Source organism: Paraburkholderia sp. JHI2823 (assembly GCF_038900695.1).
Taxonomy (GTDB): domain Bacteria; phylum Pseudomonadota; class Gammaproteobacteria; order Burkholderiales; family Burkholderiaceae; genus Paraburkholderia; species Paraburkholderia mimosarum.
The window spans coordinates 285,839-342,380 of record NZ_JAYMRY010000003.1; the positions used below are offsets into that span (position 1 = coordinate 285,839).

At 62.6% G+C, this 56,542-nt stretch carries 55 protein-coding genes and 1 pseudogene (1 of these 56 only partly in view); 25 read left to right on the plus strand and 31 right to left on the minus strand.

Annotation, left to right across the window (positions count from 1 at the left end):
• Positions 1–642: the 5' portion of a fructose bisphosphate aldolase gene (locus VSR34_RS05675; protein ID WP_342962063.1), read on the minus strand. It extends 255 nt beyond the left edge of the window; the window shows 642 of its 897 coding nt (coding positions 1–642); its start codon is at positions 640–642; its stop codon lies off the left edge, out of view.
• 309 nt (positions 643–951) lie between these two features.
• On the minus strand, positions 952–2,289 hold the full coding sequence (locus VSR34_RS05680; RefSeq protein ID WP_342962118.1) for a PLP-dependent aminotransferase family protein: 1,338 nt from the start codon (positions 2,287–2,289) through the stop codon (positions 952–954).
• Between the two features lie 239 nt (positions 2,290–2,528).
• Between VSR34_RS05680 and cyoA the strand changes: the two genes are divergently transcribed.
• From cyoA to VSR34_RS05715, 7 genes and pseudogenes are all read left to right on the plus strand, one after another.
• Positions 2,529–3,542 carry a ubiquinol oxidase subunit II gene (gene cyoA / locus VSR34_RS05685; RefSeq protein WP_342962064.1) on the plus strand — a complete coding sequence of 338 codons (1,014 nt, stop codon included), beginning with the start codon at positions 2,529–2,531 and terminating at the stop codon, positions 3,540–3,542.
• 7 nt (positions 3,543–3,549) lie between these two features.
• On the plus strand, positions 3,550–5,559 hold the full coding sequence (gene cyoB, locus VSR34_RS05690) for a cytochrome o ubiquinol oxidase subunit I (RefSeq protein WP_028210202.1): 2,010 nt from the start codon (positions 3,550–3,552) through the stop codon (positions 5,557–5,559).
• A gap of 3 nt (positions 5,560–5,562) precedes the next feature.
• Entirely contained in the window at positions 5,563–6,168 is a 606-nt protein-coding gene (gene cyoC, locus VSR34_RS05695) for a cytochrome o ubiquinol oxidase subunit III (RefSeq protein ID WP_028210201.1), read from the plus strand.
• Positions 6,165–6,539 (plus strand): cytochrome o ubiquinol oxidase subunit IV, encoded by a 375-nt coding sequence (gene cyoD, locus VSR34_RS05700; RefSeq protein ID WP_028232317.1) that lies wholly within the window; start codon positions 6,165–6,167, stop codon positions 6,537–6,539. Before cyoC ends, cyoD begins: the two co-directional genes overlap by 4 nt.
• Before the next feature lie 391 nt (positions 6,540–6,930).
• Positions 6,931–8,118, plus strand: coding sequence for a macrolide transporter subunit MacA (macA, locus tag VSR34_RS05705; protein ID WP_028210199.1), 1,188 nt, complete (start codon positions 6,931–6,933; stop codon positions 8,116–8,118).
• Positions 8,119–8,120: 2 nt separating this feature from the next.
• The gene (locus tag VSR34_RS05710; protein WP_028210198.1) at positions 8,121–10,136 is read left to right on the plus strand and encodes a MacB family efflux pump subunit; all 2,016 of its coding nucleotides are present in this window, start codon (positions 8,121–8,123) and stop codon (positions 10,134–10,136) included.
• A 12-nt stretch (positions 10,137–10,148) separates the two neighbouring features.
• Positions 10,149–11,565: pseudogene (locus VSR34_RS05715) on the plus strand (efflux transporter outer membrane subunit); the annotation flags it as partial.
• 125 nt (positions 11,566–11,690) lie between these two features.
• On the opposite strand, the gene VSR34_RS05720 reads toward VSR34_RS05715, so the two are convergent.
• From VSR34_RS05720 to VSR34_RS05740, 5 genes are all read right to left on the minus strand, one after another.
• Entirely contained in the window at positions 11,691–13,496 is a 1,806-nt protein-coding gene (locus VSR34_RS05720) for an ABC transporter ATP-binding protein (RefSeq protein WP_342962065.1), read from the minus strand.
• Between the two features lie 10 nt (positions 13,497–13,506).
• Complete coding sequence (locus VSR34_RS05725; protein WP_342962066.1) at positions 13,507–15,450, minus strand: asparagine synthase C-terminal domain-containing protein; 1,944 nt, start codon at positions 15,448–15,450, stop codon at positions 13,507–13,509.
• Complete coding sequence (locus VSR34_RS05730) at positions 15,432–15,896, minus strand: lasso peptide biosynthesis B2 protein (RefSeq protein ID WP_342962067.1); 465 nt, start codon at positions 15,894–15,896, stop codon at positions 15,432–15,434. The genes VSR34_RS05725 and VSR34_RS05730 overlap by 19 nt, the downstream gene beginning before the upstream one ends.
• A complete protein-coding gene (locus VSR34_RS05735; RefSeq protein WP_342962068.1) occupies positions 15,886–16,194 on the minus strand; it encodes a hypothetical protein in 309 nt (102 codons plus the stop codon). The genes VSR34_RS05730 and VSR34_RS05735 overlap by 11 nt, the downstream gene beginning before the upstream one ends.
• A gap of 66 nt (positions 16,195–16,260) precedes the next feature.
• Positions 16,261–16,383 carry a hypothetical protein gene (locus VSR34_RS05740; RefSeq protein WP_272945653.1) on the minus strand — a complete coding sequence of 41 codons (123 nt, stop codon included), beginning with the start codon at positions 16,381–16,383 and terminating at the stop codon, positions 16,261–16,263.
• 1,012 nt (positions 16,384–17,395) lie between these two features.
• On the opposite strand from VSR34_RS05740, the gene VSR34_RS05745 reads away from it, so the two are divergent.
• From VSR34_RS05745 to VSR34_RS05755, 3 genes are all read left to right on the plus strand, one after another.
• Positions 17,396–17,794, plus strand: a complete 399-nt coding sequence (locus tag VSR34_RS05745) for a carboxymuconolactone decarboxylase family protein (protein WP_028210193.1) — start codon at positions 17,396–17,398, stop codon at positions 17,792–17,794.
• A gap of 194 nt (positions 17,795–17,988) precedes the next feature.
• The gene (locus VSR34_RS05750) at positions 17,989–18,606 is read left to right on the plus strand and encodes a histidine phosphatase family protein (protein ID WP_042290733.1); all 618 of its coding nucleotides are present in this window, start codon (positions 17,989–17,991) and stop codon (positions 18,604–18,606) included.
• Between the two features lie 200 nt (positions 18,607–18,806).
• Positions 18,807–19,490, plus strand: coding sequence for a MarC family protein (locus VSR34_RS05755; RefSeq protein ID WP_342962069.1), 684 nt, complete (start codon positions 18,807–18,809; stop codon positions 19,488–19,490).
• Between the two features lie 575 nt (positions 19,491–20,065).
• Here VSR34_RS05755 and VSR34_RS05760 read toward each other — a convergent pair.
• From VSR34_RS05760 to VSR34_RS05780, 5 genes are all read right to left on the minus strand, one after another.
• Positions 20,066–20,875, minus strand: a complete 810-nt coding sequence (locus VSR34_RS05760) for an amino acid ABC transporter permease (protein WP_342962070.1) — start codon at positions 20,873–20,875, stop codon at positions 20,066–20,068.
• Complete coding sequence (locus VSR34_RS05765) at positions 20,872–21,507, minus strand: amino acid ABC transporter permease (RefSeq protein WP_342962071.1); 636 nt, start codon at positions 21,505–21,507, stop codon at positions 20,872–20,874. The genes VSR34_RS05760 and VSR34_RS05765 overlap by 4 nt, the downstream gene beginning before the upstream one ends.
• Positions 21,508–21,576: 69 nt before the next feature.
• The gene (locus VSR34_RS05770; RefSeq protein WP_342962072.1) at positions 21,577–22,407 is read right to left on the minus strand and encodes a glutamate ABC transporter substrate-binding protein; all 831 of its coding nucleotides are present in this window, start codon (positions 22,405–22,407) and stop codon (positions 21,577–21,579) included.
• A 91-nt stretch (positions 22,408–22,498) separates the two neighbouring features.
• On the minus strand, positions 22,499–23,251 hold the full coding sequence (locus tag VSR34_RS05775) for an amino acid ABC transporter ATP-binding protein (protein ID WP_342962073.1): 753 nt from the start codon (positions 23,249–23,251) through the stop codon (positions 22,499–22,501).
• A gap of 23 nt (positions 23,252–23,274) precedes the next feature.
• Positions 23,275–24,288 carry an asparaginase gene (locus tag VSR34_RS05780; RefSeq protein ID WP_342962074.1) on the minus strand — a complete coding sequence of 338 codons (1,014 nt, stop codon included), beginning with the start codon at positions 24,286–24,288 and terminating at the stop codon, positions 23,275–23,277.
• 507 nt (positions 24,289–24,795) lie between these two features.
• Here VSR34_RS05780 and VSR34_RS05785 point away from each other — a divergent pair.
• Complete coding sequence (locus tag VSR34_RS05785) at positions 24,796–26,037, plus strand: FAD-binding oxidoreductase (RefSeq protein WP_342962075.1); 1,242 nt, start codon at positions 24,796–24,798, stop codon at positions 26,035–26,037.
• A 744-nt stretch (positions 26,038–26,781) separates the two neighbouring features.
• Here VSR34_RS05785 and VSR34_RS05790 read toward each other — a convergent pair.
• The 7 genes from VSR34_RS05790 to msuE all read right to left on the minus strand — a co-directional run bounded on the left by VSR34_RS05790 (position 26,782) and on the right by msuE (position 33,545).
• Positions 26,782–27,609 (minus strand): ABC transporter ATP-binding protein, encoded by an 828-nt coding sequence (locus VSR34_RS05790; RefSeq protein ID WP_342962076.1) that lies wholly within the window; start codon positions 27,607–27,609, stop codon positions 26,782–26,784.
• Position 27,610: 1 nt separating this feature from the next.
• Entirely contained in the window at positions 27,611–28,993 is a 1,383-nt protein-coding gene (locus tag VSR34_RS05795; protein ID WP_342962077.1) for an ABC transporter substrate-binding protein, read from the minus strand.
• Positions 28,994–29,040: 47 nt separating this feature from the next.
• Positions 29,041–30,075: a branched-chain amino acid ABC transporter permease gene (locus VSR34_RS05800; protein ID WP_028210186.1), complete on the minus strand. Its 1,035-nt coding sequence runs from the start codon at positions 30,073–30,075 to the stop codon at positions 29,041–29,043.
• Between the two features lie 10 nt (positions 30,076–30,085).
• Positions 30,086–30,967 (minus strand): branched-chain amino acid ABC transporter permease, encoded by an 882-nt coding sequence (locus tag VSR34_RS05805; protein WP_028232079.1) that lies wholly within the window; start codon positions 30,965–30,967, stop codon positions 30,086–30,088.
• A 12-nt stretch (positions 30,968–30,979) separates the two neighbouring features.
• A complete protein-coding gene (locus tag VSR34_RS05810) occupies positions 30,980–31,759 on the minus strand; it encodes an ABC transporter ATP-binding protein (protein WP_342962078.1) in 780 nt (259 codons plus the stop codon).
• An 86-nt stretch (positions 31,760–31,845) separates the two neighbouring features.
• Positions 31,846–32,949 carry a dimethylsulfone monooxygenase SfnG gene (sfnG, locus tag VSR34_RS05815; protein ID WP_028210183.1) on the minus strand — a complete coding sequence of 368 codons (1,104 nt, stop codon included), beginning with the start codon at positions 32,947–32,949 and terminating at the stop codon, positions 31,846–31,848.
• A gap of 26 nt (positions 32,950–32,975) precedes the next feature.
• Entirely contained in the window at positions 32,976–33,545 is a 570-nt protein-coding gene (gene msuE, locus VSR34_RS05820; RefSeq protein WP_028210182.1) for an FMN reductase, read from the minus strand.
• Positions 33,546–34,064: 519 nt separating this feature from the next.
• Here msuE and VSR34_RS05825 point away from each other — a divergent pair.
• Positions 34,065–35,183 carry a sigma-54-dependent Fis family transcriptional regulator gene (locus VSR34_RS05825; protein ID WP_028210181.1) on the plus strand — a complete coding sequence of 373 codons (1,119 nt, stop codon included), beginning with the start codon at positions 34,065–34,067 and terminating at the stop codon, positions 35,181–35,183.
• A gap of 33 nt (positions 35,184–35,216) precedes the next feature.
• Here VSR34_RS05825 and VSR34_RS05830 read toward each other — a convergent pair whose 3' ends face one another.
• The 5 genes from VSR34_RS05830 to VSR34_RS05850 all read right to left on the minus strand — a co-directional run bounded on the left by VSR34_RS05830 (position 35,217) and on the right by VSR34_RS05850 (position 39,015).
• Complete coding sequence (locus VSR34_RS05830) at positions 35,217–36,485, minus strand: acyl-CoA dehydrogenase family protein (protein WP_342962079.1); 1,269 nt, start codon at positions 36,483–36,485, stop codon at positions 35,217–35,219.
• Positions 36,486–36,816: 331 nt separating this feature from the next.
• Positions 36,817–37,008, minus strand: coding sequence for a hypothetical protein (locus VSR34_RS05835; protein ID WP_028210179.1), 192 nt, complete (start codon positions 37,006–37,008; stop codon positions 36,817–36,819).
• A gap of 185 nt (positions 37,009–37,193) precedes the next feature.
• Positions 37,194–37,703 carry a CinA family protein gene (locus VSR34_RS05840; RefSeq protein ID WP_028232075.1) on the minus strand — a complete coding sequence of 170 codons (510 nt, stop codon included), beginning with the start codon at positions 37,701–37,703 and terminating at the stop codon, positions 37,194–37,196.
• A 29-nt stretch (positions 37,704–37,732) separates the two neighbouring features.
• The gene (gene nadE, locus VSR34_RS05845) at positions 37,733–38,602 is read right to left on the minus strand and encodes an ammonia-dependent NAD(+) synthetase (protein ID WP_342962080.1); all 870 of its coding nucleotides are present in this window, start codon (positions 38,600–38,602) and stop codon (positions 37,733–37,735) included.
• An 83-nt stretch (positions 38,603–38,685) separates the two neighbouring features.
• A complete protein-coding gene (locus VSR34_RS05850; RefSeq protein ID WP_238327620.1) occupies positions 38,686–39,015 on the minus strand; it encodes a DUF2934 domain-containing protein in 330 nt (109 codons plus the stop codon).
• Positions 39,016–39,151: 136 nt separating this feature from the next.
• Here VSR34_RS05850 and VSR34_RS05855 point away from each other — a divergent pair, with 136 nt between their 5' ends.
• Positions 39,152–40,321 (plus strand): zinc-dependent alcohol dehydrogenase, encoded by a 1,170-nt coding sequence (locus VSR34_RS05855; RefSeq protein WP_342962081.1) that lies wholly within the window; start codon positions 39,152–39,154, stop codon positions 40,319–40,321.
• A 99-nt stretch (positions 40,322–40,420) separates the two neighbouring features.
• Here VSR34_RS05855 and VSR34_RS05860 read toward each other — a convergent pair whose 3' ends face one another.
• Positions 40,421–41,659, minus strand: a complete 1,239-nt coding sequence (locus VSR34_RS05860; protein WP_342962119.1) for a DNA topoisomerase IB — start codon at positions 41,657–41,659, stop codon at positions 40,421–40,423.
• 180 nt (positions 41,660–41,839) lie between these two features.
• Positions 41,840–42,196, minus strand: a complete 357-nt coding sequence (locus tag VSR34_RS05865) for a response regulator (protein ID WP_028210175.1) — start codon at positions 42,194–42,196, stop codon at positions 41,840–41,842.
• A gap of 176 nt (positions 42,197–42,372) precedes the next feature.
• Between VSR34_RS05865 and VSR34_RS05870 the strand changes: the two genes are divergently transcribed.
• The 6 genes from VSR34_RS05870 (at position 42,373) to VSR34_RS05895 (ending at position 47,650) form a co-directional block, all read left to right on the plus strand.
• A complete protein-coding gene (locus VSR34_RS05870) occupies positions 42,373–42,846 on the plus strand; it encodes a PRC-barrel domain-containing protein (RefSeq protein WP_042290741.1) in 474 nt (157 codons plus the stop codon).
• 133 nt (positions 42,847–42,979) lie between these two features.
• The gene (locus VSR34_RS05875; RefSeq protein ID WP_342962082.1) at positions 42,980–43,897 is read left to right on the plus strand and encodes a YihY/virulence factor BrkB family protein; all 918 of its coding nucleotides are present in this window, start codon (positions 42,980–42,982) and stop codon (positions 43,895–43,897) included.
• Between the two features lie 297 nt (positions 43,898–44,194).
• A complete protein-coding gene (locus tag VSR34_RS05880) occupies positions 44,195–44,680 on the plus strand; it encodes a YetF domain-containing protein (RefSeq protein ID WP_028210174.1) in 486 nt (161 codons plus the stop codon).
• A gap of 63 nt (positions 44,681–44,743) precedes the next feature.
• Entirely contained in the window at positions 44,744–46,039 is a 1,296-nt protein-coding gene (locus VSR34_RS05885; protein ID WP_028210173.1) for a divalent metal cation transporter, read from the plus strand.
• A gap of 236 nt (positions 46,040–46,275) precedes the next feature.
• Complete coding sequence (locus tag VSR34_RS05890; protein ID WP_028210172.1) at positions 46,276–47,280, plus strand: chemotaxis protein CheB; 1,005 nt, start codon at positions 46,276–46,278, stop codon at positions 47,278–47,280.
• A gap of 91 nt (positions 47,281–47,371) precedes the next feature.
• Positions 47,372–47,650 carry a hypothetical protein gene (locus VSR34_RS05895; protein WP_051390737.1) on the plus strand — a complete coding sequence of 93 codons (279 nt, stop codon included), beginning with the start codon at positions 47,372–47,374 and terminating at the stop codon, positions 47,648–47,650.
• 136 nt (positions 47,651–47,786) lie between these two features.
• On the opposite strand, the gene VSR34_RS05900 is transcribed toward VSR34_RS05895, so the two are convergent.
• Genes VSR34_RS05900 through VSR34_RS05910 form a run of 3 tightly spaced genes read right to left on the minus strand, consistent with a single transcriptional unit; the run spans position 47,787 to position 49,161 of the window.
• Complete coding sequence (locus tag VSR34_RS05900; RefSeq protein ID WP_036017978.1) at positions 47,787–48,125, minus strand: hypothetical protein; 339 nt, start codon at positions 48,123–48,125, stop codon at positions 47,787–47,789.
• A gap of 59 nt (positions 48,126–48,184) precedes the next feature.
• Positions 48,185–48,610 (minus strand): hypothetical protein, encoded by a 426-nt coding sequence (locus VSR34_RS05905; protein WP_036017975.1) that lies wholly within the window; start codon positions 48,608–48,610, stop codon positions 48,185–48,187.
• Between the two features lie 14 nt (positions 48,611–48,624).
• Positions 48,625–49,161: a tautomerase family protein gene (locus VSR34_RS05910; protein WP_342962083.1), complete on the minus strand. Its 537-nt coding sequence runs from the start codon at positions 49,159–49,161 to the stop codon at positions 48,625–48,627.
• A 106-nt stretch (positions 49,162–49,267) separates the two neighbouring features.
• Between VSR34_RS05910 and VSR34_RS05915 the strand changes: the two genes are divergently transcribed.
• The 6 genes from VSR34_RS05915 (at position 49,268) to VSR34_RS05940 (ending at position 55,273) form a co-directional block, all read left to right on the plus strand.
• Complete coding sequence (locus VSR34_RS05915; RefSeq protein WP_028210169.1) at positions 49,268–50,299, plus strand: helix-turn-helix domain-containing protein; 1,032 nt, start codon at positions 49,268–49,270, stop codon at positions 50,297–50,299.
• A gap of 117 nt (positions 50,300–50,416) precedes the next feature.
• Positions 50,417–50,986 carry a MarR family winged helix-turn-helix transcriptional regulator gene (locus VSR34_RS05920; protein ID WP_342962084.1) on the plus strand — a complete coding sequence of 190 codons (570 nt, stop codon included), beginning with the start codon at positions 50,417–50,419 and terminating at the stop codon, positions 50,984–50,986.
• Between the two features lie 12 nt (positions 50,987–50,998).
• A complete protein-coding gene (locus VSR34_RS05925; RefSeq protein ID WP_342962085.1) occupies positions 50,999–52,051 on the plus strand; it encodes a carbon-nitrogen hydrolase family protein in 1,053 nt (350 codons plus the stop codon).
• 135 nt (positions 52,052–52,186) lie between these two features.
• Positions 52,187–53,119: an NmrA family NAD(P)-binding protein gene (locus tag VSR34_RS05930; protein ID WP_028210166.1), complete on the plus strand. Its 933-nt coding sequence runs from the start codon at positions 52,187–52,189 to the stop codon at positions 53,117–53,119.
• A gap of 22 nt (positions 53,120–53,141) precedes the next feature.
• The gene (locus VSR34_RS05935) at positions 53,142–54,494 is read left to right on the plus strand and encodes an epoxide hydrolase family protein (protein ID WP_028210165.1); all 1,353 of its coding nucleotides are present in this window, start codon (positions 53,142–53,144) and stop codon (positions 54,492–54,494) included.
• 146 nt (positions 54,495–54,640) lie between these two features.
• Positions 54,641–55,273, plus strand: coding sequence for a LysE family translocator (locus tag VSR34_RS05940; protein ID WP_342962086.1), 633 nt, complete (start codon positions 54,641–54,643; stop codon positions 55,271–55,273).
• A gap of 71 nt (positions 55,274–55,344) precedes the next feature.
• On the opposite strand, the gene VSR34_RS05945 is transcribed toward VSR34_RS05940, so the two are convergent.
• Together VSR34_RS05945 and VSR34_RS05950 are read right to left on the minus strand one after the other, a co-directional pair.
• Positions 55,345–55,635, minus strand: a complete 291-nt coding sequence (locus VSR34_RS05945) for a hypothetical protein (protein WP_036017970.1) — start codon at positions 55,633–55,635, stop codon at positions 55,345–55,347.
• 112 nt (positions 55,636–55,747) lie between these two features.
• On the minus strand, positions 55,748–56,464 hold the full coding sequence (locus VSR34_RS05950; protein ID WP_028210162.1) for a transposase: 717 nt from the start codon (positions 56,462–56,464) through the stop codon (positions 55,748–55,750).
• Positions 56,465–56,542: the final 78 nt, after the last annotated feature.

Here is a 56,542-nt window from a genome sequence, read left to right on the forward strand (position 1 = left end):
CTTGATCATGACGTTCTGCGAGGCGGGCAACGCGTCGAGGCCCTTGAGCAGTTCGTCGCGCAGCAGCGTCTCGGCTTCGGCCTTGTCGGGAGCCTTGATCGACACTTCAGGCTCGAGGATCGGCACGAGTCCATGCGCGGCGATCTGCGCCCCGAATGCGAACTGCTGTGCGGCGATCGAAGCGATGCCCGCAGGCGACGCGTGCTCGATCACGGAGCGCATCTTGGTGCCGAAAATGCCCGCCTTCGCCGCGCGTTCGAGCAACGCGTCGAGGCCGGGAATCGGCTTCATGAGGCGCACGCCGTCGGCCTCGGCCTCCAGTCCCTTATCGACCTTGAGAAAGGGCACGACGCCGCGCTCGTTCCAGAGGAAAGCCGGCACGGGCTTGCCTTGCGCCTCGCCGTCCATGGTGGCTTCGAAGAGAATCGCGCCGATCACCTTTTCGCCCGTGAACGCCGGCGCGCTGATGATGCGCACGCGCATCTCGTGGATCAGGCGGAACATTTCGGCGTCGCCGCTATAGGCGCTTTCCGGGATGCCGTACTGGCGCAGCGCGCCCGGCGTCGAGCCGCCGCTCTGGTCCAGCGCGGCGATGAAGCCCGGTTTGTCGCGCATCTGCGCAAGCATCTGGTCGTTTGCCATCGTCATTACTCCCGCGTTTGGGGCGCCCTTGCGGGCGCGGTTGCCCGAATCCGGCCGTCGGCTGGTCCGACGAGTGTACTTGCGCCGCGCTGCCGCGTCTTCGCCATTATGTGGGCACGCGCGCGCAGGGGCACTGAAGAAAGAAAACGTAGCATTTGCGATGCCAGAGCAGCCGATGAAGAACACGCAAGCGCGAGCCGCGAAGGCCGCACCTCGCGCGCTGGTGCGTAAGGGTGCGCGCAGGTGCGTAATCGTGGGTGCAGGTGCGCAATGGTGCGCGCCGCCGCGCGACCCACGACCGAGGCGCCGTCACACGATCACTTGCGCCTGCGCGCTGCGGTCGTTCGCGAGCAGCCCAGAAAGCTTGCGCAGCGCGGCCTGCAGTTGTTCGCGTTCGCCCGTGGCGCCCAGCGAAATGCGGATGGCATTCGCGGATTCCGGGCCTTGCTGGAACGCCGTGGAGGGCGCCACGGCGAGGCCCTCGGTGCTCGCGGCGGCGGCCAGTTCGCGCGCTTGCCAGTAACGCGGCAGCGTGTACCAGAGGTGGATGCCCGCGCCCGCCGACGAACCCAGCGTTTGCGCCGCGATGCGCTGCCGCTCGCGCGCCTCGGCCTTCACGCCAGCGAAGATCTGCTCGGCCACGCCTTCCTCGATCCAGTGCGTGGCGAGCGCATTGGTGAGCGGCGCGGCCATGAGCGAGAAGGTGCGCAACGCGCTCAGGAGGCGCCCATGCGCTTGTTCGTCCGGCAGCGCGAGATACGCCGTACGCAAACCGGGCGAGAGCGTCTTGGAAAGCGTCGCGAGATAGCACACCTGGTTCGGCGCCAGACGCGCGAGCGGGGGAGGCGCGTCCGGCGCGAAGCGCCAGTAGGGATCGTCCTCGACGATGCGCGCGCCGCAGCGCTGCGCCACCTGGAGAATCTCCAGCCGGCGCGACTCGGGCATGGTCGCCGTGGTCGGGTTTTGCAGCGTGGGGTTCAAGTAGACGAGCCGCGCCGCGTACTCGCGGCAGGCTGCTTCGAGCGCGTCGGGGCGCATGCCATGGGCGTCCGCGGCAACCGGCTCGACGCGCCGGCCCAGCTGCGCCGCGGCGTGCGGCAAGCCCGGATACATCAGCGGCTCGGCAAGGATGGCGTCGCCGGTTTGCGTGAAGGCGAGGATAAGTGCTGCGAGCGCCGCCTGCGCGCCGGGGCAGACCACGACGCGCTCGGGCGCAACCTGGCCGAGCATCGGGCGGAGCCACCTGGCGCCCGCTTCCCAGTCGGCGCGGCCGCCGCCGCCCATGTGATAGGTCATGAGCAGGTCGGCGTCGCTGCGCAACAGCACGCGCGACATGCCCTCGCGCAGGAGGACATCCATCTCGAGGCCCACCGGTGGCGGCGGGATGTTCATGCTGAGGTCCACGCGTTGCAGCAGCTCGGCGCGCGGCGCGGCGATGAAGGTGCCGAGCGGCCCCCGTGCCTCGATCAAGCCACGCCGGCGGGCTTCGTTGAAGCCGCGCGTGACAGTGGTCAGATCGACCGCGAGCAGGGCGGCCAGGCTGCGCTGCGCGGGCACGCGCTCGCCCGGGCGCAGCGCGCCTTGCGCCACAGCGTCTTCGATGAAATCGGCGAGCCGCAGGTAGCGCGGGCCGCTGCCGCTTTGCATCGCCGTGGCCCATGCATTGATTTCGCCGGTGCTCGGGGAAGGGTGATCGTGTGTCATTGTGTCGCGGATGTATGCGTCATGTCTTACTCTAGCATGCGTGCATGAAGCGCGTAAATCCATACATATAGGCTATGTATGGCATCTGCGGCGGCGCGTGGTCGTGCGATTGGGCGGCTCGTGCAGCAGCAGAATGAGCACGTATGGATGGGTTTGCGCGAACGTCAACCTCGGAACCAGACATGCGCAATCCAGACCCTCGCTCGGGGCGGGCCGCCACAGCCGGCCCGCCGCCTTCACCCCGTACTCCCGTTATTGCCCGCTTTCTGCGTCGCGCCTCGCTCGTCGCCGCGGCCGGTCCGCTCGTCCTGCTCGGCGGCTGCAACATGGCGCTGCTCGCCCCGAAGGGCGACATCGGCGTGCAGGAAAAGAACCTCATCCTGATCGCGCTCGGCCTGATGCTGCTCGTCGTGATTCCTGTGATCCTGCTCACGCTGTGGTTCGCGTGGCGCTATCGCGCCTCCAACACGAACGCGACCTACGCGCCGCGCTGGTCGCATTCGACTGCGATCGAAGTGGTGGTGTGGTCGATTCCCTGTGTGATCGTGCTCACGCTCGGCGTGCTGATCTGGCGCACGACACACTCGCTCGACCCATATCGCCCGATCGAGTCGCAAGTGAAGCCGGTGCGCGTCGACGTGGTCGCGCTCAACTGGAAGTGGCTCTTCATCTACCCGGATTACGGCGTGGCCTCCGTGAACCAGCTAGCGATTCCCGTCGATACGCCGGTCGAGTTCAACCTCACGGCCGAGTCGCTGATGAACTCGTTCTTCATTCCGCAACTGGGCAGCCAGGTTTACGCGATGCCGGCCATGCAGACGAAGCTGCACCTCATCGCGAACGCGCCCGGCGTCTACGCGGGCCGCTCGGCGGCTTTCAGCGGCCCGGGCTTTTCCGACATGCATTTCGACACGCTCGCCAAGAGCCGCGCCGATTTCGACGCGTGGATCGCGCAAGCGAAGGCCTCGCCCACGATGTTGAGCCGCGCGGCCTATGAACGGCTCGCGCAACCCGGCGAAAAGACCCCGGTGACGCTCTATTCGAACGTCGCGCCCGGCCTCTTCGACGGCGTGGTCGGCAAGTACATGCGCGACGTGCACGGCAACCCCATTTGCGGCACGGTCCCCAGCGCGGTCCCGGGCAGCGGCGCCCCGGCGCTCACGCTCAACCGTAACGCCATCCTGGCAGCGGAGTAATCACACCATGTTCGGAAAACTCACGCTCGACGCCGTTCCCTGGCACGAGCCGATCATCATGGGCACGGGCGCCGTCGTAGCGCTCGGTGGCCTCGCCTTGCTCGCCGCGATCACGCTCGCGGGGAAGTGGGGCTATCTGTGGCGCGAGTGGATCACGTCCGTCGATCACAAGCGCATTGGCGTCATGTACATCATTCTGGCGGTCGTCATGCTGCTGCGCGGTTTCGCCGACGCCATCATGATGCGCGCGCAACAGGCCATCGCCTATGGCGACGCGGCGGGCTATCTGCCGCCGCATCACTACGACCAGATCTTCACGGCGCACGGCGTGATCATGATCTTCTTCGTGGCCACGCCGCTCATTCTGGGCTTGATGAACGTGGTCGTGCCGCTGCAGATCGGCGCGCGCGACGTCGCCTATCCGTTCGTCAACTCGCTCTCGTTCTGGCTTTCGGTCGTGGGCGCGGTGCTCGTGATGGTGTCGATGTTCGTGGGCGACTTCGCAGCCACTGGCTGGGTGGCCTATCCGCCGCTCTCGGAACTCGGCTACAGCCCGACCGTTGGTATGGATTACTACATATGGTCGTTGCAGCTATCGGGCCTCGGCACCACGCTCTCCGGCATCAACTTCATCGTGACGATCCTGCGCATGCGTGCGCCGGGCATGGACATGATGAAGATGCCCGTGTTCGTATGGACGGCGTTCATCACCAACATCCTGATCGTCGCGGTGTTCCCGGTGCTCACCGGCACGCTCGCGCTGCTCACGATGGACCGCTACCTCGACATGCACTTCTTCACGAACGAGCTGGGCGGCAACGCGATGATGTACATCAACCTGATCTGGGTGTGGGGACACCCCGAGGTGTACATCCTGATCCTGCCCGCGTTCGGTGCGTACTCCGAAATCATTGCCACGTTCTCGGGCAAGCCGCTGTTCGGCTACAAGTCGATGGTCTACGCCACGTCGTCGATCGGCGTGCTTTCGTTCTTCGTCTGGCTGCACCACTTCTTCACGATGGGCTCCGGCGCGAATGTCAATGCGTTCTTCGGCATCATGACCACGGTCATTTCGATCCCGACGGGCGTAAAGCTCTTCAACTGGCTCTTCACGATGTATCGCGGCCGCATCCGTTATCACAGCGCCACGCTCTGGACGATCGGCTTCATGGTGACGTTCGCCGTAGGCGGCATGACGGGCGTGCTGCTGGCCGTACCGGGCGCGGACTTCGTGCTCCACAACTCGCTCTTCCTCGTCGCGCACTTCCATAACGTCATCATCGGCGGCGTGGTGTTCGGCTGCCTCGCCGGCGTGAGCTTCTGGTTCCCGAAGGTATTTGGTTTCACGCTCAACGAGTTCTGGGGCAAGGTGTCGTTCTGGTGCTGGCTGATCGGCTACTGGCTCGCCTTCACGCCGCTCTACATCCTCGGCTTCGAAGGCATGACGCGCCGCATGAACCACTATGAGGTGGCCGACTGGCATCCGTGGCTCGTCGTGGCGCTCGTGGGCGCGGTGTTCGTGGGCATGGGCATTCTCGCGTTCATCGTGCAGATCGTGGTGAGCCTGCGCGATCGCGAGGCGAACCGCGACTTGACCGGCGACCCCTGGGACGGCCGCAGCCTCGAATGGTCGACGTCGTCGCCCGCGCCGTTCTACAACTTCGCCGTGCTGCCGGAGATCACCTCAATGGAGCAGCACTGGGACAACAAGGAAGCGGGCCGCGCCTGGGTGCAGCCGCGCAAGTACGAAGACATCCACATGCCGCGCAATACCGGCGCCGGTTTCATCATCGCGGCCTTCAGCCTGCTGTTCGGCTTCGCGATCGTGTGGCACATGTGGCTGTTCGCGGCGGTGGGCCTGGTGGGCATGATCGCCACGTTCATCGTGCGCAGCTACGACCAGGATGTGGATTACTGGGTTCCGGCCGCCGAGGTCGAGCGCATCGAGAATGCGCGCTTCAGACAACTCGGCATCAAGCGTTTCGAACAACCCGAGCAAATCGAGGAGATGGCGTAAACCATGGCTCACGCTGCTACTACTCACGCCCATGGTCATGGTCACGATCACGACGACGGCGCCAGGACCACGCTGGGCTTCTGGATCTACCTGATGAGCGATTGCCTCATCTTCGCGACGCTCTTTGCCACGTTCGGCGTGCTCGCGAACGCGACGGCGGGCGGTCCAGGCGCCAGGGAACTATTCGAACTGCCATACGTGCTCGGCGAAACGCTGCTGCTGCTCGCGAGCAGCGTCACGTTCGGCATGGCCATGCTGAACCTCTACGCGCAGCGGCGCGGCCAGGTGATCGTGTGGCTCGCCGTCACGTTCCTGTTCGGCGCGGGCTTCGTCGCGATGGAGGTGAACGAATTCGCCAAGCTCATCGCCGACGGAGCCGGGCCAGGCACGAGCGCTTATCTCTCCGCGTACTTCACGCTGGTCGGCACCCACGGTTTGCACGTCACGGCGGGTCTGCTGTGGATCGCGGTCATGATGCATCAGACCTTCAAGTTTGGCCTGACCGGTACGATCCGCCGCCGTCTCGCATGCCTGAGCCTTTTCTGGCACTTCCTCGATCTCGTGTGGATCTGTGTGTTTACGTTCGTTTATCTGCGAGGTTTCCTGTGAGCCAATCCCATGCCATTCACCACGCTGGTGACGACGCGTCGCACGGCAGCTTCAAGGGCTACATGATCGGCACCGTGCTTTCGCTCGTGCTCACGCTCGCGTCGTTCGGCGTAGTGATGTGCCGAGTCGTTTCGCCGGAGTTCGGGCTCGCGGCCATCGTCGTTCTGTGCATCGCGCAGCTCGTCGTGCAGCTCTTTTATTTCCTGCATATCGGCGCGTCGCGCAGCCAGCGCGCCAACACGGGCATCTTCATCTGCACGGCCTTTCTGATTGCGGTGATCGTCGGGCTTTCGCTGTGGGTCATGCATAACGCCAACGTCAACATGATGCCGTCGCAGATCTCGATCGACCGCGCCATGGCGCACGATTGAGCGGCTTGTTGCTCGCCATGCTCAGCCTCAATGCGTTTCGCGATTTGCACGCGTGTTATGGACTCCGCGCGTGCAACTTCCATCGCCGTAGCGAGCATCACCTCGGACAACGCACGAGGGCGACCGCCACCATGGCCGGACAGCAGACCACACTTGCTCGTTCCACAAGCGGGAACGGTTGTACATCGACTGCACACTGACTTCCAGCGCGCCCGCGGCCTTGGACGCACTCAAGCCGTCGCGGGCAGCAGCAGCCTGCTCCTCGTGGAATTCGGACAAGTAGCGAAGCTCGCAGCGGCGGTGAACTCTCGCTTTCTTTCCGTTTCCCAATTATATTATTTCAATTTGATTACGGTTATTCGTTCGCACACGCCTGACATAGACCGGTCCCATGAAGCAATCCTCACGCCGCTGGCGCTACGCGGTTGCAGGCCTCGCCGTCGTCGTCCTGCTCGTTGGACTCGCGTGGCGTTGGCTCGTGCCGGACGAGCGTCCGCAATACCTGACTGCGAAGGTCGAGCGCGGTGATCTCGAAAACACGGTGCTCGCGACGGGAACGCTGCAGGCGTTCAAGCAGGTCGACGTCGGCGCCCAGGTGTCCGGTCAGCTCAAGTCGCTGAAGGTCAAGCTGGGCGATAAAGTCGAGAAGGAACAATGGCTCGCGGAGATCGACCCGGTGATTTCGCAAAACGCGCTCCGCCAGACGCAAGCCGACGAGCAGAACCTTGCCGCGCAGAGGCGCGCGACGGCTGCGCGGCTCGCACAGGCGGAGCTCGCCTTCCAACGGCAGCGGCAGATGCTGCCGCACGCCGCAACCTCGAAGCAAGACTACGAAGCCGCGCAAGCCGAGCTCGACGTGCAACGTGCGACCCTCATTTCGCTTGACGCGCAGATCCGCGCGGCCCGCATCCAGATCGAAACGGCGCAGGCCAACCTCGGCTATACGCGGATCGTCGCGCCGATGGACGGTGAAGTCGTCGCGATCGTCACGCAGGAAGGTCAGACTGTAATCGCGCAGCAGCAAGCGCCGGTGATCCTGAAGCTCGCCGACCTCGACACGATGACCGTGAAGGCGCAGGTGTCCGAAGCCGACGTGATGCGGGTACATCCCGATCAGAGCGCGTACTTCACGGTTCTTGGCGAACCGGACAAGCGCTACTACGGCAAGTTGCGCGCGATCGAACCCGCACCACAGAATTTTCTCGACACGCAGAATCCGCTCGGCGGCATGGGCGGCTCATCAAGGTCGAATACCGCCGTGTTCTACAACGCGCTGTTCGAGGTAGCGAATCCCGGTCACCGACTGCGCATCTCAATGACCGCGCAGGTCAGCGTGCTGCTTGGTACTGCGCGCCAGGTGCTCCACATCCCGGTCGCCGCGCTTGGCGCGAAGGCGCCGGACGGACGGTATGCGGTGCGCGTGCTTGGCGCCGATGACAAGCTCGTCACCCGAAAGGTCCACGTCGGGTTGAACAACAACGTGAAGGTCGAAGTGCGTGACGGCCTGAAATTCGGCGAGCGTGTCGTAATTGGCGAGGCGGCCGACGCGCCCGACGCCGTCTCCGGCTTGGGGCTCTGATGATGGGCTGGCCGCTGCTGCAGCTCACCGATGTCTCGCGGCGCTTTCCTTCCGGCGGCGGGGACGTTGTCGTGCTGAAGCGTGTCGATCTGTCGATCGACTCGGGCGAGATTGTCGCGATCGTCGGCGCGTCGGGCTCCGGCAAGTCGACGCTGATGAACATTCTCGGTTGCCTGGATCACCCGAGCACCGGCCGCTATCGGGTCGACGGCCGCGAAACATGCGACCTCGGCGAGGATGAACTTGCGCAACTGCGGCGCGAGCGTTTTGGTTTCATCTTCCAGCGCTACCACCTGCTGCCTCACCTGAGCGCGGTGGCGAACGTCGAGATACCGGCCATCTATGCGGGCAGCGCTCAGTCAATCCGCCGTGCGCGCGCAGGGCACCTGCTTGCGCGCCTCGGCCTCGCTGAACACACCGGGCACCGGCCGAGCCAGCTGTCGGGCGGACAACAGCAACGCGTCAGCATTGCACGCGCGCTGATGAACGGCGGCGAAGTGATCCTCGCCGATGAGCCGACCGGTGCACTCGATTCGAAAAGTGGTCACCACGTAATCCGGATTCTGTGCGAGCTGAATGCGCTCGGTTATACGGTGATCATCGTCACGCACGACGAGCATGTCGCCGCACACGCGCGCCGCATCATCGAGATCCGCGACGGCGAGATCGTCATGGATCGACCAAACACGCCGGTCGCGGACCTGCCTGCCGTCGCAACTGCCCACGCCTTGGCTGGAGGCGGCAGCCCCGCCGCCGCGCCCATGGACGCACTTGCCGTCCCACCGCCGCCAGGCGAGCGCCGATGGTCGGCTAGCGCCGGCCGCTTCGTCGAGGCATTCCGGATGGCTTGGCTCGCGATTGTGTCGCACCGGCTGCGCACGATCCTGACGATGCTCGGCATCATCATCGGCATTACGTCGGTCGTGTCGATCGTCGCGATCGGGGAAGGCGCGAAACGCTACATGCTCGACGAGATCGCCAGCATCGGTCCGAACACGATCAGTATCTACCCGGGCCGCGACTGGGGGGACACACAGGCGAGCGCGATCCAGACGCTCATGCCTGACGATGCGACCGCACTCGCCGAGCAGCACTATGTCGACAGCGTAACACCCGAGACGTCACGCAGCCTGTTGTTGCGCTATCGGAACGTCGATGTCAATGCGCAAGTGAGCGGAGTGGGCGAAAGCTACTTCCAGGTACGCGGAATGAGGATCGCACAGGGTATTGGCTTCGGGCCCGACGAAGTGCGACGTCAGGCGCAGGTCGCGGTGATCGATCCGAACACGCGACGCAAGCTGTTCGGCTCGAACCCAAACCCGAATCCGCTCGGCGAAGTGATCCTCGTCGACAACCTGCCGTGCATCGTGATCGGCGTAACGGCGGTCAAGGGGAGCGCGTTCGGCGACTCGAAGAACCTGAACATATGGGTGCCGTACACGACCGCGAGCAGTCGGCTGTTCGGACAGCGACATTTCGAAAGCGTCACGGTACGGGTGCGCGACGGCCAGTCGAGCCAGGCGGCAGAGAACAGCCTCGTCGCGCTGATGAAGCAGCGCCACGGCCGCAAGGATTTCTTCACATATAACGTGGACAGTGTGGTCAGGACGGCCGAGACGACGGGCCGGTCCCTGACGTTGCTCCTGTCGCTGATCGCGGTGATCTCGCTCATTGTCGGCGGGATCGGCGTCATGAACATCATGCTCGTGTCGGTGACCGAGCGCACGCGCGAGATCGGCATCCGGATGGCGGTTGGCGCGCGGCCGAGCGACATCATGCAGCAGTTCCTCGTCGAGGCCGCGGTGGTGTGCCTTATGGGCGGCACGATCGGTATCGCGCTGTCGTTTGGCGCGAGTTTCATTTTTTCGCTGTTCGTCGCTCAATGGAAAATGGTGTTCTCGGTCGGTTCGATCGTGACCGCGTTCCTGTGCTCGACGCTGATCGGCGTCATGTTCGGTTTCATGCCCGCGCGCAATGCCGCGCGGCTCGATCCGATTGATGCGCTCGCGCGCGATTGAGGTGACGGCACGATGATTCGCTCCCCGATCGCCCTCCGTTGCCTGCTCCCCAACGCATGTGCCGTCGCGCTGCTCGCAGGTTGCGCGAGCGCGCGTCGCCAGCTGCCGCCCGTCGTGAATCTGCCCGCACATTGGACCGCGCACGACGCGACGCCGGAGATGCTGCCCACCTCGGTCCCCGGTACATCTGCACCTTCCGCTGCCGGGTCGATTCCACCGGAATGGTGGCGCAGTTTCGGCGACCCGGTGCTCGACCGGTTGATCGACGACGTGCTCGCCGTCAACAACGATCTCGCCGCGGCTGCGATCCGCGTCTATCGCGCGCAGTTGCAGGCAGGACTCGTCGCGACCAATCTGACACCCGACGCTACGCTCGGCGGCACCGGCAGCGTGTCGCGCGCGCTGGATTCGCACCGGATGTCGCGCACGAGCAGCCAGTCCGGTGCGCTCAGCTACGAGCTCGACCTGTGGGGCAGGCTCGCGGCGCAGCGCGACGCGGCGCGCTGGGCGGCCGACGCGACGCAGGCCGACCGAGATGCGGCACGGCTGTCGTTGATCGGCACAACGGCTGCCCTGTACTGGCAAATCGGCTATCTGAATCAGCAGATCGGGCTCGGCGATGCCGATATCGCATACGCGGAGCGTGCGCTCGCTCTGGTGCGCGCGGCACGTGGCGGGCGCGGTGTCCGGGCTCGATGTTGCGCAGGCTGAACAGAACCTGTCAGCGCAGCGCGCGGCCCGGACGCAACTGATCCAGCAGCGCACCGAGAACCGCCATACGCTCGCGATCCTGTTCGACCGGCCGCCGCAGGCGCAGGCCGCCGAGCCGGCCGGGTTGCCGGATCGACCGTTGCCGGCGGTGCCCGCGGGCATGCCCGCGGATCTGCTTGGCCGCCGCCCGGATCTGCGCGCGGCGGAATTCCGGCTGCGCGAATTGCTCGCGAACGTCGACATCACCCGCACCAGCTTCTATCCCTCGTTCACGCTGACGGGCTCGGTCGGTACGTCGAGCGCGAGCCTCGGGCGCGTGCTGTCGAATCCGGTCGCGATGCTCGGCGTCGGGCTCGCGTTGCCGTTCATCCAGTGGAACACGATGCAGTTGCAGATCAAGGTGTCGCAGTCGCAGTACGAGGAAGCCGTCGAAGCCGTCGTCAATTTTCGTCAGCAGCTGTACACCGCGTTGAGCGAAGTCGAGAATGCGCTTTCCGCGCGCGTGCAACTCGAACGTGAAGGTGAGCAGCGTACGCTGTCGATGGCTCAGGCCCGGCGTGCGGAAGCGTTCGCGCGAGCCCGATTCGCGGCCGGTGCGACCAGCGTACAGCCGTGGCTCGACGAGCAGCAGCGGTTGCGCAACGCACAGAGCGCCGACGCACTCAACCGCTTGAATCGACTCAACAACCGGATGAACCTATACAGGGCTCTGGGCGGCGGTGATCACTTGCCTGATTCCAGTTCCCACGAACCATGTACACCGGAATCAGCCGTACTTGTGATACGTGACGATCGCAGGTGTACTTCGGAGGTCGCGATACAGAGGCCAACATACGTATCAGGCTAATTTCGATAAGGGCTCCCGGATCGAGGCCGTGCGAGGATCTCGGAATTCTGAACGTGATCCTGATAGAACATTGCTTGGCTATGAAACATCCGCGCGTATTTCCCGTTTCGCGCGATGAGTTCAGCGTGAGATCCGTCCTCAACGAGACGGCCTTGGTCGAGTACGAGAATGCGATCCACGAACCGCGTGAGCGCGAGACGGTGGCTGACGATGACCGCGGTTCGTTGCTCGGCGAGCTTGAGAATGAGCCGCATGATATCCGCTTCGGACTCCGGATCGAGTGAGGAAGTGGGCTCGTCGAAGACGAGCAAGTCGGCCTCGTCGGCATGCGCCATCGCACGCGCGATGGCCAGCCTTTGCCACTGCCCACCTGAGATACCGATTCCGCCTGCCATCTCGGTGGTCAAAGGTGTGTCCGGGTGGTGACCGAGGAATTCGAGGCCGACCGCCTGCAAGCATGTGTCGATTTTCAGCAGATCATGTTCGACAAGATTCTCGCGCACGTCGAGAGGAAAACGCGCAAAGTCCTGAAACACACCGACCACGCGCGGAGGATCGTGGGCAACCGACCACGTCAGCTCGCCAGTCGTCGGCTCGTAGAAGCGGCTCAGCAACTTAAGGAGGCTCGTCTTGCCGGCACCGTTCTCGCCGACGATCGCGACGAGTTCCCGATGGCGAATTGTCAGATCGATCCGATCAAGGGCCGCGTGTCCGGAATTGCGATACCGCAGACTCGCGCTGCGCAAGGTCACGCAGGGGGCAGCCGCCAATGTTTCGGGTACCGGCAACTGCCGGCGGGCACGGTCGGTGGCCTGCCGCCCGGCAGTGTGAAGGCAGTTTAGCTTGCGGAGCGGATGAACGGCATAGGAAACACGCAACAGGTCGCCGAAGTTGTAAATGATCGCTGCCAGCCCGTCCTTCAACTGAACGAGCGCCCCGAGCAGGAACGCGAGTTGGGCGAGGCTGAATTTGCCGAGCTGGAACCCTTCGATGACGACATAAAGCGGCGCGCCGAGGCAGACGCTCGCAGCCAGTGACGTCGCACCGAGCTTGAGCGCGTTACGTGTGCGTACTCGTTTGAGCGTATCGAGATAGTTGTCGTAGAGGCCCTGCCACGTGGCCAGCAGACGCTCCTGCATTCGGTAGATGCGCAGATCTTTGGCGAATTCCGGCTGCGTCAATATTCGCTCCAGAATGCGCAATTGATTGAACGTCTCCGCATGATGCTCCTGTACATTCCAGCTCTCTCGCTCGGCCCGTGCGCGGAATAGAACGCTCGGCACCATGCCGGCCAGCATCACGAACGGAATCCACCACGCCGTCTGCCCTGTCAGAAACAGGATCGGAACGATCATCACTGCGCCGATGCACACAGCGTACAGATGCAGGACAAGTTCGCCCACCTCGTCGCTCGCGCCGGCCGCGAGAATCGCCGTTTCGCGCAACTCGGCGTCTTCGTGAATACCAAGACTCGGGTATGTCGCGACGATCGCATTCACATCTCGCTTCAGCACCATGCAGGCCGAATCTCGCAGCGTGTCCACGATGAAGCTCGAGATCGCGTTCAATCCATCGTGAAAGCCACCGAGTATGAAGTAGGTGACCACCAGCGCCATAATGGCCGCGAAGGCTGCATTCGAGATCAGGCGCTCGATGAGTTGCGCGTTGATGTAGAGCAGCACGCTCGGTATGGCGCCCACGACGAGGTTCGATACGATGGCGAGGCACAGCGCCCGTGGTGCCGCTCGCCACAGCAGCGACAACGCTTCGCGGAAATTGTTCAGGATCTCCTGGGCTTTCATGTCGATGGGCTTAGCCGGCAAGGGCTCGCAGTGGACGGAATTTCAAATGTGTTGTGACGGAGGTTCGCGGCCCAGAGAATTTGATGAGCCAGGACTCAAGGTCAGTCACGCCGCGAATGTAGTGATACTGAGTGCCGAGTTGGGTATTCGGATCCTCCGTCGCGACAATGTAAGCCATCAGACGACGACGGAAACGAACCTGATCGACGAGCCCCCAATCATTCAAAACCATCGGCCGGTTGGTCAAATGCAGTAGTGCCCTCGCACTGTTGTGAAACATCCGGCGCGCCATAAGTGCGTAGCTCGTCTTGGTTTTTTTCTCGGTTGCAAAATCCGGCAGGATTTCGCGATAGGCGTTTCGCGCCAGCATTTTCGACGTCGCGTAGGGATTTGCGCGATCAAGGCGTCTGTAATCGTGGTGAAAATGTGGAGGGCACGCGAGCGCAAACGAGATCATCCGCGGATCGAGAAACGGATGAGAATGGGTGCAGTAGACGTTCAACGTGTCAAAGTAGGTGGCCCGGGGAAAGAGCATCGCCCCGATGTAGTCGTGGCCAAGATAACGGTTACGCGAGCGCTTCAAGCGTGTGTTCCCGGAGCGCGCGTGGCGCCGCGTTGCTTCGCGCAGACTTTCCCCCAGGTAGTCGGGCAATTGTGTGTGCTCACCGGCCGATGCCTTGAGCCATTCAAGCCGCCCCAAGCGTGGCGACAGCGAGATAAGGATCTTGCGAACGTACGCTCGCGAGAAAGCCCGCGCGCCGAGGTTTTCCGTCACGTAGCTGTGGAGCGCTCCGATTCCGTCATGCTTGCGAATCGAATCGAGAATCCAGGGATGCATCGACTCGCCCAGAATGACGTCGCCTCCCTCGCCCGTCATGACGAGCGAAACGTCATGATCCTGAAACACGCGTGCGCAGGCTTCCTTTGCGAGTGGATTGGCGGCCGCGTCAGGCCCGTCGACATAGGCGCAGGCATCGTTCGACGTCGGCAGGCGCAGGAAATCATCGGCATAGATGATTCGATGAGGCGCGTCGGCGTGTCGGACCAGCGCCTCGACAAGCTTATCGTCCTGACTCATCGCGAGATCTGCATCTCTGAAACTCATGTTGGCACAGAACGGCGCGGAGCGTCCGGGTACCGAGAGGCTTGCGCCGAGGATGGTATTTGAGTCGACGCCGCCACTAAGCATGATCCCGCTCGCGCCGGCCTCGAGACGGTCGCGCACGCAGGCATCCAGGCGTGCTCGAAATTCCTGCTGGAAATCTTCTCGGCGGGGAAATGCACCATCGGGCGGGAAAGCGGTGGTCTCGCGCGCACGCGTCAGCCTGAACGTCTGTCCTGTTTTGCCAATGTTTAGGACAGTGCTCGCTGGCATCTTCAGCACGCCTTCGAAGAACGTCGCACCTCCGGCCAGTTCATTTTCTCCGACCATGACGGATTGCGTCAGGAGTTCAAGGCACGACTCGCGCCTGATTTCCAGCGGCACAAGACGGCACAGCAAGAGCAGCCTCAGATCATTGCTCGCCACCCATAGCCCGCATTTGCCGCGCCAGTAATAAATTGGGTGCGTCGCATAGTGGTCGGTCACCAACGCTATGTGATCGGGATGAATCGACGCATAGCTGAATTCACCAATCACGGCGCTTTCCGAAGGATCGAGCATAAGCGCGTCTTGTCGGAATGATGTTTGCAGTACGTTTTTGGTCAGATCGCGTAACCAACCGCTGTAGGCCGAGTTGCCATCTGAGGTCTCGATGCGTCGTGGGCCCCAGGATTCTGGTTCGCGCAGGCGTACATCCGTTGTGATCAGAGTCGCCCAGCCGTGATCCATCCTTTTCGCGCTCTCGACCTGGATATCGGCGAGGGCATCGAGCAGAGCGTCGATGTAAGCGTCAACGTCTTCTATCGAGGCATTTACCAGCAGTGTCCAAAGTTTCATATTGAATTCACCCATTCTGCAACTGCTGTTTCAGGATTCATGCGAGCCAGCGCACGATATTCGCTCAGATCGATGCGCCCCGGATTGACGATTTCCAACCTTGATCCCTTGCGGGATAATTCGACCCATGCGTGGCCGACTATCTTCTCATCCTGCTTTTTTACGCCAATCACCATGTCGCTCGGAATGCCATGCAAGAATGCTAGCGACTGGACAACAATGCTCGCCGAATAGCACGATGCGGTACCAACTTCGAGCAGGTCTGATTGGTAAATGGAATCGCAGACTTCCTGAAGATAAGTTTGGTCAATGTAATCGCGGGTGTGCGAGAATTCGCCCCTGATGGCGGCGGGAAAAACAGATTTGAAAATATATAGATAGGCGTCGGTTATCGAATTACCGAGCAAAAACGCGCGCACGAGGCTATGGGTGATAAAGATATATGCGCTTTCATTTTTCATATATGGCACCTAGATCGATCAAGGTGGTGACGCCGTTTATGATTAGCCGTTCTTCCTCGATTTCCAATGATCGACCACTTGAAATCTCGTCGATGAGATCCGTCAGACTCAATCCTGAATGCACTCCTTGAAAAATCGTCAAGATATCTGCTGCTACACCGGATACGCGAAAATAGCCGTTCCTGGTTTTGCTATAAAAAACCATCTCACCTTCAAGTGGGACGAATTCGAGAGAGGTGTTCGGATACAGCAGTTTCGAGCGCGTATGCGACATACCTCTAACCGTTGGTGCCTTCATGTGGCGCGCGGCCGTGAAACATCCCGGTACGCGCCACGTTTAATTGATGGATTACAGCACTGGTTGTTACATGCCCTTCACGCCGCGCCCAAAGAGTCCATCTCCGGGAGCCGACTTTTTCGACAGGACGACGGCGAGAAACGAGCCATATGCAACGACCTTGGTGGGTTGGATCGAGACTGCATTCATTTCATTCTCCTTGAGTAAAGAGGCATGGGTGATCGGCTGCCCTAGAACCGCACTTCGGTATCCTGATTGAAGTGCAAATGTAATGTCGCGCAAATATTTTTGAAAGTAAACATTTTATTTGAGGGGAGAATCATGAAGCGCGAGGTATTGCAAGTTCGCGCTGTCGGAATTGGGGGGATGTTCTTCTGACAGATTTCTACTTACTCTCGGCGCGGGTGTTGCGATTCAGATAGCGATCGCGCCCCTGGGCTTCCGGAGTTAATGACAGGTGCCAGGTCATTTTTCTCAATCCACCAGGTCCAGCCTGGTTCGAATGTGCGTACCGCGCGGGTAGTGGAATTGGGTACGTCTTGCGCGTTCAATGCCGGGCCGGCGACGATTTCGGAAAAATGTCGGCAATACCTGCATGTGCAGAATTCGTCATTCTTCATTCCTAATCATCTTTGAGGCAATGTGTGTGAGTTTCTACGATCGCAGGATTCGGGGGTGGAGCGTTCATGCCATGTATGCGAACGCGTGGGCGGCGGCACTGCGAGGCATGCATCGTGCCGAAAGCCCCGCGCGATGACGCGTCGCTGCACGTGTGTGCCAGCGCGTCGGCCGTGTGGAACAACAGCCGGCCAATGGCTGTACTCTGTGATCCAGCTCTGCAGCCGCGATGCTCCGTTGCCAGAGTCCGCATCGTCACGCCGCGCGGCGGCTGGGCGCTCCGATAATCGACGCCCTCAGCCACTCGCTTCGCAGACGCCGGGATGATGAGGTCAACGAGGCCGTGCGCAGCGCAACCCATAAACCGGCGCGCGAATTCAAGGGCGACCTCCAGCAGGAAGCCGGCCAGGCACGCAAGAACGTCGGCGACGTGTAGGACGCCGCGAAGGACATGACGAAGCGCCATCACTGACAACCGGTGGCCAACGTACCGCGCCGCCGCCTCGCAAGGGGCGGCGACGACGTGCTGTGCGCAGGGCCGCGGTACCATCGCTCATCCCTTTCGTGCAGAACGGAGACGACGATGAGCGAACACAACGACAACGCCGGCGAGGCCGGCAAGGCGCGCCGCACACTGGTGATGGGCGAAGCGTTCGTGAAACGCGCGATGAGCGATCTCGATGGCTTTTCGCGCCCCTTGCAGGAATGGCTCAATGAGCACGCGTGGGGCAGCACCTGGCTGCGCGAGGGTCTCGATCTGAAGACTCGCAGCCTGTGCACCTGTTCGATGCTGGCCGCGCTCGGCCGCAGCACGGAGCTCAAGGGCCACATACGCGGCGCGATCAACAACGGCGCGAGCGTGGTCGAGCTTCGCGAGGTGCTCTTGCATAGCGCGCTCTATGCGGGTGCGCCGGCCGCCGTCGAGGCGTTTCGATGCGCGCGGGAAGTGCTCACCGAGCTTGGGGTTGCCATGCCAGAGTGAGTGGCGTCTCGCGGGGCAGATTGATTTCGTAGTGCGAAGAAATTGAGCCGTGGCAGTTGCCACCATCGCACTGCTTTCGAAATGCCTTCGTTTGCGTGGCTTAACAACGGGGAGGGGAGCGACGCAAAACCCGCAAAACAGGTATGCTCCAAACATCCCGCGTGCTCCGCGCGGGGCTCGTACTGGAGTCTCCGATGTCCGCCAACCCTGCCGGTTTGACCTCTGGCGTGCGCGAAATCTGGCTGATCCGTCATGGAGAAACGCAGTGGAGCCGCTCGGGGCAGCATACGGGACGAACCGATATCCCACTGACCGAGCACGGACGAGAGCAGGCGCGCTCGCTGGCGCCGACGCTCGCCGCACAGCACTTCGATGCGGTGCTTTGCAGTCCCATGGCGCGCGCCATCGAAACGTGCCAGCTTGCAGGCCTTGGCGAGCAGATGACGATCACGGCCGACCTGCACGAGTGGGACTATGGGATCTACGAGGGCCGCACCACGACCGATATCCGCAAGACCGAACCCGACTGGAGCGTGTGGCATTCGCCCATCGCGCAAGGCGAGGATCTCGCGCGCGTTCAGTTGCGCGCGTCGGCGGTAGTGGAGAGCCTGCTTGCCTTGCGGGGCCGCGTGGCGCTCTTTTCGCACGCGCATTTCCTGCGCGCATTGGGGGGCTGCTGGATCTCCGGTTCGGCGGCGTTGGGCGAGCATCTGTATCTCGACACGGCTTCGGTGAGCATTCTCGGCTTCGATCACGAAAGCCGGGCGCTACGCCGCTGGAACGCATTAGGGGAGCGCAGGGCGCTGATGTGAACGGCACGCCGGCCGCGCGCCTGGCCCTGTGATCGATGCCCAGGACAGCGAGAGGCGGCGGCGGCCATCAGGCTCGCGGCGACGAAGGGGATCGGACGGCTGGGGCCAAGTTGGCGAACGCTATGCCAATGAGACCATCGTCTTATGGAACGGGCCGCCCGCCGGCTCCTATACTCCCGGGGAGCCACGGGAGAACAGGGATGCTCAATCAACTCTCCGATACCTTCCTCCTCGTCTTCGCAGGACTTTTTCCCGTCATCAATCCACCCGCGGCGGGGTTCATCGTCCTGAGCATCCTTCCGCACGCGACGCCTGGCGAACGGGCAATTCTCGCGCGGAGCATCGCGATCAATAGCCTTTTCATCCTGCTTGGATCGCTGATAATGGGCGCTTATGTGCTGTCGTTCTTTGGCATATCGATACCCGTATTGCGGGTTGCAGGCGGGTTGGTCATCGCGTTTGCCGGCTGGAATCTGCTTCATAATTCGTTCGGCGACGCGCGCAGTGCGCCTTCGGAGGCGTCGCCTGATGCGGCGCGCAAGGACACGCTGCGCGCCATGGCGTTCTATCCTTTGACGCTGCCTGTCACCGTCGGGCCAGGATCGATCGCGGTTGCGATCGCCCTGGGCACCGGCCGGCCGCGCGGCCAGGTGCAGATTGTCAATGTCGTGGGCGTTCTGCTGGCGTTGGTCGTGCTGTGCGGCTGCATCTATCTTTGCGTGCGTTTCGCGGGACACGTCGGCAAGCGGCTCGGCCCGGTAGGCACAGAGGTGCTGATGCGCTTGCTCGCGTTCGTGCTGCTGTGTATCGGGATTCAGATTCTGTGGCTCGGGCTCGATGATCTGCTCGAGTCGGTGCCGCTTTCGGTCAGCGTCAAGCCGTGAGGTTTGGGGGAAAGCGACATTTCAAAAAAGCCGTAACAAGCAAAACTTCGCTAATTTGCATTATGTAAAACGAATTGGAACGATCGGAGCCGCTGCGTCCCCGACCCGCGCGGACATCTGTTGCGGCCGTTTGTCGATCCCCCATACCCGTTGCAGGACGCAGATGCATCCGCGAGGCTGGGCATGCTCAGCGCTCGTCAGCGCTTCATCACCTCCCGGGGTGCCGGCATCGGTCAGCGTGCAACATTTGCAAGAACCGGAAACGATTCCCATGGGCCGCCGCGCTGCTTGAGCTAAAACCCCGCGCAAGCAGCGCGGCGGCCTCACGATTGCCCTTCCATGTCACGTTTTATCGCATTGCGAACCATTTTCCCGGACCCCTCATCGGAGTGCTGAATGTCTAAAGTCGAGCTACATCAAATCTCTGGGATACCGATATCGGGCTGTGCCGCCATCTGCGGGCGCTGCAGAGGAACAAATCATGCAAACCAACGCTCCGCGACGCCGGCGACATGGACTTCCGCTAAAACGTCGCGCCGAGTGAACGGGGCAAGCTCACCTCCTTCAGCACCCTCCTATCGGGCGACACCACGAATACGGCTTTTTATCCTCCATTGAATTAACATCAACAATACACTTACAATGCCGTACATCAGCGTTGAAACGAACGCTGCCTGCAGAAGCGACTGGGGTGCATATGTGGATATGAGTTGCGAGCAACGCAACAACTCGTTATAGGGAATGATGTAGCCGAGAGAGGTATCCTGAACTATTGCCAGCAACTGGCCAATCAGAGCGGGCATCATCCGCCGGATCGCTTGCGGCAGAATGATGTATTGCATCAATGTCGCCGGTCTCATCCCGATCGCGCGCGCCGCCTCCGCTTGCCCGCGAGGCAACGAAAGAATACCTGCCCTGACGATCTCAGCCATCAGCGCAGAGTGATGAAGCGTCAATGCAACGACCAGAAACGCGATGGCAGGCCATGCCAGTCCGATAGTCGGCAGCAGAACTGCCATAAAGAGGATCAAAAGCAGGAGAGGAACCGCGCGGAAAGCTGAAATATATACTTCCGCACACTTTCTTGCGGACGCCCGTTCGGATAGCCGCATCAGGGCAACCGGGACAGCAAATCCAAACGAAAGAATGCCACTGATGGCGGCGACAAGCAGCGTCGCCTCCAGACCTGTGAGCAGAAAACCCCACACCTTCGCATTGAAGAAGACGGCCCACCGGTCCTGGTCGAACTGCCCTTTTTGATACAAGCGATGTAAAACAGAGAAGGTCAGCGCGAGCACGAGAGCTGCGCCAGCAACAGCATAAAGGCGATTTCTCAACACGCCGACAGGGCCAGGCCGTTCATAAAGCAATCTGGTCTCGTTCATTGCGCGAATACGACTCTTTTTTCAATCATATTGAAGATCCAGCCCGTTGGTATGGTGAGTACGAGGTAAGATGCTGCGGCACCGAGAAACCATAACCATTGCGCTGTTTCTACATTGATGATCTGCGACGTCGCAGTGATTTCGAGTACCCCTGCAACGGCTGCCACGGACGTGGTCTTGATGTGGACAATAATGATCCCGCTCAGCGATGGAACGACCGAGCGAACAGCCTGCGGGATGACTATCGTACGCAGGATCCTGGCGAAAGACATGCCGAGACTGCGCGCTGCTTCCACCTGCCCTGTTCCAACCGAGCCAACTCCTGCCCTGATCGCCTCTGCGATCCAAGCTGCGGTATACAGGCCGAGAGCGAGCACTGCCGACGCGAACTCCGAATACATGAAGCCTAGTTTCGGAAGACCCCACACGATCAAGACGAGAAGCGCCAGAATCGGCGTCGCGCGCATCGCTTCGACGTAACACCACGCGAAAAAGTTAAGCGGGGGCGAGGGACATATCCGCATGATTGCCAGCACGACGCCGGCAACGAACGCAATCAAGATTGACCAAAAAGACAGCTCAAGGGTAACGCCGATCCCCTGGATAAACCGAAAAACATAATCCCAGAACATGTCCAGATCCCTGCTCGTTGTCGACCCGACCAGCGCTTCCGGCTCGCCGGGCCAGTCACGTGAATGCCGTCAATACCGTTCGATAGTCGGAACCTGTGCTTCGCCAAAATCTTTCAGGTCTCTATCGTACATACGCTGCCATTGACCGGACTTGATCATGGCCTCGAGTTCGCCGTTGATCCAGTTGCGGAACTGTACGTCATCATGCTTGACGACGACACCGTACGGCTCCTTCGTGAAGGGCTTGCCAAGCAACCGCAGACGATCCGGTTGCAGTTTCACGAACGGGACCAAAACGGCACCGTCATCGGTCAGGGCCGCAAAGCGCCCATCGGAAACCGCCTCCGCACAGCTCTTTTCATCCGTCAGTGAATGAATCTCTGCTTTCGGCGCGACCTTGAGCAGGTTCACGGCCGAGTCCGTGCCGGTCACGACGCACACGGACTTGCCATTCAGGTCACTCAGGTTCTGGATGCCGCTATTCTTGCCGACCATGACGTCCTGGCCCGCGAGGTAATAAGGGCCTGCGAATCCAATGATTTTTTTGCGTTCATCGTTGATGGTCGCGGTGGCCAGCGAAATGTCCACGCGACCCGTTTGAACGAACGCGAACCGGTTCGCACTCAGTACCGGCACGAATTCAACGTTGTCCTCGGAACCCGTCAGCTTCCTGGCCAGTTGCCGTGCGATATCGATCTCGAAGCCTTCTGCCTTGTTGGTTGTCGGGTTCAGCATCGAAAACCCGGGGCCATCAAGCGAAGTTCCGACCACGAACTTGCCCTTCTTCTGAATTGCCTCCATGGTGGAGCCAGCCGGGAAAGTTTCTGCCACGGCAAGTGCTGACATGGTCAGTCCCACGGCCAATACCGCGAAAATCGTCTTTAGCTTTGCTGCTTTCATCTGAGAGGCTCCAAATTGATCTTCCGGTCTACAGCAGGATGTTGTTACCGGTCTCGAATAAAGGCGCTAGTTTCCCCTCCTTGCCATGATGTCAGTGGCTCAAGATTTTCGACAGGAAGTCCTGCGCCCGATCTGATTGCGGGGACTTAAAAAACACTCGTGGACACCCCTCCTCGACTATCCGACCATCGTCCATGAACACCACGCGGTCGGCTGCCTTGTTCGCAAAGCCCATTTCATGTGTCACCACAATCATGGTCATGCCGTTCTTTGCGAGATCGACCATAACGTTCAGCACCTCTGAGACCATTTCGGGATCCAGTGCAGAAGTCGGTTCATCGAACAGCATGACTTTCGGCTTCATCGCCAGCGACCGGGCCAGCGCGACGCGTTGCTGCTGACCACCGGAAAGCTGCGCCGGATATGCATTTTCCTTCTCGGCAATACCGACCCTCTGGAGCAAAGCCCGAGCATCGGCTTGCGCCTCTTCACGTGTTTTCCCGAGAACCTTGACGGGACCGATGGTGATGTTCTGCAGCACAGTCAGGTGCGCAAAAAGATTGAAGGACTGGAAAACCATGCCGACTTCCGCGCGGAATCTGGCCAGTGCCTTCCCTTCTTCTGGCTGAATCTGACCGGCGATGCTGATCTCGCCGGCATCGATCGCTTCGAGCCTGTTGATACATCTGCACAGCGTCGATTTTCCGGACCCGGATGGACCTACGACTACGACCACCTCGCCGGCCATGACATCGAGATTGATGTCACGCAAGACCTGCTTGGCACCGAAAAACTTGTTCACGGCCCGTATCGAAATGAGTGGTCTGTTTGTGGCATTCAACATTGCGTCTCCGACAAATGCGCGCATCACACGTATTTCAACCTGAAGTCACACGACAACTGGCCCACTTTGTGGCCATTGCAGTTGCGCAGATCTGGATTCAGCCATCCCTGAAGCTCATTGACGGTGGCATCATCCGCGATGCCTAGCTGTCGCATTACCTCGATGCTCACCGCGTAAGCGGTCGAGTAGTCACCGTCACCGACCTTGAGCGCGATCCCGACACCATGTTTTCGGGTACCGATGCAGCGCACCCCTTGTGCTCCCGTCTTGCTCACCCATTTTCCTTTCCCCACACTGGTCAGCGCCTCATCGGCAAGTCCAGTGCCCGAGTACATTCCGGGCCATTCCATCATGGCGTCCGCCAGGGTAGCCATAGCCCGGTCAAGTTCGTCACCATCCTTGCTGGCTGCGCCAAAGCGCGCCCAGATCTTCGCAAGGCGGGACAACGGCAGACCGATATTCGGCGCGTTACATCCGTCCGTCCCGTACCACAATTGCGTTGGACTTGTCCCTGAGAGGTCGCTCACCACCTTTACGATCTCCCGCTGCAAGGTGTGCAACGGATCAAGATAGTCGTGCCTGGAATGGCCACCCATTCGGCAATAAGCGAGAAATCCGGCGTGCTTGCCCGAGCAGTTATTGTGTCGCTGGTCGATGGCGAAACCGGGCGGCACGGCTTCGCCATTGGCGAATCTTTCTGGCAAGTGACAACCGCAGCCAAGATCGTGCTCGGTGCATCCCGCCTTTTCGAGCATGTCCGAGACGCCTTTGACATGCATCTCCTCGCCAGAATGGCTCGCGCACATCAGCGCCGTCTGCTGCTGCGTAAAACCGAACCGCGTGATACCGCCCGCGAGCGTGAAAGGCAGGGCCTGAAATGGCTTGAGCGCCGACCGGGAGAACGTGTAGGCCCCCGGATCGCCTGCATAGGCTATTAGTCTGCCTTGCGTGTCGACGACAGCCACTGAACCCCTGTGAATGCATTCGACGTGGTCGCCACGTGTCGCCACGGCAAGTGGCTCATGATTGAAGCTCATTGATGCCTCGTTTCGCGATTACTTGTTTTCAGTGCCGTCTTTGTCAGCGCACTGGACGAACTCCGAGACCGCCCCCCCCGGGAACGCGAGCCCCGCCCAAATTCAGGCACTGGCACTTCTGAGTTTGTTATGCCGTACGGTGATACCCTGATCGGCCCGTCATTAAGTTGACATGTCAACGCATTTTGGCAAAACGACACCCAGTCGCAAGCTCAGGATTACCCTACGATGAGCCGACGACATTACCAATAGGCAATGTGATATGCCACCCAACAAAGGTGCAATGTCAAATTCATTTGCAGAAAATTGGCTCGCGCAATAGGGTCGGAATGCCCCACGGTGGCCGTGGCTCTGGTATCTTCCTCAGGTACGGTCTTTGTGACGGCCCGCTCTCTTGTTGCCCGGGCAGCGTGGCATCAAACGATCAGTCGATGCTCCGGCCACCCTTCGTTGTCCGTCTAGCCGGCAATCGACAAGACCGCGTGGAAATTGATTCGGGGTGCACATTTGAATTACGATTGCGTGGTACTAGGGGCTGGGATAGTTGGCATATCTGCAGCCCTGAATCTTCAAGCTCGGGGGCGATACGTTTGCGTTGTCGACCGGGAACTACCTGCAGCAGGAGCGAGCATCGGGAACGCTGGCCTGATCGAGCGGTCCAGCGTCATCCCATATGCATTTCCCCGCCAACCCGGTCGACTTTTGCGCTACGCGTTGAACCGCGAGCCTGACGTTCGATACGCGCCGAATGCCATTCCAGGCATCGCGCGATGGTTGATCAACTATTGGAAGCAATCCGGCGCGGAACGTCTGCAACATGCGGCGGCCGCGATGCTGCCGCTCATCGAGCGGTGCGTGGCTGAGCACGACGAGTTGATAGATCGATCAGGAATTGGAGCGATAGTCTCGAACCGTGGGTGGATGGAGATTTTCCGCGATCTAAAGCTTTTTTGCGCGGCGCGCGAGGAAGCTGAATCACTTGCAAGGTACAAGCTGTCTTATGACGTCCTTCACCAGCGCGAAATTCTGGATTTCGAGCCTGGCCTTAACGAAACAGTGATCGGTGGCATACGCTGGAATGACCCGAAGAGCGTCCGGGATCCGGGGGCGATGTTGGCCGCTTATACCTCGCTGTTTCAACGAGAAGGTGGCACCCTCGCCAAGGGCGATGCACAAACTCTTCGACGAGATGGAGCTATGTGGCTAGTCGAGTCTTACGCCGCAAACGTAAGAGCGGAAAATGTCGTGATCGCTCTTGGCGCCGATTCTGACCTTCTATGTAATGCGCTAGGCTATCGAGTTCCATTGGCCGCCAAGCGTGGTTACCATCTCCACTTTCACCCTGTCGATCACGGGATGCCGAAGCTGCCCATATGTGACAGCACGGGTGGCTACGTACTGGCGCCGATGGCGGCAGGCATCCGGCTCACCACCGGAATCGAATTTGCGCGTCGTAACGCTCCGCCGAATCCGATACAGATTCGACGCGCAGAACGCCTGGCAAGGAGCGTTTTCAGATTAGGTCGCCAGGTCGAACGCGCCCCGTGGATGGGCCGCCGGCCATGCCTGCCAGATATGCGTCCGATAATCGGTCCTGCGCCGAATCACCGTGGCGTCTGGTTCGATTTCGGACATGCACATCATGGCCTCACCCTGGGGCCGGTAAGCGGGCGGTTACTGGCCGAACAGATGACAGGTGCCAAACCGTTTACGGACCCCGCGCCGTTCAGCATTACTCGCTTTATCTAATCGACCGCTTGGCCCGAAATCGGGCAAATATGCCTTTGCATCGCGGCACTAACGCGACTGTCCAATGACGTCCGTGCCTGCCGCGGGCACAAGCCACACTCAAGATAAGTCGCGGCGCTAGACACAGGGTTCTATAGACAGCGCCGCCAGAAATTGCACGAACGGTACGCGTTCGCGAAACTAAGGTTATAACTACCTGTGTGCAACTGCAATATACCTCGGACCCCTGTCGCACAAGGCGCAGAGGCCGTTTCCCGTTTCAACTGCTGTAACGCAATGGACGGCCGGGCGGCAAGAAACGATCATGGCGCGCAAGCTGGGGGACTCCCATCCTGTTGGCGGAGGCGCTTCCGTTCCCGTATCGAGCCGCAGTGATTGCCGCGAGCATCGCGGCATGGGACTTTGCGATCGTCGTGCACGTCATCGTCGAACAGACTGTGCGCCAAACGATGATTGAAAACCGTCACTTGGCTCGCGTCACCGCAACAGTCAGATTTGTTAGCTGGGGGGCCGCCCCGATAGGTGCACTGCTCGGGGGTCTAGCCGCCAGCTCGGTTCTCGGAGCGAGAGGCACGCTGCTTTTTTGCCTGATCGGGTTCACTGCGTCGGGCGCATTGCTCTTGCTCTCGAGACGCATCAGGCGATTGACCCGCATAGACCTGGACTCCGAACGGGAGATGCTCGAGAAAATAGACAGGTAGGTCTTTGTCGGCACAATCTCCGGCGCGGCCCCGAGCATCCAACTCACCCGACCTCAGGAATCTGCACGGCTGCCTCTGGCACAGACTGACCGTTACGTTTGACACGCCGCGCCGTGTAGTCGACGGACTTGCCCCCCAGATACGCGTCCCGCAGCGCGTCCAGCCGTGCAAGTTCGGCTGACGCGCCCTGTGCCACGACGCGTCCCCCTTCGAGCACATACCCGTAGTGGGCGTAACGCAGCGCCATCGTCGCGTTCTGCTCGGCAAGCAGGAAGCTCACGCCCTCGTCGCGGTTGAGCGCCGCAACGATCTCGAAGATCTCCTCCACGACGAGCGGCGCAAGCCCCATCGAAGGCTCGTCGAGCAGGACGAGCGCTGGACGCGCCATCAGCGCCCGGCCGATCGCCACCATCTGCTGCTCGCCGCCCGACGTCAAGCCGGCCGGCGTCTGCCGCTTTACCTTCAAACGCGGAAAGATCGCATAGATCCGCTCGATGTCCGCCTCGATCTCCGCACGCCGCGGCCGCCGCGCGAACGCCCCGATCCGCAGGTTCTCCTCGACCGACAGATGCGCAAAACAGCGTCGGCCCTCCAGCACCTGAACGAGCCCGCGCTCGACCAGCGTCCACGGCTCCACGCGTGTGACATCTGCGCCGCGATAGACGATGCGTCCGCCCGTCAGCTCGCCGCGCTCGGCACGCACGAGGTTCGAGATCGCCTTGAGCGTGGTCGTCTTGCCCGCACCGTTGCCGCCAAGGAGCGCGACGATCGCGCCTTCCGGCACCGCCAGCGATACCCCGCGCAAGGCGGGGATGATCTGGCTATAAGTCACGGCGATCTCGTCGACCTGCAGGATCGGGGTGCTCGTCATGTCAGAGGTCCTTGCTGCAATCGCGCGGCGTAATGCCCTTTTCCTTCGCATAGGACAGGGCCGACTTCTCGATGATCGGACGCAGCAACGCGCGGTCGGCCTGAACCCAGTTGCTGATCACGTTCCACTTCTGGCCGTCCCATTGCTGAAAGCGCACCGCGCCGCCGCCCTCGTGGTCCGAGCAGGTCAGCTTGAGCGGCTGGACAAGACCCAGCGCGCCGAGTTGCTTGAGGCGCGCATCGTCGAGATCCAGATGCTCGAAGCCCCAGCGCACCTGCTCACCCGTCAGCGGCTTGTTGCCGAACTTGCGCTGCGCGACGCGCACCGCCTCGACGTTCAGAATGCCGTTCACCACACCCAGGTTGTAATAGACGGTGCCGAAGCGCGACGCATCCTTGAGGTTGCCGTTACCCGGCTTGACCACGTACTGGTTGATCGCCTGCAGCACCGGGTAGTCCGTGCCCGAGGGGTGCGTCGTGATCGAAATGAAGCCCTTGGCCGCGTCGCCCGCCGGACGCACGTCTTCCTCGGAGTTGCTCCAGATGTTGCCGATGATGTGATCGACCGGATAGCCGACCTTCTGCGCAGTCTTGAGCGCCACAGGGTTCATCACGCCCCAGCCGCGCAGGATGACCCAGTCAGGATTGATCTGGTGAATCTTCAGCCACTGCGAACCCTGTTCGTTGCCGGGGTGCGGAACCTCGATCTGGGTCACGTCGAAACCGTACTTCTTCGCGAGCAGATCCACGACGGGAATCGTCTCGCGGCCATACGGCGAGCCGTGATAGAGCACGACGATCTTCTTGCCCTTGAGCGCGGCGAGTCCGCCCGAACGCTGCCCGATGTAGTTGACGATCGCCGAGACCTCGCTGTACGGATTCAACTGCAGCGGGAACACGTAGGGAAACACCGCGCCGTCGGTCGAATCGGTGCGGCCGTGGTTGATCGTGATGAGCGGAATCTTGTCGGCCGTGGAACGGTCGAGCGTCGCGTAGGCGATGCCGACCGACAACGGGTTCGTGGCCGCGGTCGGCGCGCCGTCGGGGCCGCCCTTCTTCAGACGCTCATAGCACTCCACCCCCTTCTCCACCACGTACTCGGTCTCGCACTCCTTCCATACGAGCTTGACGCCGTTGACGCCGCCGTCGCGCGCATTGATCAGTTGCAGATAATCGATGAAGCCGCCAAAAAATCCGCTGCCGCCAGCCGCATAAGGGCCGACCCGATAGCTTTGCAGCGGAAAGTATTCCTCTCCCGCAGCATGCGCTTGAGGCAGAGCGCCGATTGTGAGCGCGAGCGCGGCAACGAAGGCAGAGGACCATTTCCCCCATTTCGCGCCAACGGCGCGAAGAGGACGCTCAGAACGAATAGCATTATTTTGCATAACAAAATATTCCATGAACGATAAAAGAAACGACGAAAACGAATGAATCAGGTTTGCTTCGATCGGCGTTGGCGGACGATCTGCACGAGCCTCGCGAGGCCTTCCGGTTCCTTGATCAGGAAGACGATGATCAGCGTGCCGAACACGATCTTCTGCAGGTTCTGCACCTGGTCCGCGCCGATGCCCGCCTGCGCCAGCGCACCCGCCGCGTTCGAAAGCAGGATCGGCAGCAGCACGATGAAGGCCGCGCCCAGGAAGTTGCCCGAGATGCTGCCCATGCCGCCGATGATGATGATGAACAGCACCTGGAAAGAGAGATTCAGGTTGAAGCCATCCGGCTCGATCGTGCCGAGATACGCGAAGGCCCACAGCGCGCCCGCGATGCCGAGCACGAAGGAACTCAGCGCGAAGGCCAGCAGCTTGCTGCGGCCCACCGGAATGCCGATCACGCGCGCGGCTGCCTCCATGTCGCGCACGGCCATCCAGCGCCGGCCCAGTTCGCTGCGCACGAGGCTCGCGCCGAATGCGAAGAGCACGGTCGCGACGCCGAGCACGAACAGGTAGCGCGACACCGGCGTGTCGATGCGCCAGTGCCCTATTGCGAGCTGGGGTGCGTTCAGCACGCCTGACGTGTCGTAGTTGGAAAACCAGCCCACGCGCGTGAACAGCCAGACCACGATGAACTGCGCGGCCAGCGTCGAGACGATCAGGTAGAAGCCTTTGATGCGCAGGCTCGGCAGGCCGAACAGCACGCCGGCCCCTGCGCTGAAGAGGCCGCCGAACAAGAGCGCAAGCGGCAGCGGCAGCGCGGGCACGCGCACGAGCAGGTTGTAGGTCGCGTAGGCGCCGATCGACATGAACGCGGCCGAGCCGAGCGACAGTTGCCCCGCATAGCCGGTCAGCAGGTTCAGGCCGAGTCCGGCTAGCGAGAGGATGAGGAACGGCACGAGGATCGCGTTCAGCCAGTAGTCGTTCGCCACGAGCGGCACGCCGGCGAATGCGACGAGCGCCGTCGCGAGCGGCACGCTCAGTTGGCGCAGGTTCACCCGGCGCGGTTCGGCAAGGGTACGGGTCAGTTCCATCACGGTTTCCTCAAACGCGCTCGACGGCCGCCTCGCCGAACAGGCCGGACGGGCGCGCGAGCAGGAATAGCATGGCAAGCAGATAAGGGAACCAGTTCTCGATGCCGTCGCCGATCACTGCGCCCGCATAGACCTCGGCCAGCTTTTCCGTCGCGCCGACCAGCAGGCCTGCGACGATCGCGCCGCCGATCGAGGAGAACCCGCCGATGATGAGCACGGGCAACGCCTTGAGCACGACCAGCGACAACGAGAACTGCACGCCGAGCCGCGCGCCCCAGAGCAGGCCCGCGACCAGGCTGACGAAGCCAGCCAGCGCCCAGACGATCGCCCAGATGCGCGGCAGCCGCACGCCGACCGCGAACGCGGCGAGCGGATCGTCGGCCACGGCGCGCAGCGACAGGCCGAAGCGCGAGCGCTTCGCGAGTTGCGAGAGCGCAAGCACGAGTCCGCCCGCGGTGGCGGCCGCGAACAGATCGAAACGGCTCGCCATCACGCCGGCCAGGTGCAGCGGCCGGTCGTCGATACCAAGGTCGAGCCCGTGCACCTGCGCGCCCCAGATGAGCTGCGCCGCACCTTCGAGAATCAGGCTCAGGCCGAGGGTGGCCATGAAGAGGACGATCGGCGCACGGTTGACGAGCGGCCGCAGCACGAAGCGCCCCGTTGCGATCGCGATCAGCACGAGCGCGGCAAGCGTCGCGACGAACGACAACCACGGATTCCAGCCGCGCTCGACGAGGCTCACGTAGGTCAGCGCGCCGAACAGCACGAGCGAGCCCTGCGCGAAGTTGAAGATGCCCGACGCCTTGTAGATCAGCACGAAGCCGATCGCGACCAGCGAATACATCACGCCCGCGAGCAAGCCGCCCACCAGCACCTCGAAGAAAAATCCCATGTCCCTCGCCTCTCAATGACGTGTGCCGAGATAGGCCGCCAGCACGTCCGGGTTCGTGCGGACTTCGTCGGGCCTGCCGTCGGCGATCTTCTTGCCGTAATCGAGCACCACCACGTGATCGGACAGGCCCATCACCACGCCGATGTCATGCTCGATCAGCACGACCGTGACGCCCAGATGTTCGTTGGCATCCAGCACGTAACCGGCCATCGCGTGCTTCTCGTCGGCATTCATGCCGGCCATGGGCTCGTCGAGCAGCAGCAGGCGCGGTTCGGCGGCCAGCGCGCGCGCCAGCTCGACGCGCTTCTGCAACCCGTACGACAAGGTGCCCACCACGCTATCGCGCCATGGCTGCAAGTCCAGCGCTTCGATCACGCGCTCCGCGCGCTCGCGCTGGTCGGCTTCGTCCCGTGCCGCGCGGCCCACGTGCAGCGTCTGCTCGAGCCACGTGCTGCGGCGATGCAGGTTGCGGCCCGTGAGCACGTTGTCGAACACGCTCATGCGCCTGAACAGCGCGAGATTCTGGAAGGTGCGCGCGATGCCGCGATGCGCGGCGTCGTACGCGTCCATGCGCCGCCAGGCGTGGCCATCGAAACGCAGCGTGCCCTGCTGCGGGCGATAAACACCATTGATCACGTTCAGCAGCGAACTCTTGCCCGCGCCGTTGGGGCCGATCAGCGCGCAGATCTCGCCTGCCGCGACTTCGAAACTGATATCGGAAATGGCCTTGACGCCCCCGAACGACACGGAAATGCCGTCGAGCGCAAGCAAGACCGTCGAGGCTTGCGTCATGCTGATTCACCCCTTCGGATGGCGTTTTTGTGTTCCGGGTGGCCGTGTCCGCTCGCGCGCCCGGCCACGCCCCGCCGCCGCTTGCTTCAGGCGGCCTGCTTCTGCCGCTGCGCTTCGAGTTCGCGCACGAGCGGCAACACCTTCTGGCCGAAATATTCGACTTCCTCGATGAAATGCAGGAAGCCCGTCAGCACGAGATCGACGCCGATCGACTTGAGCTCGACGATGCGCTCGGCAATCTGCTGCGGCGTGCCGATCAGGTTCGTGCGGAAGCCGTCGTTGTACTGGACGAGATCCTCGAAGGTCGATTTGGCCCAGTTGCCCTCGCCTTCCGGCGAAGCGCTGCCCGCTTGCTTGACCGCATCGCCGAACGCGTGCACGGCCTCGACGTGCGCGTGCCTGATGATGTCGTCGAGCACCGCTTTCGCTTCTTCTTCGGTATCGCGCGCGATCACGAACGCGTTCACGCCAATACGCACCTGATGGTTGTTCTGGGCCGCCTTCGCGCGGATATCGTCGATCTGCGCCTTGAGATTTTCGGGCGTATTGCCGTTCGTGAAGTACCAGTCCGATACGCTCGCCGCGTTGTCGCGCGCCGCGCGCGAACTGCCGCCCTGGAAAATCTCGGGATGGGGCTTTTGCACCGGCTTCGGACTCAGCGTGTAGTTGTTGAATCGATAGAAGTCGCCCTTGAACGTGAAGTTGTCCTCGGTCCAGATGCCCTTGAGCGCGCGGATGAACTCGTTCGAGCGGCGATAACGCTCGTCGTGCTCGAGCCACGGCTCGCCGATCGCGGTGAACTCGCCCTTGAACCAGCCGCTCACGACGTTGATCGCAATGCGGCCGTTCGAAATGTGGTCGATGGTGGCGATCTGCTTGGCGACGACGGCCGGATGCCACGGCCCGGGCAGGATCGCCGCGAGCACCTTGAGCCGGGTGGTCGACTGCAGCAGCGCCTGACTGAACGACACCGACTCGTGCTGATGCTCGGCGCCATAGCCGGCCGTGAAGCGAATCTGGCTCAGCGCGTATTCGAAGCCCGCCCGCTCGGCGGTCTGCGCGAGACGCTGGTTGTATTCGAGGCTCCAGTCGGTGCGCTGCTCGATCGTGCTGACGACGAGGCCGCCGCTCACATTCGGCACCCAGTAGGCGAATTTGACGGCGTCGTTCGTGTGGGAAGTCTGGCTCATTGAAGGTTCCTCGTTGGGCTTTGGATTCAGGCGGCAAGCGCCGCGGTGACGTTTTCCGCACGCACGCGCAGTTGCGGCGCCGCGCGTTCGATGGCGAGTGCGATGCGGGCGCGCAAGGCCTCGTTCGCGATCTCGTAGCGATCGAAATCGTGTTCGGAGGCGTACACGCCGATCGGCAGCGTGCGCGCCTGGAAGAAGCTGAAGAGCGGTCGCAGTTGATGATCGATGACCAGCGCATGGCGATCGCTGCCGCCGGTGGCGGCCAGCAGGACCGGCACGTCGATCAGGGCCTCGTGATGCACGAGATCGAAGAGATGCTTGAACAGCCCTGTGTACGAGGCTCGATAGACCGGGCTCGCCGCGATCACGAGGTCGGCGGTCTCGATCGCGCGGATGTGTTCCTCGATATCGGCCGGCACCTGCGCACGCGTGAGCGCACCGGAGAGCCGTCCCGCGATCTCGCCCAGCTCGATCACGCGGATCTCGACAGGCAGCGCGGCCTCCAGCGCGGTCAGCAACGACTGCACCAGCGCCAGCGTGCGCGACGGCCGCTGCAAGCTGCCTGATACCGCCACCACTTTGTACTTCTGGCTCATAAGGATTCCTTGATTAACCGGGGCATGCCTGATCGGTCCCGTCAGGAGGTAAAGGCAAGTACCGTGCCAAAGTGTTCGAACAAGCGGGGCGTGTCGGGACGGCCGGCGTAGCAGCGATTTTTCCTGCGAGACCGGTGTCCAGGAGCCGGAAATGCACCTGATAAGCACATTGCAGCGACGCTCGAATCGATATGCAGGAACGTGATGAAGCGCGGGCAACAGCGCTGCTTCTTCGCTGCTTCTGACGCAGCAGCACCGGCTCGCCAAACGAATGGAAGCGCGCCAGGAAGCTTGGCCCCGGTCACGCTGCTGCTATCGCAGCACTGTGATTAGGTTATGAGAAATCCTCGCTTCTCTCCGCGGCCAAAACCTTGAACACTGTGCTGATCCTGCAGCACACCTGTCGTGCCGCGCCAACCGGTCACACCGTCGTTCGCTGCACGATCCGCTCGCCTTCAAGAGGCGCGAGACCGACGACCGGGCGCTCAATCGAACCTATCGCACGCCGAGCTTCTACTCATGAACCACACGCTCCCCAACGCATGGTCCGACGAGGCCGAAGCAGACCGCCACGACCCCGTCTCCGTCCTGACTTTGCCGCACAAGCATGCGCTCACCACCTCGATCCGCGCACGCGCGCAGGTTTTCGTCGATCCCCGTTCGATCAGGCTGCTCGAACGCATCGAGCTGGTCGCGCCGAGCGACGCGAATATCCTGATCATCGGCGAGACCGGCACGGGCAAGGAACTGGTGGCGCGCCACGTGCACAGCCTGAGCGAGCGGCGCGACAAGCCCTTCGTCGCCGTCAACTGCGGCGCGTTCTCCGAAACACTCGTCGAAAGCGAACTGTTCGGACATGAGAAAGGCGCCTTCACCGGCGCGTTCAACGCCAAGCCGGGCTGGTTCGAGGCGGCCAACGGCGGCACGCTGTTCCTCGACGAGATCGGCGACTTGCCGCTCTCGATGCAGGTCAAGCTGCTGCGCGTGCTGCAGGAGCGCGAGGTGGTGCGGCTCGGATCCCGGCGCGGCATCCCGATAGACGTACGCGTCGTGGCCGCGACGAACGTCCATCTGCAGCACGCGGTGGCCGCCGGGCATTTCCGCAGCGACTTGTTCTACCGGCTCAACGTCGTTCAACTCGCGATTCCCACGCTGCGCGAGCGTACCGGCGACATCCTGCCGCTCGCCCGCTACTTCATCGAGGACTACCGCGGGCGGCTCGGCTACGGGCCGCGCACGATCTCCCCGCGCGCCGAGCAGAAGCTGCTGGCGTATAGCTGGCCGGGCAACATTCGCGAACTGGAGAACGTGATCCATCACGCGCTGCTCGTGAGCCGCCACGACGCCCTCCAGGACGGCGACCTGCATCTGTTCTCGTCCGGCATCGCGGCGACGGCTGGCAGCTGCGCGCCGAGCGGTCTACCGAACGGTCCGCATCATGCGCTCGAAACCGCGCTGCTCGAACTCTTCAATGGCGAGCACGAAAATCTCTTCGAACAGATCGAGGACACGGTGATGCGCACGGCGTTCGAGTACAGCCACCGCAACCAGATTCAGGCCGCGAGGCTGCTCGGCATCAGCCGCAACGTCTTGCGCGCGCGGCTGATCCGCACTAAGGAAATCGCCGCCGCGAAGTAGTGCCGTCCACGGGACGGCACGATGCCGCCGCGCTCAGGCCGCTTTCTGCTGAGCGGCGGGACCGGCGCCGATCGCCCAGACATAGGGGGGCTCGGTCCCGTTGATCTCGCGGTCGCCCACGATACGCTCCTTGAAGACGATGGGATTGTGCGAGGCCGCCGTGCGTGCGTTGCGCCAGTGGCGATCGAGACGCTTCTGCTCGCTCGTGCCTGAAGCGCCGAGCGCGTTGAACAGCAGTGTCGTGGCACGCAGCACGAGATCGGCGATCACGCTCTGGCCGCGCGCGGAGTCCAGCTCGGCATCGACGTTCGCTTCGTGTTCGGCCTGTGCATCTCCGCCGAAGCGCGCCTCGTAGGCGCGCTGCGAAGCCTGCGCCGCGCGAACGGCCGTGGCCTCGGCCGCGAACACGAGCGACGAGACCTGCCCCACCACCTGCTGCACCTGCGGATCCTGCGCGAACGACGGCGCATTGCCGTGGCTGAAGATGCGCCGGCGCGATCGTACCGCGTGCGAGATGTCGCGCAGCGCGGCGCGGCCCACGCCCGCGAGGACCGCCAGCAACACGAGCTGGTAGAACGCCGTCTGGTATTTGAAGCGCGTACCGAAGTCGATGATGTCGATCTCGTCCACCTCGGCCGCTGCGAATGTCGTCGTACCGCTGCCCGTCGTACGCTGTCCGAAGCCGTCCCAATCGTCGCGATGCGTCACGCCGGGCTGCCTCGCGCGCACGGCCGCGATCACGTCCTCGCCCGTGTCTTCGCGGCGTGCGAAGACGTCGATCCAGTCGGCGAAGATGCTGCCCGTGCTGTAGTACTTCTCGCCATTGACGACCCAGCGCCCGCCGTCACGCGACACGCGCGTGATCACGTCGCCGATCGCGACGCTGCCGACCTCGGTCCAGGCATTGCCGACCAGTTCGCCCGCAACGAATCGCGCGAACCAGACATCGCGCGCCGGGCCGGGCTCGGCGTTGAGGCGGTCTTCGACGAACGCGAAATGGCCGCGCAGCGCCTGGGGCAGGTTGGAGTCGGCTTCGGCCAGTTCGATCAGAAGCTGAATCAATTGCGGCAGCGAAGCGCCCGCGCCGCCCTGCTCGACTGGCACGCGAACCGCGCCGAATCCGGCGGCCCTGAGCCATTCGATCTGCTCATACGGCAAACTGCGATCGCGCTCGCGCGCCAGCGCGCCCTCCGCGATGCGGGCGAAGATCGGCCGAAATCGCGAGGCGAGGCGCTCGTAATCCGTGCCCAGCGATAAAGCGGGCGTGACGATTCCCCTGCTGGCGAGATTCAATGCGGTCATGTGTGCTCCAGATATCGGCTTGATGAATGGCCCGCGAATGGGCCTCGTTCCTTACCGATAAAGCAGAAGCCATGCCAATCGTCCGTTCAGCAACAGGGATGGGAGACGCGGCAACGGCTCGCGCCAGTTGCTGGCTCAGCAACAGCATGCTGCTGATTCACTGCTCTATATTCAGCGATCCCGCCGGCTTGCGGTCAGTCGTTTCCCGCACTGAGGGTTTCCTTCTCCTTGGGTCCTGCTGCTGCCCGCGCACGAGGCGTGTGGACGATACCGCCCGAGCCGCCGGTGAAAGCGCTTCGTGGCGCGGGCTTTGGAGGACTTCGACAGGCCGTTACTCGGAGCCCGGGTTGGACTTGCCGGTTTCGCTCAAATCGTCTTCTCGCACCTCCGCCTCTCGCACCGTCGTTCCTTCGTCGTCGGTTTCGGAGACGTCGGTTTTGAACGTGCCTGTATCGTCCTCGGGTTGCTGGCTGGATTCGTCTTTCTCATCGGGGCGCCCTGCGCCTGGGTCTGGAATGTTCATCGCTGCTCCTGGATCGTGAAAAAGGCGCGAACACCTGCGTGTCGTTCAGGCAGAGAAATGGTCCCGGCCTCGCGCTCCGGCGTCCGCTCGTCGCTGCCATCCTTACCGGACGAGTGGACAGCCGCATAGCGCAACGCACATTCCCAAGGAGGGAATCGCAGCGATCCGTGGCGCGGAGGTGAGGCTCACTCACGGTGCACGTCAAGCAGCTTGAAGTAATGCTCGATGCGCGAGAGCGCGTATTGCGCTGCAGCCTCGCGGATCTCATTGCGTGAGCCGGAAAAACGTTGGGTGTCGGAGAAGGTCACGCACCGCCCGTCCTTCGAACGCCAGGACCAGGCGAAGCACTGGGTGCCGGCCGGCGGCCCCTGTCCGTCGCCTACGCTATCCGCAACGCCGGTGTTGGACACGGCCATATCCGCGGTGCATCCCTGCGCCGCCAGCGCGCCCTCGGCCATTTCGCGCGCGACCTCTTCACTCGTGAGTCCGTACCGCTCCATCGTTTCCTCGCGCACGCCGAGGAAGCCGCCTTTTCCGCTGGGCGAATAAGCAACGAATCCGACGTCGAGGCATGCACCGCACCCCGGCACGGAAGCCAGCGCGGATGCGATCAATCCGCCCGTGCATGACTCGGCGGTCGCCAGCTTGCGATCCGCCGAGGTCAAAAGCGCAACGACATCGTGTTCGATACCCATGGCTCGTCTCCCTGTTCCTCGGCACTGGCTCAGCCCGGCGTCACGACGCTCACGGGCAAGGCCCGCTTGTGACGCGTCGCTGTGTAGAACCGCCGGATCGTCGCAAGCACCTCCGCGGACACCGGCTTGCCCTCCAGGAAGTCGTCGATGTCGTCGTAGCGGATGCCGTAGCTGTCTTCGTCCGGTTTCTGCGGGGTGAGCGTTTCGAGATCCGCAGTCGCGGCTTTGTTGACCAGCCGCTCATCGGCGCCGAGCGCCCTTGCGAGCGCGCGCACCCGCCGCTTGTTCAAGCCCGAGAGCGGGAGGATGTCGGCGCCGCCGTCGCCGAACTTCGTGAAAAAGCCCATCACCGATTCGGCCGCGTGATCGGTTCCGATCACGATTCCGCGCCGCGCGCCGGCGATGGCGTACTGCGCGATCATGCGCTGGCGCGCCTTGATGTTGCCCAGCACGAAGTCTTCGTGGAAGTCGTCGGTGAACTGGGCGCCGGCCGCCTTGAGCGACGCAAGCATCGCGTCGGCGGCAGGTCGGATATCGACGGTCAACGTCTCGTCGGGGCGAATGAACCGCAGCGCTTGCCGGGCGTCTTCTTCGTCGCGCTGCTCGCCGTAGGGGAGCCGGACGGCGAGGAAGTGGGCTTCCCTTCCCTGCCCGCGCAACTGTTCGACGGCCAACTGCGCCAGCCGCCCCGCCGCGCTGGAATCGACCCCGCCGCTGATGCCGAGCACATAGGTATTGAGCGAGTTCGCCGCGAGGTAGTCAGCCAGAAAACGAACGCGGCTGGCGCATTCCGAGCCGGCGTCGAAGCCGGGCTCGACGCCCAGTTCGGCGATCACCGACCGTTGCCACTCGCGCGTGGCCTCGTCGCCCACCTCTCGATCTTGCGTGCTGTCTTTCATGGCCCGTTTCCGCTCCTATCCAGTGATTGTGGGCGCGCGCCCATTCGGTCCGGGACATCATCCGCCTCGGACATCCTCAGGCGCTATTTGACACCCCCTTGCTCGCCGCCTTGCGATTCCCGATCCGAAATTTCCTCTTTGGCACGATGCCAGTATTCGTCGGTGTGGCTCTCCGGTGAGCCGGCCTCCTCCCACAACTCGTAAGCGCGTCGCCGGATGCGCGCCTCTTGTTCGCTGTCGCCGTCTGACGGGTCCGGGCTCGTCGCGCCGGCGCTCTCGATCGGTTCTTCCTCCGCCGCAAACCGCTCGGCAGCCTCATCGCCCATGGATTCGGACTTGCCGGCTGCGTTCTTCGTGTCACTCGCCTTCTTCGCCATTTCAACCTCCGTTGCAGTGGTCACGTCGCCCAGCAAGGCGCATTCCTCGCAAACGGACTGCGAAGAGGCATCACCTACGTGTTCGCCCCATTGGGAGGCGCGTGCCGGGAATGGTCGATGCGCCAGCGCCGGCGAAGCGCGCGTGCGCTTCGACCAGAAAGGAGAACCTGCGATGCGAGCTCTACGTTGGCATGGAAAACACGACGTGCGTTGCGACACCGTTCCGGATCCCGTGATCGAAGACGGACGCGACGCCATCGTGAAGGTGTCCACCTGTGCGATATGCGGATCCGACCTGCACCTCTTCGACGGGTTGATGCCGACCATGGAGCACGGCGATATCCTCGGACACGAGTTCATGGGCGAAGTCGTCGAAGTCGGTCGCGAAACGCGGAATCTGAAACCAGGCGATCGCGTGGTCGTGCCGTTTACGATCGTCTGCGGCGAATGCGATCAATGCATGCGCGGAAATTTTTCGGTATGCGAACGAAGCAACCGTAACCGTGAAAAGGCCGAAAAGGTCTTCGGCCATACCACGGCGGGGCTTTTCGGCTATTCGCATCTCACGGGCGGTTATGCGGGCGGGCAAGCGGAATATGTGCGGGTGCCATTCGCCGAGCGCACGCACATCAAGGTTCCCGATGGACTTTCCGACGAACGGCTGCTATTTCTGAGCGACATCTTGCCCACCGGCTGGCAGGCCGCCGTTCAGTGCGAGATTCAACCCACCGATACGGTCGCGATCTGGGGCGCGGGCCCCGTGGGTCAAATGGCCGTGCGCAGCGCCGTCATGCTCGGCGCAAAGCAGGTCATCGTGATCGACCGCGTGCCCGAGCGCCTCGTCATGGCGAGCGGCGGCGGCGCCATACCCATCAACTTCGACGAGGAAAGCGTACTTGATCGCCTGAAGGAACTGACGAACGGGAAAGGGCCGGAAAAGTGCATCGATGCGGTGGGAATGGAATCGCACGTGTCGCGCTCGCTCGATTCCATGTATGACCGCGTGAAGCAGGCCGTCATGCTCGAAACGGATCGTCCGCACGTGCTGCGCGAGATGATCTACGTCTGCCGGCCAGCGGGGACGCTATCGATTCCGGGCGTCTACGGCGGCGTGCTCGACAAGATTCCGTTCGGCGCCGCAATGAACAAGGGGCTCACGTTCCGCATGGGACAGACGCACGTGAACCGCTGGACCTCCGACCTCTTGCGGCGCATAGAGGAAGGCCAGATCGATCCGTCGTTCGTCATCACGCATACCGTTCCCCTTGAAGAAGGGCCGGCGATGTACAAGACGTTCCGTGAAAAAGCGGACGGTTGCATCAAGGTCGTGCTCAAACCATGACTCTGGAGGTCCAGGCACCGGGCCGGGATGCGCGCGCGGGGCCGGACGATGGCGCCGCAGCGCGCAGTCGGCCGCCCGATCAGCCACTCAGTGAGCCGCTCATCCAGCCGCGAGCGCGCTGGCGCATCGCGCACGCGACGGCTTCTTTGCAGCGGCTGCCGCTTTCGGCGAGGGCGCAGGCGCTTGCGACGGCGCCGTCCGGCCCCGCACCTTCGAACCGGCGGCGCGGGCTTTACGGCTCGATTCGGCCAGCAGGCGGGTAAGGCGCGGGTCGCTCGATGGTGCGCCCTTGCCACGCGCCGCCTCGCGCGCGCGCCGCTTCGCGTCTCGCTGCAGGAAGATGAGCAGCGCGGCCTCGTCGACCTTGAGCCCGCGCCGGCGCGTTTCGGAAAGCGTTCCCGCCAGTTCGCCCGCCTCGAACGCCTCGATGACAGCGGGATGCACATAGCACTTCCGGCAAACGGCCGGCGTGTTGCGCAGCAGTTGGGCGACGTCCCGGATCGTGCCGACGACGTGCTTGTGCGCCTCGGTCACCGTTTCCCATTGCAGCTTTCTGAGCGCCGCCAGCGCGAAAACGCTGCCCGCCCATGTGCGGTAGTCCTTCGCCGTAAAATCTGCACCGGTTACCTCGCGCAGATACTCGTTGATGTCCGATGAGCCGACCGAGTGGCGCACGCCGTCTGCATCGAGATACTGGAAAAGATCCTGGCCCGGCAGGTCCATGCAACGCTTCACGATCCGCGCGACGTGCGCATCGGTCACGGCGACGTCGTGTTCGATGCCGCTCTTGCCGCGAAACTTCAGACGCAGCGTACCGGCGGAGATCTTCAGATGCCGTTTGCGCAGTGTCGTCAAGCCATACGAGCGGTTCTCGCGCGCGTATTCCTCGCTGCCCACGCGGATCAGTGTCGTATCGAGCAAGCGCACGACCGTGGCCAGCACCTTGTTGCGGGGCATGCCGTCGAGCGCGAGGTCGCGCTTCACCTGCGCGCGCAGCTTCGGCAGCACCGCGCCGAAGGCCAGCATCCGTTCGTACTTGGTGGCGTCACGCGTTTCCCGCCACTGCGGGTGATAACGATATTGCTTGCGACCGCGCGCGTCGCGACCCGTCGCCTGGACGTGCCCTCGCGGATCGGGGCAGATCCAGACGTCGGTGTAGGCGGGTGGGATGGCCAGCGAAGCGATGCGTCGAATGTGCCCTTCGTCGTCGATTCGCTTGCCCTCTGTGTCGAAGTAGGCAAAGGCGCCGTTCGTCCGCTTTCGCGTGAAGCCGGGACGCGAGTCGTCGACATAGCGAAGGCTCGCCGGAAGTTCGCCTGCGCCAGTTTGCCGGATGATGGGGCGCGCGGCGGAACCCGAACCCGCACCGCGCAGGCCGCCGCTTTCGGCATGCTTTTGCTTTGTTGCCACTGATGGCCTCCATCCGTTGCACCATACCTTGCGCGAAGCGGGCAGCAATCGGCATGCCTCTCGTGCGTAGGGCGAACGCCGGCTGGAGGCGCTGCGGACAAGCTCGAATCACGGTCGGTGCACTGCCAACCGCGTGACAAGCTCGAGAAGCTGCGAAGCAGCGAATGGCTTGCGCAGGCACGCGCTCACTGCCGTAGCCGAACGAGCCGTTGCAACGGCGGAAACGAGCACGACGGGCAAGCCCGACAGTGCCGGGTCGGAAGCAATTGCGCGCGCGAGTTGCAAGCCGTCCATGACCGGCATCATGTAGTCCGTCACCACGAGATCGATCGCTTGTGCCTTCGCCTGACGAAGCCCCTCTGCCCCGTTCCTCGCACGGACGGCCGTGTGTCCCCCTGATTCCAGTAGCGCCGCCGTCGCTTCCATGAGTTGCGAGTCGTCGTCCACGATCAGCACTTTTGCCACGTTTGTCCTCCCCCATCCAGCGCGGTGTCCCGATGCGCCGATTCGAACCGCTTCCACTGCTCATGAACCCAGCACGCCGAATGCCCGTACCAGCGGGTTTGTCCCGAGAGGGTTTCGACTTCGCGGCACGAGAAATGCGCTAAGCCGTCGCCTGCTAACCACCAGGAGGAAGCGAAATGGCAAACCTCAATCCTCAAGCGCCCGGCTCGGGCGCGAAAATCACCGGCGGCGGCATCGGAGAAGGTCCGGGACCGGAAGTCATGGCCGCTGCCACGCTCGACGGCAACAAGGTCATTACTGCGGATGGCGAGCATGTCGGAAAAATCTCCGACATCATGCTCGACGTGCGCAGTGGACGGGTCGCGTATGCCGTCCTTTCCGAGGGCGGTTTTCTCGGCATGGGTAACACGCTCCATGCGATCCCCTGGAACGCACTGACGCTGGACACCGCGGAGAAGTGCTTCCGGGTCGACATTCCCGCGCAGCGCATCAAGGACGACCCGGGTTTCGACAAGGATCACTGGCCTTCGATGGCCGATGTCACCTGGGGCACCCAGTTGCACGAGTACTACAACCGCCGTCCGTACTGGATGGCAACCGAGCCGTCTGAGTACGGGTCCGTCTCTCCGCAAAGACCGACGGATATCTAGGCCCACGCAGCGCCGGGCGCTGCAACGCCAGCCACGGTAAAACGGAGTACCGGTTCGCCGGTACTCTCTTTATCGTGCTCTGTCGCGGCCCGATCAGCCCCGCGTCAAGGCGGGGCATCTGGAGCGCCATGCGATGCGCGGACGCCGCCTCCTTCACATCGAGCGCGTCTGGACCAGCCTTCGCCTCTGCTGGTCCACCACGCTGGAAGCCGTCAAGCGGTTCGGCAATGACCGCTGCGCGACGCTCGCGGCCAGCGTCGGGTTCTTCTCGGCTTTCTCGCTCGCCCCCACGTTGCTGATCGTGCTCGCCATCGCGGGATGGGTGTTCGGCAAGGACGCGGCGCGCGGCCAACTCTTCGGACAGATCCACAATCTCATGGGAAACGATGCGGCGGCGGCGATGCAGGCGATCGTCGAGCACGCACATCGCTCGGGCCAGGGCGGCGTCGCCACCACGCTTTCCGTCGTGCTGCTCGCCGTGGGCGCCTCCGCCACGTTCACCTCGCTGAACACCGCGCTGAACGTCGTTTTCGACGAACTCGCGCTCAAGAATCGCAGCAGCGTGACGATGCTCATCCGGGCGCGCCTCATGTCGCTGGGCATGGTCATGGGTGTGGGGTTCCTGCTCGTCGTATCGCTCGTGCTCGACGCGGCGCTGGAATGGCTCGGCGATCATCTGTTCGGCGATTCTCCCCTCGCCGTCATCGCTCAACTCGCGCACACGGCAGTTGCGCTCGTCGTGCTGGCCGCCGCGTTCGCGTCGCTGATGAAATTCATGCCCGACGCCCACGTGCCGCTCAGACACGCGCTATGGGGAGGCACCGTGGCCGCGGTGTTGTTCAGCGTCGGCCGGCATCTCTTCGGGCTCTACCTCGCGCGCGCCGGCACGGCCAACGAGTTCGGCGCCGCGGGTTCGCTCGCAGTCCTCATGATGTGGCTGTTCTTTTCGGCGGCCACGTTCCTTTTCGGGGCTGAAGTGGCTGCGTCGATAGACCGCGGCGCGCGTCGGCGCGGCAAGCCGGACGCGTATGTTCCGGCCCACGCCCCGTGAGCGTCACTGCACTTTCCACCCGCGCCTGCGGGCGTGCAGGCCGTCCGCCAGCGCCTGAATTGGCAAACCCGGAAAACCCGGGCGCCTCCAGGCGGCTGAGCCAAGCCGCCGCAAAAGACACGCTCGCTAGTCTAGCCGCGCAAAGGCATGCCGCGCGCAGCGCGCGAACCTGATAGCGCACGCCCATGGGCACGGCAATTGCGTTTCCGGTCGCACGGTTCCAGGAGACACCGCAAATCCGTCCCGGGCACAAGAGAGGTTGGCAGACAGATCGCCAAGCTCGAAGGGGGAACGCAGATGAACATGGTCATAACCATTTTCGGCCAGGGGCGTGATCTCGATCCGCTGCAAATGATCGCGCGCACCGTCGCCGTGTTTTTCGTGGCACTCCTCCTCATTCGCATATCGGGCCGCCGGTCTTTCGGACAGCGCTCGCCGTTCGACTACGTCGTCGCCATCCTGCTAGGGGCGACCTTGAGCCGGGCGATCGTGGGGGCGTCCCCTGCAGTCGCCACCCTCGCCGCGTCCCTTGTCATGGTCCTCCTTCATCGCGCGCTCGGATGGCTCTGCGTTCGCTCGAGAGCGCTGGAATCATGGGTGGTCGGCGTCGAACGCGAACTCTATCGCGATGGCGTCTTCAACCGCGAACAGATGTCTGCCGCGCTCACTACCGAGTCGGACATCATGGAAGCCGCACGCCTGGAACTCAACGCGCCCGACCTGGACGGCGTGCGCTCCGCGATTCTCGAGCGCAACGGCCAGGTGAGCCTGGTCCGGAAGTGAAGGCCCTCCCGGTACGGCGCTTGCGTGGACAGACTCAGCGTTACGACACCGCAAGGCAAAGGCATGACGGACGAAAAGAGTCTCGAACCAGAATCCGCGGTTGCCGACCGTACCGAACGATCGTGGATTTCGCGGCTCGGGCCGGGTCTCGTCACCGGAGCGGCCGACGACGATCCCAGCGGCATCGGCACGTACTCGCAGGCCGGCGCCCAATTCGGCTTCGCGCTGTTGTGGACGCTCCTGCTCACCTACCCGCTCATGGTCGCCATCCAGATGACCAGCGCGCGAATCGGTCGAGTCAGCGGCAAGGGCCTTGCCTCCAACATGCGTGAGTTCGGGCCGAAATGGCTGGTCATCGTGCTCGTTCTGCTGCTCGCCGTTGCCAACACGATCAACATCGCGGCGGACCTCGCCGCCATGGGCGCGGCGATTCATCTGCTCGTGCCCGGTCCCCAGCTGCTGTACGTCACCGTCATCGGAGCCGCGTCCGCGGCGCTGCAAATCTCGGTGCCGTACGAGAATTACGCGCGCATCCTCAAATGGATGACGCTGGTGCTTTTTTCCTATGTTGCGGTGGCGTTCATCGTTCCCATCGACTGGCGGGAAGTCGCCGTATCGCTCGTGTGGCCGCGCGTGCAATTTTCGTCCGATTATCTAACCATGGTCGTTGCCGTCCTGGGCACCACGATCAGCCCTTATCTGTTCTTCTGGCAGGCGTCCCAGGAGGTCGAGGAACTCAGGGCGAACGCCACGGACCGCGGGCTTCGCTGGGTCTCGTCGTTCAGGGCGTACCGGCAGCTCAACCGGATCACTGCCGATACCTGGATCGGCATGGGCTTTTCCAACGCCGTCGCCTTCTTCATCATGCTGAGCGCGGCAGCCACGCTCCACGCGCACCATGTGACGATCCAGACCTCCGCAGACGCGGCAAGGGCGCTCGAACCGATCGCCGGCCATCTGGCGGCTTACGTGTTTGCCGCGGGCATTGTCGGCACCGGCCTGCTCGCCCTTCCCGTCCTCGCAGGCTCGGCGGCATACGGGGCCGCCGGTGCGTTTCGCTGGCGCAGCAGCCTCTCTCTGCACATGACGCTTGCGCGCGAGTTCTATTCCGTGATTGCCGTCGCGATCATCGGGGGCACGGCCATTACGTTTCTTCATCTCGACCCGGTGAAAGCGCTCTACTGGAGCGCCGTCATCAACGGCCTTGCTGCCGTGCCCGTCATGATCGTCGTCATGCTGATGGGGAGCAGTCCCCGTGTGATGGGCAAGTTTGCAATCACCGGAGTCCTGCGTGCAGGAGGATGGCTCGCGACAGCCCTGATGGCGTTTGCCGCGGTAGCCATGTTCGTTTCCAGCTAGCGCTCGTCATCGGCGGCGGGCCGGATGGAGTCTCGATTCCTCTCCACTGAGTCGGGACTCGTCGCGCGTGTCGATCGGGGCGTGCTACCCGTTCGGTGCTGCGCTTCGTCTGTCCGACCGGGTCCGTTTTTTGCGCACATCTGATGTACCTGGCGGATTCGTTCTTCCGGGCGCTCTCGCGCCGCCTCGCACGGTCGACGCGAAGGTCCGATTCCATCCTTTTGCAAGGCGGACGAATGAACACCGCAGGCTCCGGCACAGGCCGGATCGTGGTAATCGGCGCGTCATCGGGAGGGCTGGCGGCATTGCGAGCCGTCCTCCAGGCCTTGCCGAACGAGCTGGATGCGCCCGTACTGGTCGTCATGCACATCGGCAAGCACAGAAGTCTGCTTCCCGAGTTGCTTGCGCCTTATTCCTCCCTGCCCGTCGCGCACGCCGGGCACGATGCGCCACTTCAGCGCGGCCAGATCTTTGTCGCGCCACCAGATAGACATATGATGGTTCAGGACGGGCGCATACGGCTCACCACGGGGCCCAGGGAAAACTTCACGCGTCCGGCGATCGATCCGTTGTTCCGCTCGGCAGCCATCGAGTTCGGGGCGCGGGCCATTGCGGTAGTCCTGACCGGTCACCTCGACGACGGCGCTGCGGGAGCCGTCGCAATCCATGCATGCGGAGGCGCGGTCATCGTGCAGGATCCAGCCGACTGCGTCGCGCCCTCGATGCCACTCAGTACCTTGCGAGCGGTTCCGAAGTCCCGGGTGGCCCAACTGGACCAAGTGGGCGATGCGATCGTGCGGGCCGTGCAGACTCCCGTGAAAGGAGGCCACATGAAAACCGACAAGCAGCGATTCGAGATCGAGACGCGGATCGGGCTCACCGGCGTCTCCACTCCCGCGGATCTCGACAGGATCGGCGAGCGCAGCACCTTGACCTGCCCGGAGTGCGGCGGTGTGCTGTGGCGAGTGGGCTCCGATGCCCCGCTTCGCTTCAGATGCCACACGGGCCATGCGTTTTCCAGCGAGACGCTGGACGGCGCGCAAAAATCCGAGCTCGAAGACGCGCTCTGGACGGGCGTGCGCAAGGCGGCGGAGCGCGCTGCGCTTGCGCGCGACAAGGCCGAGAGCGCCGCTGCAAAAGGAGACAACGAGTCAGCCGACGAAGCGCGGAACGAACATGCCAGGCTCGAAACCCTTGGAGAAACGCTGCGCTCGCTCGCGCTTCAGGCCGCTACTGAGTGAGAAAACGACCGCTCGGTCGCGCATGCCGGACAACCGTGCACGAGCGCCGTGCGCCGCCGTATCTTCGAATGAGGCGTCCTTGGAGCAAACAATGTATTTAGTCGGTGACTACTTTGTCGAGTGCCTCACGAACCACATACCGCGTGACGGATGGGCGGGAGCGGCGCGCATCACCAGGCGGGATGACTGGAAAAAACCGGCGGAAGTCCCGAAGGCGCTGTTCGTTGGACTCCCGGACTGCCCGACGAAACGAGAGGCCGAGCAGGCCGCGATTCGATGGGCGCGCGAACGCGTGCTCAAACACAGGGACATCATCGAGAAAGCGCTCGAAGACGGTTGCTTCAACGGCGCTGCCGAAGGCCGTGATTAGTCCCTGCCTGGATGCCGAAGCCTCGACGCTCACGGATTCGCCCGAGCCGCCACCTCAGTGCGAATGAGACATGCCCTCGGGGACCGTGAACGTCACCGTCTGCCTGCACGAAGTGCATCGCGGTCGGCGAACTCATCTACTGGGGCGACGGGGCATTCAGAAGCTTGCTCAACGGCTTCAATGGGCCGATCGGCAGGAGCGAGAACGTCATCAAGTGCGCCTTTCCCAACGGAAGCGCCTCGAGCATTTCATGCGCTTGAGCGACATCCGTGACGTTCAGGATGAACACCACGCCGGCCCTGTCTTGCAGCGAATACCACTGATCGATCCTGCCCTCGAGATAGCGTTGCGCCGTCTCCCGAACTTCGTCCCGAAGCAGGTGTTGGACGAGTTGCATGTCCGTGCCCGGAGCAAAGGTGCCAATCGCCAATATCTTCGTGGTTGGCGTGGCGGGCATAGTCGTGACTTGTGCCATGGAAACTCCTGTAGAAGCGATCAGCACAGCGGCTGTCGTCAAGTCAAGAAGCAGGCGTTTCATCGTTCGAGCGCCGCGGCTTCCGGTCCCGTCAGATAGCGATCGCGAAAGCGCTCGTCGACGAGCTCTCCCATCCGTTTCGAGAACAGCAGCGCTGCCTCGAGCGGGCGATGATTGATGACCACCGAATCCGTCTCGCCCTGTTCGTTCAGATGCGCGATGAGCACGGTTTCGATCGGCACGCCCTGGATCTGCGAACGATAGGACTCCAGATATAAACCGTTGCCGATTTCGCCCTTGTAGCTGTGATGCTGGAATTCGTAGAGCGAGGCCGCGTGTTTGATCACGGAAAGAATATCGGCGCGGCCCTCGATCGGACGCTTCAGGACGGTGGCTTCGAGCGTCGCGTTTTCGGCAAGCCTCGCCAGCCACAGCGGCGGACCGCCAACGGGCCCGAGCACGGGGGCTGTGTCGTTGAATTTCATGTCGGGTGCTCCTTTCAGGGTTTGCTCGTCGTGCCCGCGCGGGAGGCATCGAGCGTGGCTTCGAGGATGATGCGCGCCTTTTCGAGTCGGCGACGCGCGAGGCGTTCGGCGCCCGCACCGCGCTCGGACTCGCCCGCCAGCAGCGCATGAATATCGGGCAGCGTCCAGATCGCGCCGCGCGTCCCCCAGGCGCCTTCCGGTATCTCGGTCGGGAAGACCCAGACGCGCGGCGCGACGTCGTCGAACGCGCGGCCCTCCGCGCGCGCCACGGCTTCAGTAACGGCTCTAACGAGCGCGCGACGTGATTCGTCGGTGTATTGGCCTTCAGGTACGGACGGAATGATCCGGTAGCGCATGGTGTTCGTACGCTCGCCGCCGATATAGATCGCAGCAGGCCGATGAAGATGAAACACGGTCACACGCTGCGCGATCGGATTGGCGGGATCGTACCCTTCCGCCTTGATGAGGATGTCGGTCAGTTCCTTGACGAGACGCGCTTCGCCCTCGGGCGTCAAGGCGTCTTCGGGCCACAGTGCATCGATCATCGGCATGATGCGGCTCCCGCTTTCGGGTGATGGGATGCCGCCGATGATGAGGGTTTACTCGTGCGCCCGGAAGTGGCAGGATCGCCATTATTGAGGGAATTTCGGACACGCAATGGCCATCGTTCGCATCTGGGTCTATGACGGCATCCTCGCATCCGGCGTCGCGGGGCCTGTCGACGTTTTCAGCGCGGCCAACCAGTTTCACGCGCGCCTGGCTGGCGCGCCATCCGCGCCGCTGTTCGCATGGCGCGTGGAATCCCTCGACGGTCAACCGGTCCTGGCTGCGTCGGGCCAGACCATTCACGTCGACGGCAAGATCGATCCGCGCAAAAAAGCCGACGCCATTCTCCTGACGGCGCCGTTTCTTTCGAACATCGACGCGTTCATCGGGCGCCGCGAGGAGTTGAACGCGCTGTCTTCCGCGCTGCGGCGCCAACGCAAGGCGGGCGCCGTGCTGGCGGCGTATTGCACGGCCAATTATCTGCTCGCCGAGGCGGGCCTGCTCGATGGCCGCGCCGCCACGACACACTGGGCGCGCGCCGCGGACTTCGCGCGCCGGTATCCGCGTGTCGAGGTTCGCGCACACGAGCTGATGATCGCGCAAGACGGGATCATGTCGAGCGGTTCCGTGACGTCGTACCTGCATCTCGCCGTGCGGCTCGTCGAAACATTCGCCGGCGAGGATCTCGCCACGACGGTCGCGAAGGTGCTGCTCATCGACATGAACCGGACTTCTCAGGCTTCCTATGCAACGCTTCTCGACGAACATGGGCATACCGATACGCTAGTCGCGCGCGCCCAGCAGCAGATGGAGGCGACGTTGGAGCGGGGATTCCGGTTGAGCGACCTGGCGGCGTCGCTTGCTGTCAGCGAACGCACGCTCAATCGCCGTTTCAAGGAAGCGCTCGGGCTCGCACCGTTGACGTATCTGCAGAATCTGCGCATCGAGGTCGCGAAGCGCTTACTGGAAACCCGGCCGATTGCGCTCGAGGCGGTGAGCCAGCAGGTCGGCTATGGCGATATCAGCACATTCAGGCAGTTGTTCAAACGGAAAACCGGATTGTCGCCCAGCGAATATCAAATGCGGTTTTCGCGCGCCGCGGCGCGCGATAGAAAAGCCGAATCGGGTCGCGACGGCGGCTGAGGCCTCGCACGATCTCGCGGGACCATTGCGCCGCCATCCTCCACACCGTTCTTTTGTATCTCAACGTATCTACCGTAGCCGGAGATACGCACGCATACGCAAAACCCGCTTTCGGACATGAGCGGGATACGTTCGTCCGCTCAAATACGCCCATCGCGAGCAAACCACCGCACCGCAAAAGCTGGGCTGACCGAGGTAGTGCATATGCAAACCGAGCCGAACGCAACCGTCGAACTGGACCGCACCGCGGACCAACCGCCCAGCAGCCATATCGCGCGCGATTGCCTGATGACGCGCGCCCGGCAGATCTCGCGAATCCTGACCTCCGTCTATGACGATGCGTTGCGTCCGTTCGGCATCGTGGCGCCGCAGTTCTCATTGCTGGTGCTGATCGTGGAGTTCGGGCCCCTTAGCCGCTCGGATCTGGGCCGGCGCACTCGACACGAGCGCTCGACGCTGTCAAGGAATCTGCAGCCGCTGATCGCACACGGCTGGGTTACCGAGAGCATCCCGGCAAGCGATGGCCGTAGCCGCCCGCTGTCGCTCACGCACGAAGGCAAGACGCTGCTGAAAAACGCCGCATGTGCGTGGTCGGCGGCACAGGGCCACGCGGCGCGCCTCCTCGGCGAAGACGGCGCCCGCGATCTCATGAATATCGCGCGCCAATTGCCGCCGTGCATTTCCTGAAATTTTCGCTCGATGTTGCATATGCAAGATCGGCCAACGCCTGGCGTTCCCCCCTCGTCAAAGGAGTCTGTTGTGAAAGTCGTCAAAGCCGCCGCAGTCCAGTTCAGCCCCGTGCTCTATAGCCGCGAAGCCACCGTCGCCAAGGTCGTGCAAAAGATCCACGAACTCGGCCAGAAAGGCGTGCAGTTCGCCACCTTCCCCGAAACGGTGGTGCCTTATTACCCATACTTTGCCGCCGTCCAGACGGGCATCGAGCTTCTTTCGGGCACCGAACATTTGCGCCTCCTCGAACAGGCGGTGACAGTGCCGTCCGCGGCGACCGAAGCGATCGGCGAAGCCGCGCGAAAAGCCGGCATGGTCGTGTCCATTGGCGTCAACGAGCGCGACGGCGGCACGCTGTACAACACGCAATTGCTTTTCGATGCCGACGGCACGCTGATCCAGCGCCGCCGCAAGATCACGCCGACGCATTTCGAACGCATGATCTGGGGCCAGGGAGATGGCTCGGGCTTGCGTGCAGTCGACAGCGCGGTGGGCCGCATCGGTCAGCTTGCCTGCTTCGAGCACAACAACCCGCTTGCCCGTTACGCGATGATCGCCGACGGCGAGCAGATCCATTCGGCGATGTACCCGGGTTCCGCGTTCGGCGAGGGCTTTGCCCAGCGCATGGAAATCAACATCCGCCAGCATGCGCTCGAATCCGGAGCCTTCGTCGTCAATGCCACGGCGTGGCTCGATGCGGACCAGCAGGCGCAAATCATGAAGGACACCGGTTGTGGAATCGGTCCGATTTCGGGCGGCTGCTTCACCACGATCGTCGCACCTGACGGCATGCTGATGGCCGAACCGCTTCGCTCGGGTGAAGGCGAGGTGATCGTCGATCTCGACTTCACGCAGATCGACCGGCGCAAAATGCTGATGGATGCGGCGGGCCACTACAACCGCCCCGAACTGCTGAGTTTGATGATCGACCGTACGCCGACCGCGCACGTTCATGAACGCGCTTCGCACCCGGCGGTCGTGGACGACCCTCGTTCCGACGATCTACGCGCCGAGGCCGTATAACTTCGCCCGGCATTTTGCAGAGCACACGCGCATGATGCGCTGGTCATCGCGTTGATCGACGCATCTACATTTTTATGCATTAGTGTGCATATGCATACATAAATGCATTCAATCTTCTTATGAAAGGTATCGGATATGACAACGAAACCAGCCCATGACCGCCCCATTCTCGTGACGGGCGCCGGAGGCGCGATCGGTGGGATCGGCCGCAACGTGACAACGTCATTGCTCGCGAAAGGCTATAAGGTGCGGGCGCTGGTCCGCAAGGAAGACGATCGCGCGAACGAGTTGCGCCGCCTTGGCGCCGAGGTCGTGGTCGGCGATCTGACCGACCTGGCCTCGCTGCACCGCGCGATCGAAGGCTGTTCGCGCGTCTATTTCGGCATGTCGGTATCCCCGGCGTATCTCGAAGCGACCGTCAATTTTGCTGCCGTGGCGCGCCATCATGGCGTCGAAGCCATCGTGAACATGTCGCAGATGACCGTCACGGAAATGAGCATCACCGAGACGACCGACAGCCCTCAGCACAAGTTGCACTGGCTTGCCGAGCAGGTTTTGCAGTGGTCGGGGCTGCCCGTCGTCACGGTACGGCCCACGGCGTTTCTCGAGAGCTTCTTCCTCACGCTTGGCGCGGCCGGCGTGCGCGATCAAGACGAACTCGCATTGCCGCTCGGCAATAGCAAGACATCGCCCATTTCGGCCGTCGACGTCGCGAACGCGGTCTCCGTGATTCTCGAAGACCCGGCGCCTCACATCGGCAAGATCTATAACCTGACCGGCCTCGAATCGACGGATCTCGAGCAGGCCGCGCGCATCTTTTCGCAGGTGCTCGGTCGGCCCATCCGTTACCGGAACGTGCCGGTCGCGCCGTGGTCGGACAAGCTGCGCGAACTGGGCATTCCCGCTCACGTCGTCGACCACCTGGCCGTGATGGCGGACCTGCACGCTCAGGGACGATACGACCGCATGACCAACGACCTGTTCGAACTCACGGGCCGCAAGCCCATGAGCATGGACGACTTCGTGAGACTCCACATCGCGGACTTCACGCGCAACGAATCACGCTGATCCGGGTCAGGAAACCGATCTCATGTCCAAAGACACGCCCCAATCCTCGTCGCGCCGGCAGTTTGTCGGCGTGGCCGCCGCGGCGCTCGCGGCAGGCTCGCTGAGCCGGCTCGCCTTCGCAGAAACGAGCCCGGCAAACGGCAGCATCATCGAACCCGCGAACGGCGACAAGACGGCGATCCGGCCGTTCCGCGTTCACGTTCCCGAATCGCAGCTCATCGATATGCGGCGACGCATCAAGGCCACGCGCTGGCCGGATCGCGAAACGGTGCCCGACGAATCGCAGGGCATCCAGCTCGCCTCCATTCAGGGACTCGCGCAATATTGGGCAACGGGCTACGACTGGCGCAAATGCGAGGCGCGGCTGAATTCCTTGCCGCAGTTCATCACCGAAATCGACGGACTCGATATTCACTTCATCCATGTACGGTCGAAGCACGAAAACGCGATGCCGTTGATCGTGACCCACGGCTGGCCGGGCTCGGTCATCGAACAGTTCAAAATCATCGATCCGCTCGTCAATCCGACCGCATACGGTGCGCCGGCTTCCGATGCCTTTCATCTCGTGATCCCCTCATTGCCCGGTTACGGATTTTCGGCGAGACCGACCACAACGGGCTGGGGACCGGAGCGCACCGCGCGCGCGTGGGTCACACTGATGAAACGCCTGGGCTATGAGCGCTTTGCTTCGCAAGGCGGCGATCTCGGCGGGATTGTCACGAACGTCATGGCCAAACAGGCGCCACCCGAACTGATCGGCATTCATGTGAATTTTCCGGCGTCGGTTCCGGCCGACATGCTCAAGTCGCTTGTCGCGGGCGATCCGACGCCCGCTGGCCTGTCGGATGAGGAAAAGCATGCGTATGAGCAACTGAGCGCGAACTTCAAGAGAAAGCGCGGATACGCATTGGAAATGGGCACGCGCCCGCAGACGCTGTACGGACTCGCCGACTCGCCCGTCGCGCTGGCTGCCTGGCTGCTCGATCACGGCGACGGCTACGGCCAGCCCGCAGCGGCGCTGAGCGCAGCCGTGCTCGGCCATCCCGTGAACGGTCATTCGGCAGGCGCGCTCACGCGAGACGACATACTCGACGACATCACGCTTTACTGGCTGACCAACACCGGTATTTCGGCGGCGCGCTTCTATTGGGAGTCGCACGCGAACTTCTTCCTCGCGGCAGACGTCAACGTGCCGGCCGCTGTGAGCGCTTTTCCGGGAGAGAACTACCAGGCGCCGAAGAGCTGGACCGAACAGGCTTACCACAACCTGATTTATTTCAACAAACCCGAAACGGGCGGCCACTTCGCGGCATGGGAACAACCGATGATCTTCGCGAACGAAGTGCGCGCGGGGTTGAGGCCGTTGCGCACATAAGGCATGAAGCGCTCCGGCGTGCAAGGTCCGGCGCACGTTTCGAAGGCGCATGTCCGAAACACCCTCGAAACTGGCACGATTGCCACTCCCGCTCGCATCGCTAAAGCCCGACAATCAACCGATCTTCCATTTCTGGAAACCCGAACATGACCGGAAACGCCTTTTTCCCGGCAAACCTGCTGCTTGCTTATGCAGCGTATTTCGTCGGCACGGCGAGTCCCGGGCCGAGCAACCTTGCGATTATTTCCATAGCGGCGAGTCACGGCCGAAAAGCAGCGTTGATGTTCGCACTCGGTGTCATCTCGGGGTCGATGTTCTGGGCGACGGTGGCAGCGCTGGGCGTGTCGGCGGCCCTGGTCGCATGGTCGCAGTTCATCATTGCAGTCAAGGTTTTCGGCGGCCTCTATCTCTTGTGGCTCGCCTTCAAATCTGGGCGCAATGCGCTCTCGAGTTCAATCGAATCCGGAATCCAGGTGGAGCAAAGGCCGACATTGAAGCGTGTCTACTGCCGCGGCGCGACGCTCCATCTCACTAACCCGAAAGCGATCCTCGTATGGGTTTCCATCGTTGCGCTTTCGTCGAACAGCACGGGATCGGCCCACAGTGCGTTAATCGCAGGTTGTGCGGCCATCGGATGTCTGGTGTTCGGCGCCTATGCAGTACTGTTTTCGACGCAAACGGCTCGCAGGTGGTACGTGCGAACCCGTCGCGCCCTGGAAGGATGCCTGGCCGTCGTATTCGGAATTGCCGGCATCAGACTTCTGGCGTCACGTATGTAGCTGCGCGGCCGCTACGCCGCGCAGTATGACCTGCTAGCAGGGTGATTCCGTCCGCACGCAACGATGCGCGGTCAGGCAAAGGCAACGTCTTCGAGAAACGTTGCGATGTAGTCGTCGTCCAGCCATCCGGCAACATGCATCGACGCCTCGATTCGCTGGATTTCCTTCTGTCCTTTATCGGTGAGGATGGCAATCTGGAGTGCGGCGAGGTACTTCGCACCGATGGGAGGTTTCTGCTCAACGATCTGCATCAGCCCCTGTGCGCGCAGCGACGTGAAGATTGCCGGTCGCTTGTGCCACGGTATTTGTCGATACAGTGCAAGTCGAAGAGCTTCCAGTACAGCGCCATTGCTGAATTCCATGAGCATCCTTCTGATGGTCGGCTGAAACGTCCTGCCCGAACACGTACCGTAACACATGGAACGGCTCCGCACGATGACACGCCAAAAAACCTTTCATTGCCGGCGTTTGATGTCAGCCCACACGCGCGAGGACCCCTGACTTGCGAACCGTGGGCGACCGCTCGCGCAGCAACAGCGGCATGAGGCGCTGGTTGGCTGCCTGCGCCGCCCACTCGCAATAGGCGGCGCTGCCAAGCACCCACCCGTTGAGCGTCGACTGCATCAGGTTGTCGACATCGCTTTCGTCCAGAGGCTGTGCACCCAGATCGCGATAAGACTGGTGGCGCTCGAACGGCGTATTGCCGAGTGCCCGATAGAGTGGATGGTCCTTGATGAAGCTGTCGACGCGCAGCCCGATATGGTGCGTGTAGCTCGACCACCGGTAGCTTCCCGGCTCCGGTGCCAGGCGGTTTCGCACCGGCGCTTGATCGATGACCCGGCTCGCGAGCAGGAAATACCGGTCGGGCTCGATTACGGTTGCATGGTATCCGCCACGCCACACCGTACCGCGACGCCCGTGCCGGCGGTTGAAAGTCTCGACATAGCGGCGGCTGATCGCCTGCATCGCCATGGCCACGCTCGACTCGTATGTCGGCGTGACGAGGAACTGTATCGCGTCGGGCATGAGCACCCACGCGTGGACCGCCAGATCGGCGACGCGCGCGGCGTCCGCCAGACAGGCGAGGAAGTACAGGTAGTCTCCCTCGTCCAGGAATGCGGGCCCAGTGAGCCCCTGCAGGATAACGTGCTGCGGTTGTTCTGGGACGTAGTGCCGTGCAAGCCGTGTCATGCTGAATTAACCGGAAATCCGAAGTGGGAATGCAATCCGTGTATGCGAAAAATTGTATGGGTCATGTGCGCGCGCCTT

Bases quoted from the DNA above. Each gene is read 5' to 3' on its own strand.
- VSR34_RS05680 (WP_342962118.1), bottom strand. From the start codon at position 2,289: ATGCAAAGCGGCAGCGGCCCGCGCTACCTGCGGCTCGCCGATTTCATC.
- cyoA (WP_342962064.1), top strand. From the start codon at position 2,529: ATGCGCAATCCAGACCCTCGCTCGGGGCGGGCCGCCACAGCCGGCCCG.
- cyoB (WP_028210202.1), top strand. From the start codon at position 3,550: ATGTTCGGAAAACTCACGCTCGACGCCGTTCCCTGGCACGAGCCGATC.
- cyoC (WP_028210201.1), top strand. From the start codon at position 5,563: ATGGCTCACGCTGCTACTACTCACGCCCATGGTCATGGTCACGATCAC.
- macA (WP_028210199.1), top strand. From the start codon at position 6,931: ATGAAGCAATCCTCACGCCGCTGGCGCTACGCGGTTGCAGGCCTCGCC.
- VSR34_RS05710 (WP_028210198.1), top strand. From the start codon at position 8,121: ATGGGCTGGCCGCTGCTGCAGCTCACCGATGTCTCGCGGCGCTTTCCT.
- VSR34_RS05720 (WP_342962065.1), bottom strand. From the start codon at position 13,496: ATGAAAGCCCAGGAGATCCTGAACAATTTCCGCGAAGCGTTGTCGCTG.
- VSR34_RS05725 (WP_342962066.1), bottom strand. From the start codon at position 15,450: ATGGGTGAATTCAATATGAAACTTTGGACACTGCTGGTAAATGCCTCG.
- VSR34_RS05730 (WP_342962067.1), bottom strand. From the start codon at position 15,896: ATGAAAAATGAAAGCGCATATATCTTTATCACCCATAGCCTCGTGCGC.
- VSR34_RS05735 (WP_342962068.1), bottom strand. From the start codon at position 16,194: ATGAAGGCACCAACGGTTAGAGGTATGTCGCATACGCGCTCGAAACTG.
- VSR34_RS05740 (WP_272945653.1), bottom strand. From the start codon at position 16,383: ATGAATGCAGTCTCGATCCAACCCACCAAGGTCGTTGCATATGGCTCG.
- VSR34_RS05745 (WP_028210193.1), top strand. From the start codon at position 17,396: ATGAGCGAACACAACGACAACGCCGGCGAGGCCGGCAAGGCGCGCCGC.
- VSR34_RS05750 (WP_042290733.1), top strand. From the start codon at position 17,989: ATGTCCGCCAACCCTGCCGGTTTGACCTCTGGCGTGCGCGAAATCTGG.
- VSR34_RS05755 (WP_342962069.1), top strand. From the start codon at position 18,807: ATGCTCAATCAACTCTCCGATACCTTCCTCCTCGTCTTCGCAGGACTT.
- VSR34_RS05760 (WP_342962070.1), bottom strand. From the start codon at position 20,875: ATGAACGAGACCAGATTGCTTTATGAACGGCCTGGCCCTGTCGGCGTG.
- VSR34_RS05765 (WP_342962071.1), bottom strand. From the start codon at position 21,507: ATGTTCTGGGATTATGTTTTTCGGTTTATCCAGGGGATCGGCGTTACC.
- VSR34_RS05770 (WP_342962072.1), bottom strand. From the start codon at position 22,407: ATGAAAGCAGCAAAGCTAAAGACGATTTTCGCGGTATTGGCCGTGGGA.
- VSR34_RS05775 (WP_342962073.1), bottom strand. From the start codon at position 23,251: ATGTTGAATGCCACAAACAGACCACTCATTTCGATACGGGCCGTGAAC.
- VSR34_RS05780 (WP_342962074.1), bottom strand. From the start codon at position 24,288: ATGAGCTTCAATCATGAGCCACTTGCCGTGGCGACACGTGGCGACCAC.
- VSR34_RS05790 (WP_342962076.1), bottom strand. From the start codon at position 27,609: ATGACGAGCACCCCGATCCTGCAGGTCGACGAGATCGCCGTGACTTAT.
- VSR34_RS05795 (WP_342962077.1), bottom strand. From the start codon at position 28,993: ATGCAAAATAATGCTATTCGTTCTGAGCGTCCTCTTCGCGCCGTTGGC.
- VSR34_RS05800 (WP_028210186.1), bottom strand. From the start codon at position 30,075: ATGGAACTGACCCGTACCCTTGCCGAACCGCGCCGGGTGAACCTGCGC.
- VSR34_RS05805 (WP_028232079.1), bottom strand. From the start codon at position 30,967: ATGGGATTTTTCTTCGAGGTGCTGGTGGGCGGCTTGCTCGCGGGCGTG.
- VSR34_RS05810 (WP_342962078.1), bottom strand. From the start codon at position 31,759: ATGACGCAAGCCTCGACGGTCTTGCTTGCGCTCGACGGCATTTCCGTG.
- sfnG (WP_028210183.1), bottom strand. From the start codon at position 32,949: ATGAGCCAGACTTCCCACACGAACGACGCCGTCAAATTCGCCTACTGG.
- msuE (WP_028210182.1), bottom strand. From the start codon at position 33,545: ATGAGCCAGAAGTACAAAGTGGTGGCGGTATCAGGCAGCTTGCAGCGG.
- VSR34_RS05825 (WP_028210181.1), top strand. From the start codon at position 34,065: ATGAACCACACGCTCCCCAACGCATGGTCCGACGAGGCCGAAGCAGAC.
- VSR34_RS05830 (WP_342962079.1), bottom strand. From the start codon at position 36,485: ATGACCGCATTGAATCTCGCCAGCAGGGGAATCGTCACGCCCGCTTTA.
- VSR34_RS05835 (WP_028210179.1), bottom strand. From the start codon at position 37,008: ATGAACATTCCAGACCCAGGCGCAGGGCGCCCCGATGAGAAAGACGAA.
- VSR34_RS05840 (WP_028232075.1), bottom strand. From the start codon at position 37,703: ATGGGTATCGAACACGATGTCGTTGCGCTTTTGACCTCGGCGGATCGC.
- nadE (WP_342962080.1), bottom strand. From the start codon at position 38,602: ATGAAAGACAGCACGCAAGATCGAGAGGTGGGCGACGAGGCCACGCGC.
- VSR34_RS05855 (WP_342962081.1), top strand. From the start codon at position 39,152: ATGCGAGCTCTACGTTGGCATGGAAAACACGACGTGCGTTGCGACACC.
- VSR34_RS05870 (WP_042290741.1), top strand. From the start codon at position 42,373: ATGGCAAACCTCAATCCTCAAGCGCCCGGCTCGGGCGCGAAAATCACC.
- VSR34_RS05875 (WP_342962082.1), top strand. From the start codon at position 42,980: ATGCGCGGACGCCGCCTCCTTCACATCGAGCGCGTCTGGACCAGCCTT.
- VSR34_RS05880 (WP_028210174.1), top strand. From the start codon at position 44,195: ATGAACATGGTCATAACCATTTTCGGCCAGGGGCGTGATCTCGATCCG.
- VSR34_RS05885 (WP_028210173.1), top strand. From the start codon at position 44,744: ATGACGGACGAAAAGAGTCTCGAACCAGAATCCGCGGTTGCCGACCGT.
- VSR34_RS05890 (WP_028210172.1), top strand. From the start codon at position 46,276: ATGAACACCGCAGGCTCCGGCACAGGCCGGATCGTGGTAATCGGCGCG.
- VSR34_RS05895 (WP_051390737.1), top strand. From the start codon at position 47,372: ATGTATTTAGTCGGTGACTACTTTGTCGAGTGCCTCACGAACCACATA.
- VSR34_RS05900 (WP_036017978.1), bottom strand. From the start codon at position 48,125: ATGGCACAAGTCACGACTATGCCCGCCACGCCAACCACGAAGATATTG.
- VSR34_RS05905 (WP_036017975.1), bottom strand. From the start codon at position 48,610: ATGAAATTCAACGACACAGCCCCCGTGCTCGGGCCCGTTGGCGGTCCG.
- VSR34_RS05910 (WP_342962083.1), bottom strand. From the start codon at position 49,161: ATGCCGATGATCGATGCACTGTGGCCCGAAGACGCCTTGACGCCCGAG.
- VSR34_RS05915 (WP_028210169.1), top strand. From the start codon at position 49,268: ATGGCCATCGTTCGCATCTGGGTCTATGACGGCATCCTCGCATCCGGC.
- VSR34_RS05920 (WP_342962084.1), top strand. From the start codon at position 50,417: ATGAGCGGGATACGTTCGTCCGCTCAAATACGCCCATCGCGAGCAAAC.
- VSR34_RS05925 (WP_342962085.1), top strand. From the start codon at position 50,999: ATGTTGCATATGCAAGATCGGCCAACGCCTGGCGTTCCCCCCTCGTCA.
- VSR34_RS05930 (WP_028210166.1), top strand. From the start codon at position 52,187: ATGACAACGAAACCAGCCCATGACCGCCCCATTCTCGTGACGGGCGCC.
- VSR34_RS05935 (WP_028210165.1), top strand. From the start codon at position 53,142: ATGTCCAAAGACACGCCCCAATCCTCGTCGCGCCGGCAGTTTGTCGGC.
- VSR34_RS05940 (WP_342962086.1), top strand. From the start codon at position 54,641: ATGACCGGAAACGCCTTTTTCCCGGCAAACCTGCTGCTTGCTTATGCA.
- VSR34_RS05945 (WP_036017970.1), bottom strand. From the start codon at position 55,635: ATGGAATTCAGCAATGGCGCTGTACTGGAAGCTCTTCGACTTGCACTG.
- VSR34_RS05950 (WP_028210162.1), bottom strand. From the start codon at position 56,464: ATGACACGGCTTGCACGGCACTACGTCCCAGAACAACCGCAGCACGTT.